This window comes from Streptomyces sp. NBC_00569, from assembly GCF_036345255.1.
Lineage (GTDB): Bacteria > Actinomycetota > Actinomycetes > Streptomycetales > Streptomycetaceae > Streptomyces.
The window spans coordinates 10,172,584-10,229,483 of sequence record NZ_CP107783.1 but is presented as its reverse complement, the minus strand read 5'-3'; the positions used below and the strand labels follow the sequence as shown (position 1 = coordinate 10,229,483).

46 protein-coding genes and 10 pseudogenes (2 of these 56 only partly in view) are annotated in these 56,900 nt (G+C 67.8%); 26 read left to right on the top strand and 30 right to left on the bottom strand.

What is annotated here, in order from left to right; genetic code table 11:
- The 3 genes from OHO83_RS46345 to OHO83_RS46335 all read right to left on the bottom strand — a co-directional run.
- A protein-coding gene (locus OHO83_RS46345; RefSeq protein ID WP_266681889.1) for a hypothetical protein crosses the window boundary here: on the bottom strand, positions 1-114 show its 5' portion. Its footprint begins 78 nt before the window's first position; 114 of the gene's 192 nt are visible here — the first part of the coding sequence; its start codon is at positions 112-114; its stop codon lies beyond the left edge, outside the window.
- Positions 115-702: 588 nt separating this feature from the next.
- Positions 703-1,896 carry an RNA-guided endonuclease InsQ/TnpB family protein gene (locus OHO83_RS46340; protein ID WP_266681887.1) on the bottom strand — a complete coding sequence of 398 codons (1,194 nt, stop codon included), beginning with the start codon at positions 1,894-1,896 and terminating at the stop codon, positions 703-705.
- A 780-nt stretch (positions 1,897-2,676) separates the two neighbouring features.
- Positions 2,677-3,936: a glycosyltransferase family 87 protein gene (locus tag OHO83_RS46335; protein ID WP_266681885.1), complete on the bottom strand. Its 1,260-nt coding sequence runs from the start codon at positions 3,934-3,936 to the stop codon at positions 2,677-2,679.
- Between the two features lie 748 nt (positions 3,937-4,684).
- Between OHO83_RS46335 and OHO83_RS46330 the strand changes: the two genes are divergently transcribed.
- Positions 4,685-5,254, top strand: a complete 570-nt coding sequence (locus OHO83_RS46330) for an alanine:cation symporter family protein (protein WP_330278397.1) — start codon at positions 4,685-4,687, stop codon at positions 5,252-5,254.
- Between the two features lie 4 nt (positions 5,255-5,258).
- On the opposite strand, the pseudogene OHO83_RS46325 reads toward OHO83_RS46330, so the two are convergent.
- Positions 5,259-6,447, bottom strand: a pseudogene (locus tag OHO83_RS46325) (RNA-guided endonuclease InsQ/TnpB family protein); the annotation flags it as partial.
- 1,460 nt (positions 6,448-7,907) lie between these two features.
- Between OHO83_RS46325 and OHO83_RS46320 the strand changes: the two are divergent.
- The gene (locus OHO83_RS46320; RefSeq protein ID WP_266681881.1) at positions 7,908-8,594 is read left to right on the top strand and encodes a hypothetical protein; all 687 of its coding nucleotides are present in this window, start codon (positions 7,908-7,910) and stop codon (positions 8,592-8,594) included.
- 298 nt (positions 8,595-8,892) lie between these two features.
- Here OHO83_RS46320 and OHO83_RS46315 read toward each other — a convergent pair whose 3' ends face one another.
- Positions 8,893-9,444: a hypothetical protein gene (locus OHO83_RS46315; RefSeq protein WP_266681879.1), complete on the bottom strand. Its 552-nt coding sequence runs from the start codon at positions 9,442-9,444 to the stop codon at positions 8,893-8,895.
- 802 nt (positions 9,445-10,246) lie between these two features.
- Between OHO83_RS46315 and OHO83_RS46310 the strand changes: the two genes are divergently transcribed.
- The 4 genes from OHO83_RS46310 to OHO83_RS46295 all read left to right on the top strand — a co-directional run bounded on the left by OHO83_RS46310 (position 10,247) and on the right by OHO83_RS46295 (position 16,783).
- Positions 10,247-14,926 carry a DUF6531 domain-containing protein gene (locus OHO83_RS46310; RefSeq protein WP_266681877.1) on the top strand — a complete coding sequence of 1,560 codons (4,680 nt, stop codon included), beginning with the start codon at positions 10,247-10,249 and terminating at the stop codon, positions 14,924-14,926.
- 47 nt (positions 14,927-14,973) lie between these two features.
- Entirely contained in the window at positions 14,974-15,435 is a 462-nt protein-coding gene (locus tag OHO83_RS46305; RefSeq protein ID WP_266681875.1) for a hypothetical protein, read from the top strand.
- 324 nt (positions 15,436-15,759) lie between these two features.
- Positions 15,760-15,987 (top strand): hypothetical protein, encoded by a 228-nt coding sequence (locus tag OHO83_RS46300; RefSeq protein ID WP_330278398.1) that lies wholly within the window; start codon positions 15,760-15,762, stop codon positions 15,985-15,987.
- A gap of 205 nt (positions 15,988-16,192) precedes the next feature.
- Positions 16,193-16,783, top strand: a complete 591-nt coding sequence (locus OHO83_RS46295) for a hypothetical protein (protein WP_266681871.1) — start codon at positions 16,193-16,195, stop codon at positions 16,781-16,783.
- A gap of 902 nt (positions 16,784-17,685) precedes the next feature.
- Here the strand turns inward: OHO83_RS46295 and OHO83_RS46290 are convergent.
- Both OHO83_RS46290 and OHO83_RS46285 read right to left on the bottom strand, forming a co-directional pair.
- Positions 17,686-18,045, bottom strand: coding sequence for a DoxX family protein (locus OHO83_RS46290; RefSeq protein WP_329431515.1), 360 nt, complete (start codon positions 18,043-18,045; stop codon positions 17,686-17,688).
- 188 nt (positions 18,046-18,233) lie between these two features.
- A complete protein-coding gene (locus OHO83_RS46285) occupies positions 18,234-18,728 on the bottom strand; it encodes a cupin domain-containing protein (protein ID WP_330278399.1) in 495 nt (164 codons plus the stop codon).
- A gap of 81 nt (positions 18,729-18,809) precedes the next feature.
- On the opposite strand from OHO83_RS46285, the gene OHO83_RS46280 reads away from it, so the two are divergent.
- Positions 18,810-19,661, top strand: coding sequence for a LysR substrate-binding domain-containing protein (locus OHO83_RS46280; RefSeq protein WP_330278400.1), 852 nt, complete (start codon positions 18,810-18,812; stop codon positions 19,659-19,661).
- Between the two features lie 535 nt (positions 19,662-20,196).
- Here OHO83_RS46280 and OHO83_RS46275 read toward each other — a convergent pair.
- On the bottom strand, positions 20,197-20,652 hold the full coding sequence (locus OHO83_RS46275) for an STAS domain-containing protein (protein WP_266681863.1): 456 nt from the start codon (positions 20,650-20,652) through the stop codon (positions 20,197-20,199).
- 278 nt (positions 20,653-20,930) lie between these two features.
- Here OHO83_RS46275 and OHO83_RS46270 point away from each other — a divergent pair, with 278 nt between their 5' ends.
- The 4 genes from OHO83_RS46270 (at position 20,931) to OHO83_RS46255 (ending at position 24,719) form a co-directional block, all read left to right on the top strand.
- Entirely contained in the window at positions 20,931-21,482 is a 552-nt protein-coding gene (locus OHO83_RS46270; RefSeq protein ID WP_266681861.1) for a SigE family RNA polymerase sigma factor, read from the top strand.
- Positions 21,479-22,864 (top strand): outer membrane protein assembly factor BamB family protein, encoded by a 1,386-nt coding sequence (locus tag OHO83_RS46265; RefSeq protein WP_266681859.1) that lies wholly within the window; start codon positions 21,479-21,481, stop codon positions 22,862-22,864. The genes OHO83_RS46270 and OHO83_RS46265 overlap by 4 nt, the downstream gene beginning before the upstream one ends.
- A gap of 367 nt (positions 22,865-23,231) precedes the next feature.
- Positions 23,232-23,435, top strand: coding sequence for a cold-shock protein (locus OHO83_RS46260; RefSeq protein WP_266681857.1), 204 nt, complete (start codon positions 23,232-23,234; stop codon positions 23,433-23,435).
- 297 nt (positions 23,436-23,732) lie between these two features.
- Positions 23,733-24,719 (top strand): L-threonylcarbamoyladenylate synthase, encoded by a 987-nt coding sequence (locus tag OHO83_RS46255; RefSeq protein ID WP_266681855.1) that lies wholly within the window; start codon positions 23,733-23,735, stop codon positions 24,717-24,719.
- A gap of 1,101 nt (positions 24,720-25,820) precedes the next feature.
- Here OHO83_RS46255 and OHO83_RS46250 read toward each other — a convergent pair.
- A complete protein-coding gene (locus tag OHO83_RS46250) occupies positions 25,821-28,370 on the bottom strand; it encodes an amino acid permease (RefSeq protein WP_266681853.1) in 2,550 nt (849 codons plus the stop codon).
- Positions 28,371-30,533: 2,163 nt separating this feature from the next.
- Here OHO83_RS46250 and OHO83_RS46245 point away from each other — a divergent pair.
- Positions 30,534-30,890 (top strand): annotated as a pseudogene (locus tag OHO83_RS46245) (transglycosylase SLT domain-containing protein); the annotation flags it as partial.
- A gap of 267 nt (positions 30,891-31,157) precedes the next feature.
- Positions 31,158-31,385 (top strand): hypothetical protein, encoded by a 228-nt coding sequence (locus OHO83_RS46240; RefSeq protein WP_330278401.1) that lies wholly within the window; start codon positions 31,158-31,160, stop codon positions 31,383-31,385.
- Between the two features lie 200 nt (positions 31,386-31,585).
- Here the strand turns inward: OHO83_RS46240 and OHO83_RS46235 are convergent, their stop codons facing one another.
- Positions 31,586-32,614, bottom strand: a complete 1,029-nt coding sequence (locus OHO83_RS46235) for a saccharopine dehydrogenase family protein (protein ID WP_330280693.1) — start codon at positions 32,612-32,614, stop codon at positions 31,586-31,588.
- A gap of 138 nt (positions 32,615-32,752) precedes the next feature.
- On the opposite strand from OHO83_RS46235, the gene OHO83_RS46230 reads away from it, so the two are divergent.
- Entirely contained in the window at positions 32,753-33,736 is a 984-nt protein-coding gene (locus OHO83_RS46230) for a GlxA family transcriptional regulator (protein ID WP_266681756.1), read from the top strand.
- A gap of 200 nt (positions 33,737-33,936) precedes the next feature.
- On the opposite strand, the gene OHO83_RS46225 is transcribed toward OHO83_RS46230, so the two are convergent.
- The 6 genes and pseudogenes from OHO83_RS46225 to OHO83_RS47220 all read right to left on the bottom strand — a co-directional run bounded on the left by OHO83_RS46225 (position 33,937) and on the right by OHO83_RS47220 (position 37,215).
- Positions 33,937-34,389: an RBBP9/YdeN family alpha/beta hydrolase gene (locus OHO83_RS46225; RefSeq protein WP_266681833.1), complete on the bottom strand. Its 453-nt coding sequence runs from the start codon at positions 34,387-34,389 to the stop codon at positions 33,937-33,939.
- 45 nt (positions 34,390-34,434) lie between these two features.
- A pseudogene (locus OHO83_RS46220) lies at positions 34,435-35,594 on the bottom strand (IS3 family transposase).
- A gap of 339 nt (positions 35,595-35,933) precedes the next feature.
- The gene (locus OHO83_RS46215) at positions 35,934-36,170 is read right to left on the bottom strand and encodes a hypothetical protein (RefSeq protein WP_266681755.1); all 237 of its coding nucleotides are present in this window, start codon (positions 36,168-36,170) and stop codon (positions 35,934-35,936) included.
- Positions 36,171-36,325: 155 nt separating this feature from the next.
- Positions 36,326-36,613 carry a hypothetical protein gene (locus OHO83_RS46210; protein WP_266681754.1) on the bottom strand — a complete coding sequence of 96 codons (288 nt, stop codon included), beginning with the start codon at positions 36,611-36,613 and terminating at the stop codon, positions 36,326-36,328.
- A gap of 232 nt (positions 36,614-36,845) precedes the next feature.
- Positions 36,846-37,037, bottom strand: a complete 192-nt coding sequence (locus tag OHO83_RS46205) for a hypothetical protein (RefSeq protein WP_266681753.1) — start codon at positions 37,035-37,037, stop codon at positions 36,846-36,848.
- A 91-nt stretch (positions 37,038-37,128) separates the two neighbouring features.
- Positions 37,129-37,215 (bottom strand): helix-turn-helix domain-containing protein, encoded by an 87-nt coding sequence (locus tag OHO83_RS47220; protein ID WP_353963521.1) that lies wholly within the window; start codon positions 37,213-37,215, stop codon positions 37,129-37,131.
- A gap of 436 nt (positions 37,216-37,651) precedes the next feature.
- Here OHO83_RS47220 and OHO83_RS46200 point away from each other — a divergent pair, with 436 nt between their 5' ends.
- A complete protein-coding gene (locus OHO83_RS46200; protein ID WP_266681752.1) occupies positions 37,652-38,311 on the top strand; it encodes an NADPH-dependent FMN reductase in 660 nt (219 codons plus the stop codon).
- Positions 38,312-38,815: 504 nt separating this feature from the next.
- Here OHO83_RS46200 and OHO83_RS46195 read toward each other — a convergent pair.
- From OHO83_RS46195 to OHO83_RS46185, 3 genes and pseudogenes are all read right to left on the bottom strand, one after another.
- Positions 38,816-39,040 (bottom strand): hypothetical protein, encoded by a 225-nt coding sequence (locus OHO83_RS46195; RefSeq protein ID WP_330280692.1) that lies wholly within the window; start codon positions 39,038-39,040, stop codon positions 38,816-38,818.
- Between the two features lie 524 nt (positions 39,041-39,564).
- Positions 39,565-39,942 carry a VOC family protein gene (locus tag OHO83_RS46190; protein WP_266681750.1) on the bottom strand — a complete coding sequence of 126 codons (378 nt, stop codon included), beginning with the start codon at positions 39,940-39,942 and terminating at the stop codon, positions 39,565-39,567.
- Positions 39,943-40,058: 116 nt separating this feature from the next.
- Positions 40,059-40,490, bottom strand: a pseudogene (locus tag OHO83_RS46185) (transposase); the annotation flags it as partial.
- 110 nt (positions 40,491-40,600) lie between these two features.
- Here OHO83_RS46185 and OHO83_RS46180 point away from each other — a divergent pair.
- The 5 genes and pseudogenes from OHO83_RS46180 to OHO83_RS46160 all read left to right on the top strand — a co-directional run bounded on the left by OHO83_RS46180 (position 40,601) and on the right by OHO83_RS46160 (position 44,055).
- A complete protein-coding gene (locus OHO83_RS46180) occupies positions 40,601-40,768 on the top strand; it encodes a hypothetical protein (RefSeq protein ID WP_330280691.1) in 168 nt (55 codons plus the stop codon).
- Positions 40,758-41,503: pseudogene (locus OHO83_RS46175) on the top strand (IS5 family transposase); the annotation flags it as partial. The gene OHO83_RS46180 and the pseudogene OHO83_RS46175, both read left to right, overlap by 11 nt.
- A gap of 292 nt (positions 41,504-41,795) precedes the next feature.
- The gene (locus OHO83_RS46170) at positions 41,796-42,113 is read left to right on the top strand and encodes a hypothetical protein (protein WP_266681839.1); all 318 of its coding nucleotides are present in this window, start codon (positions 41,796-41,798) and stop codon (positions 42,111-42,113) included.
- Positions 42,114-42,592: 479 nt separating this feature from the next.
- Complete coding sequence (locus OHO83_RS46165) at positions 42,593-42,955, top strand: four-helix bundle copper-binding protein (RefSeq protein WP_266681749.1); 363 nt, start codon at positions 42,593-42,595, stop codon at positions 42,953-42,955.
- 674 nt (positions 42,956-43,629) lie between these two features.
- Complete coding sequence (locus OHO83_RS46160) at positions 43,630-44,055, top strand: DUF6281 family protein (RefSeq protein ID WP_266681748.1); 426 nt, start codon at positions 43,630-43,632, stop codon at positions 44,053-44,055.
- Between the two features lie 491 nt (positions 44,056-44,546).
- Here the strand turns inward: OHO83_RS46160 and OHO83_RS46155 are convergent, their stop codons facing one another.
- The 4 genes and pseudogenes from OHO83_RS46155 to OHO83_RS47215 form a co-directional block, all read right to left on the bottom strand.
- A complete protein-coding gene (locus tag OHO83_RS46155) occupies positions 44,547-44,924 on the bottom strand; it encodes a fic family toxin-antitoxin system, toxin component (RefSeq protein ID WP_266681747.1) in 378 nt (125 codons plus the stop codon).
- Positions 44,924-45,166, bottom strand: coding sequence for a hypothetical protein (locus tag OHO83_RS46150; protein WP_116504324.1), 243 nt, complete (start codon positions 45,164-45,166; stop codon positions 44,924-44,926). Before OHO83_RS46150 ends, OHO83_RS46155 begins: the two co-directional genes overlap by 1 nt.
- Positions 45,167-45,420: 254 nt before the next feature.
- Complete coding sequence (locus tag OHO83_RS46145; protein ID WP_266681746.1) at positions 45,421-45,954, bottom strand: AAA family ATPase; 534 nt, start codon at positions 45,952-45,954, stop codon at positions 45,421-45,423.
- A gap of 670 nt (positions 45,955-46,624) precedes the next feature.
- Positions 46,625-46,789, bottom strand: a pseudogene (locus tag OHO83_RS47215) (4'-phosphopantetheinyl transferase superfamily protein); the annotation flags it as partial.
- 427 nt (positions 46,790-47,216) lie between these two features.
- On the opposite strand from OHO83_RS47215, the gene OHO83_RS46140 reads away from it, so the two are divergent.
- Positions 47,217-48,434 carry an IS701 family transposase gene (locus tag OHO83_RS46140; RefSeq protein WP_406339873.1) on the top strand — a complete coding sequence of 406 codons (1,218 nt, stop codon included), beginning with the start codon at positions 47,217-47,219 and terminating at the stop codon, positions 48,432-48,434.
- 299 nt (positions 48,435-48,733) lie between these two features.
- Here the strand turns inward: OHO83_RS46140 and OHO83_RS46135 are convergent, their stop codons facing one another.
- Positions 48,734-49,138, bottom strand: coding sequence for a type II toxin-antitoxin system PemK/MazF family toxin (locus OHO83_RS46135; RefSeq protein WP_266681831.1), 405 nt, complete (start codon positions 49,136-49,138; stop codon positions 48,734-48,736).
- A 166-nt stretch (positions 49,139-49,304) separates the two neighbouring features.
- Between OHO83_RS46135 and OHO83_RS46130 the strand changes: the two genes are divergently transcribed.
- Complete coding sequence (locus OHO83_RS46130) at positions 49,305-50,423, top strand: IS701 family transposase (RefSeq protein ID WP_266681829.1); 1,119 nt, start codon at positions 49,305-49,307, stop codon at positions 50,421-50,423.
- On the opposite strand, the pseudogene OHO83_RS46125 reads toward OHO83_RS46130, so the two are convergent.
- Positions 50,401-51,601, bottom strand: a pseudogene (locus OHO83_RS46125) (IS3 family transposase). The gene OHO83_RS46130 and the pseudogene OHO83_RS46125 sit on opposite strands and share 23 nt — an antisense overlap.
- A 387-nt stretch (positions 51,602-51,988) precedes the next feature.
- Between OHO83_RS46125 and OHO83_RS46120 the strand changes: the two are divergent.
- Positions 51,989-52,767 (top strand): annotated as a pseudogene (locus OHO83_RS46120) (IS110 family transposase); the annotation flags it as partial.
- Between the two features lie 99 nt (positions 52,768-52,866).
- On the opposite strand, the gene OHO83_RS46115 reads toward OHO83_RS46120, so the two are convergent.
- Together OHO83_RS46115 and OHO83_RS46110 are read right to left on the bottom strand one after the other, a co-directional pair.
- Complete coding sequence (locus OHO83_RS46115; RefSeq protein ID WP_266681745.1) at positions 52,867-53,226, bottom strand: nuclear transport factor 2 family protein; 360 nt, start codon at positions 53,224-53,226, stop codon at positions 52,867-52,869.
- Positions 53,227-53,251: 25 nt separating this feature from the next.
- Positions 53,252-54,037, bottom strand: coding sequence for an SDR family oxidoreductase (locus OHO83_RS46110; RefSeq protein ID WP_266681744.1), 786 nt, complete (start codon positions 54,035-54,037; stop codon positions 53,252-53,254).
- 99 nt (positions 54,038-54,136) lie between these two features.
- Between OHO83_RS46110 and OHO83_RS46105 the strand changes: the two genes are divergently transcribed.
- Both OHO83_RS46105 and OHO83_RS46100 read left to right on the top strand, forming a co-directional pair.
- Positions 54,137-54,652 carry a winged helix-turn-helix transcriptional regulator gene (locus OHO83_RS46105; protein ID WP_266681743.1) on the top strand — a complete coding sequence of 172 codons (516 nt, stop codon included), beginning with the start codon at positions 54,137-54,139 and terminating at the stop codon, positions 54,650-54,652.
- Between the two features lie 171 nt (positions 54,653-54,823).
- Positions 54,824-55,363: pseudogene (locus OHO83_RS46100) on the top strand (transposase); the annotation flags it as partial.
- 21 nt (positions 55,364-55,384) lie between these two features.
- Here OHO83_RS46100 and OHO83_RS46095 read toward each other — a convergent pair.
- The 3 genes and pseudogenes from OHO83_RS46095 to OHO83_RS46085 form a co-directional block, all read right to left on the bottom strand.
- Positions 55,385-55,666 (bottom strand): hypothetical protein, encoded by a 282-nt coding sequence (locus OHO83_RS46095; RefSeq protein WP_266681742.1) that lies wholly within the window; start codon positions 55,664-55,666, stop codon positions 55,385-55,387.
- 159 nt (positions 55,667-55,825) lie between these two features.
- Positions 55,826-56,214 (bottom strand): annotated as a pseudogene (locus tag OHO83_RS46090) (DUF2267 domain-containing protein).
- Positions 56,215-56,327: 113 nt separating this feature from the next.
- Complete coding sequence (locus tag OHO83_RS46085; RefSeq protein WP_266681741.1) at positions 56,328-56,762, bottom strand: Hsp20/alpha crystallin family protein; 435 nt, start codon at positions 56,760-56,762, stop codon at positions 56,328-56,330.
- A 127-nt stretch (positions 56,763-56,889) separates the two neighbouring features.
- Here OHO83_RS46085 and OHO83_RS46080 point away from each other — a divergent pair, with 127 nt between their 5' ends.
- A protein-coding gene (locus OHO83_RS46080; protein ID WP_266681740.1) for a type III effector protein crosses the window boundary here: on the top strand, positions 56,890-56,900 show its beginning. 631 nt of this gene lie beyond the right edge of the window; the window shows 11 of its 642 coding nt (coding positions 1-11); the start codon lies at positions 56,890-56,892; the stop codon falls past the right edge of the window.

Here is a 56,900-nt window from a genome sequence, read left to right as displayed (position 1 = left end):
CTGGTCGACGAGGGTTTCCGAGGCGTAGCCGGGCACCCGGCTCGCGGCCGGCGCCTGGTCCGCCGCAGCCGACGCCAGGGCTGAGGCGGAGACCTCGGTGTCGGCGGGAGTCACGGTCGACTTCCCCGGCCGTGACACAGGCGAAGACCACGGCGGCGGCCGCGGTGGTGGCGGGCTCCGACTCGGGCCTCTCAAGCGCCTGTTGAACGTCCTCGGGCACCGCCGGAGCGCACGTTGCGGGCACGGAGGCAACCTCCAGGCGCGCCCAGGCGCCGGCAACGCTCATGCGGGGCACCCGCGAAACGATGGTGCACCTTCATCGGCATCGATGACGGTCTGTCCAAGAAGCCGTGACCAGCCACGGCAACGGTTCATTCGAACCACGAGGCGAGCACTGCCAAGGACGTGTGCCGCTTTTGACGGAGTGGAAAGGGGGCCGTAGGCCCGCGACCGGGCGAGGGCGGGGCCGCGGGCCCACGGCGTCAGGATTCCGATTGCCGGAAAACCAACAGATGCCCCCGGTCCGGGGATTGAGGGCACCACGGGGGCATCTGCCAGCCACTCCAACGGGAGCGCTCGGAGTTGACCCAGCCAATGTGCCCGCCCCCACCAGCGCACCCCGCATCTGACGCGGCGTGTCGCGCTGATACACCCCTTCTTGCTCACCCTTGACATGCTCCGCCTCCTGAAGGAGGGGGATTCCTACGGCTCGCGCCGTGGGGTTTTCTGCTTCGTCGCCGACTGCCCGCCCGGAGAACTCCGTTGAGGTCTTACACCAGCTCCACAGACTGTCACCGCCAGCCCGGCGGCCAGAAGATTGCGTGCCGCGTTCACGTCCCGGTCATGGGTCGTGCCGCACTCACACGTCCAGATGCGGACGTGGAGCGGCATCGTGCCCTGCACGCTGCCGCAGTGGGAGCACAGCTTGGACGAGGGAAAGAAGCGGTCGACCGCGATCACTTCCCGCCCGTACCAGGCGGCCTTGTACTCCAGCATGCTCCGCAAGTCCGACCACGCCGCATCCGAGATGGCGCGGGCCAGTTTCCGGTTCTTGACCATGTTGCGCACCGTCAGGTCCTCGATCACGAGCGTTTGGTTTTCACGAACGAGTCGAGTGGTCAGTTGGTGCAGGTGGTCGCGGCGACGGTCGGCGATGCGGGCGTGGATCTTGGCGACCTTGCGCCGGGCCCTGGCCCGGTTCGCACTGCCCTGCTCCTTCTTCGCCATGCGGCGCTGAGCCTGGGCGAGGGCGGCACGGTCCTTGCGTTCGTGCCGAGGGTTGGCGATCTTCTCCCCGGTGGACAGAGTCAGCAGGTGATCCAGACCGACGTCGATTCCCACTGCCGCATCAGCAGCGGCAAGTGGCGCGATGGCCGGGTCCTCGCACAGCAGGGAGACGAACCAGCGCCCCGCCGCATCCTGCGACACGGTCACCGTGGACGGGGACACGCCCTCGGGCAGCGGGCGCGACCACACGATGTCCAGCGGCCGGGCCATCTTCGCCAGAGTCAGCTCCCCGGCACGGAACCGGAAACCGCTGGTGGTGTACTCGGCAGATTTCCGCGACTTCTTCTTCGACTTGAAGCGCGGATACTTTGCCCGCTTGGCGAAGAAGTTGGTGAACGCCGTCTGCAAGTGCCGCAACGTCTGCTGCAACGGTACGGAGGAAACCTCGTTGAGGAACGCCAGTTCCCCTGTCTTCTTCCATGCGGTCAGCATGGCCGAGGTGGCGTTGTAGTTGACCCGCTCCTGCCGCGCCCACGCTTCGGTGCGGGCGGCAAGCGCGAGGTTGTAGACCTTGCGCACGCATCCGAACGTGCGCGACAGCTCGGCCGCCTGCGCATCGGTCGGATAGAAGCGGTACTTGAACGCCCGCTTCACACAAGTCGTGGCCACGCCCACAAACTAGTGCGACCGATGTGTGAGACCAAACCTGCGGGCCAGAGCACGGCCTTTCGCCCTGGGGGCGAATGACCCCACCTTGCCCTGCTCCGCAGGAGTCCGTTTCCTCCCCTGCCTGAAGGCAGGGGTATCCACGGAGGAACCCGATGAAGCCTTGTGCCGGACAAGCAGCGCCGCGGCAACAGCAACGGTCGGCGTGTCTTAAGGGTTCACAGCGTCCTGCCCGACCCTCTGCCGTACGTTTTCCACGGCTGCCCGGCCCCCGCCCAGTCTTCTCCGGGAGCCGGCAGCCACCAGACACTCCGGCAGGTACCCCACGGCCGCGACACCAGCCGTGCTGCGGCCCGCCGCGGGCACGGACACCCGCCCCGGCATGGCCTGACAGCATCCGCCGACACGGCGCCCTGCCGCTCGAGCCCGACACCGACCGTGCACCGCCCCGAAGCCGAGCGCATCCTGCACGCCCCTAGGGACAGGGCGCAGACCACGGGATGGCCTGCCGGCCGGCAGGTCGCCCCGCACCGCTCGATCGAGAACGGCGCGCAGACAGCCACATCGAAGAGGGCCAGGGCACGTGACCGCGCTCTGGCCCTCTTCGCTGTGGGGGCGGCCGCCCTTGTCCGCCGCCGGTCACTCGCCGCTGTAGAAGTGCCGGTGCTCGCCGCCGTGGCTGGCCTGCAGGGTGCAGCGCATGGCAGCGTCGGCCGCGCGTAGCGCACTCTTCGGGTAGGCGTCGGCCAGGCCCGGGAGGCGGGACGACGTCGGCAGTGGACTTCAGCCGGTGGCCACCGGCTCGTCCGCCGCATGTGGCCGTGGTACCAGCCCACCTGCCTGAACCGGCCTGGTCTTGGCTGCGGTGCAGAGCGGGCGCAGGAGGAACACCGCGGCGGCTAGCAGCAGCCCGTCGCGGACGGCCAGCGTGACGACAGCGGACCAAGTGCTGTTGATGACGCTCCAGTAGGTCCACGGGTAGAGGACTGAGGTGAAACCGCATGCCGCGAGGACCATGCGGGCCGGAATCTGCAGCCCTGATGTGCGCCAGCTGGTGCCGACGGCGGTGATTCCCACGGCCCAGATCATGAACTGAGGACTGAAGACCCGGCTGGTGAAGATGCAGAGCAACACAGCGGCGAGTCCCAGGAAGGAGGGCGTGGCGCCTGTGAAGAAGCTTGCCGGAAGGCGCAACCTCAGCCACACCAGCCCGGCCAGTCCCAGGACATTCAGTACCAGGAGTGCGTGTGCCACAAGGTCTACGTACGGTCCCGTGAACTGCATCGCGCCATAGGCCATCTCCGCCTGCCCCGACCAGCCGAAGTGGCGGGCCACATGGAAGGGCAGCGCGCCGAACGACTCGATCTGGAGACCACGATCTCGCTGCCCGGAGAGGAAGGACCACGCCCCTGGCAGTACGGTGCCGAGCGCCAGGCAGAGAACGGTCGCGGCTCCCAGGGCACGTTTCCACGCCTCACGCATGGCCCCTCCCGACCCGACCCCCAGCAGCACAAGCACCGGCCAGAGCTTCATGGTTGCTCCGACGCCGGCCAGGGCTCCCCCGACTCGGGCACGGGTGGGCAGCCAGAGCAGAGCGGCTACGCAGATGCCTGTGACCGTCATGTCCAAGCGTGCGTAAGGCATCGCCCCGAGCAACGGGATGCCGATCGTCCAGACCCAGGCGCCCATCATGCTGCGCCCTTCTTTACGGCCGGTGCGCACCAGCGCGGTGAACACGGCGGCGTCGACCAGGAAGGCGGCCAGGAGGAAAGCGTGCTTGTAGGTGAGCACTGGCAGCAGCGCGGGCACCAGGACTGCCAGAGACATGCCCGGGGGGTATTGCCAGGTCTCGTCACTTACCGGGAAGCTCCCGGACTGGAAGACGGACAGCCACTGCTGGTAGATGGCGAGTTCCCCGTCGTTCCCGTCCGTGGCCGGCAGGGAGACCAGGCCGAACACCAACATCATCAGCAGCAGTCTGCTGATCCCCCACTCGAAGAGCGGTCCCGCTTGTCGTCCCCGGTCCCGTTGGTGGCCGATCATGAGATTCCTTTCCTTCGTGCCGCGCATCGCATGCACGTGAAGGCCCCTAATTCCGGACGGATGGCGTCGGATGTTTCAGACCAAAGGATGATGAAAGAGCATGGGAACCCTAGGGGAGCCTCCGCTTCGGGGCATGGGCGCATGGCGCGGCTGCGGCACTTTTCGCCCGTTCAGCGGGCTTAGCACCGGATTGCCGGTACATGCGACGGATGGGGAAGGCCAGTTGGTCTTCCCCATCCGTCGCATGCGAGATGCAACTCTGCAAGGCGATCTCTGCGTCACCACGCCGCGCTGCGCCCGCAGCCCCAGCGCTGCGGTGGCGATGCGAGGCGCGGCGATCAGTGCCTGGAGCGGTGCGCCCAGGCCCATGGTGAGCGCGCCGATCGCGAGCGGGCCGAGGGCCGGGGCGAACGTCGCAAAGGTGCCTGTCGTGCCCCGCCGCAGCGAGGCCGCGAGCACGCACAGCGCCCCGGCTCCGGCGGAGCCGGCCCCCGCCCTCGCTCCGGGGCGCGCTGTCCCGTGGCGCTCTTCGCGTTCTCTTTCCGTGGGTTGTCCGGGGCTCGGCGTGGTGGTCGAAGGTGAAGTGCGGTTGTGCACCGGCCGGTTGGGCTGCGTGGGGTTTCTGGGATTTCGTGGGGTGTCTTGGCCGGGAGTCGTCCGCGTGAGCCCGTCAGGGACGGGTGTCAACGGGTGTCGGTGGTGAGGGCTCGACAGCGGCCCGGCGGCCCCGGTCGACGGGAACAATTGTGTGCTGTTCACGCTGCTCACCAAGGGCGTCCCGTTCCGCCGCGTCTCGGACATGATCCGGCAGCTGCGGACCGGCGAGGCGAGTGAGGGCGGCATGTCCTCGCTGCAGACGCTCGCACTGTCCCTGTCCAGCCGCATCGGAGTCGGCTCCATCGCGGGTGTGGCCACGGCCGTCGCCTCCGGCGGTCCCGGCGCCCTGCTGTGGATGGTGGTCGCCGCACTGCTCGGGGCCACGGCCGCGTACGGCGAGGCTGTCCTCGCGCAGGTCTACAAGCGCCGCGGCCACGGCGAGGACCTCGGCGGCATGCCGTACTACATCAAGTACGGACTCAAGGCCCCGTGGCTCGCCTCGGCCGTGGCCCTGACGACGATGGTCGCCTACGGCTTCATCCTGCCCGGTGTGCAGGCCAACAACGTTGCCTCCAGTGCCCGGTTGGCCTTCGGCGTGGACGGCTGGCAGGTGGGCCTCGCGCTGGCCGCCGTCCTCGGCCTGGTCGTCGTGGGCGGCACCCGCAGAATCTTGAAACCTCCCCCAGGTAGATCAGGGGGATTCCTAGCTCACGTCGCCTGATCCCCGGCGGGGATGCAGGTCTTACACGATCAGCACTAGCCGGGACGGAGACCAGCCCGGACGAGCATCACACGGGCTGAGTTTTTGTCCCGGGGTCGGGACACCCCGCATGTGGTGCACGTATACGTTCGTTCTGAGAGAGGCAGCGCGTGGTTGGTTCTCGCTCCGCAGTCTGCGCAGTCCATCGTGGTGTGCGCCGGGTGCACCAGGTGCACGGACCGGCCGTGCTTACGGCCCATCTCGGCCAGGGCTGTCTTGGTCGCGCCGATCGCCGCGTCAGCGGCCTTCTTGGCCATGGTGGACTTCGCGAGGAACTTCGGCCGGAAGTCCTCCACGGCCAGGCCGTCATGGTCGCGGACGACCTTCTTGGCCCACTTGCGGGCGGTGTCCTGACGCTGCCGGGCCACCTTCTTGTGCAGCTTCGCCGTCTGCCGCTTCGCCTCGCGGTAGCCCTTCGATCCGGCGCATCCACGCTTCGGCTTACGCCGGGACATCATCCGCTGATAGTGCGCCCAGCGCTGGGCGGCCCTCTTCCCGTGCTGCGGGTGAGGAAGGTCGTGGTCGTCGCTGGTGGTGGTCGCGGTCTCCTTCACACCCCAGTCGATCCCGATCACCCGGCCGGTTTTCGGCAGTGTCTCGGGCATGCTCGCCACGACGAAAGACGCGTACCAAGCTCCGGTGCTGTCGCGCAAGACGCGGACGCTGGAGGGTGGCTTGGAAAGGGCACGCGACCACACGACCGTCACGGCGATGCCGCCTGCCAGGTGCAGGCGGCCGTCCTTGAGCCGAAAACCCAGCCGGGTGTAGTTCAGCGACAAGTCGTCCTGGTGCTTCTTCTTGTACTTGGGCATCCCGGCCCGCTGCCGCACCGGCACAGCGGCCTTGATGTCCTTCAGCGCCTTCGCCCGCGACTTCGCGAAATCGCGTATCACCTGCTGCTGAGGAACGCTGGAGCCCTCGCGCAGCCAGCCCATGCAGGCACGCGCCTGGGTCAGCATCTTGTCCAGCCGGGCCGGACCGCACTTCTCGTTCTCGGCGTGCGCCCTCTTCGAGCGGGCGCAGCACTCATTCCACAACCACCGGCACCGCGCCCATTCCGCTTGGAGAGCGCCAGTAGCGGTGGACGACACGCGAAGACGGAAGGTGTAGCGGGCATGCCCGACACCTGCCTTCTCCTGCGCCGCGTTCGTCATGAACAGCAACCTATCCGGGAGGACTGACAGTTGAGAGCTCTGATCCAACGGGGGCTGCCTCACCACCACAGCGGGAGCACGCCGATCCGCCCAGCCGGCGAATCAGCTTCCCCTGCCCTGCTCCACAGGAGTCCGACTCCTCCCCGGCCTGAAGGCCGGGGCATCCTCGGAGTAATCCGGTGAAGGCCGCACGACGACGTACGAGTACGACGCGGCGACCTCTCGATGGTGACGAGGGGGCCGAAGACCTCCTCGCGGGTCTCCGCCGGTCCACGACCGCACGCCGAGACCTGCCGCGACGGTCACCCCCGCCGTACCGAAAGCCCACCACCGTCTGCTCATTCACCGGCACCCTACGCGCTGTGTCGAACCCGGGGTGGCTCAGCCCATCGCTCGCCCGGCATGCAGGCGGCCTGCGGCCAACTGGCGGCAACAGGTACCTGGCCGTCCGACGCCAAGCCCGACCTGCTCGAATACGCCCTGTTCAGCGCCCCGTGGACGTGAACCGGTGGCTTGCGGCCTAATTCGGCGGGCATCGGCGGGGTGTTGGCCATACGGTCGCCATGAGCGCTCCTGACAGGAACGGCGTTCCTTGCATGGCCCCGCGCTGCGTCGCACGGGCGCGGGGCTGTGCGGCGCTGGACACACCCCCAGGCGCCCACACCACTTCCCGTGCTGCTGCCTACCGGTGTGCCCGCCCGTTTCTGCCATGTTGTGGCTCCGGAACAGGAGACGAACTGGAAGTCGCAACTGGCGTCATAGCCGTCCGGGAGTGCCTCGACGGTCCGCGTCGGCGAAGTAGGCGGCTGACTCCGCCTCTGCCGCTCCTCCCATTCCACATCACTGCCCCAAGCCAGAGTGGGAACCAGCGAGCCCACTGCGGCAAGCCGTGCGTGAGAACCAACCAGACGCGGAACAACGCGCTGCCCACCAGATAGCCGCAGCGCTTTACGTTGGAGCCTGCGGCCTGCCGCATCGATTGCATGGCCATCCCGCAACGGTATGAGGCACCACCACAACGCGCCTGAGTACACGTACTCACAGCAAGCCAGTTCAGATGCCACCCGATCGTGCAGCAGACCCTTACGCGTGCCGTGATTCGTCGCTGAGGTCGCAGTCCCGGCACAAAAGGCCAGGACACGTACGCCGCTGCTTCCACCCCTCGGCGCATGCCATCGTCGGCGCACGGCCTGCTCGCTCCGGAACGGCCAGGTGCAACCTGCCAGGTCCACCCGCATCGGCCCCAGCCCTCAAAGGGACGCCGCCCTACACAGAGATTCAACCCTGAATGCAGGGTGCAACCATCACTCGATGGGAACATAAGCCCTCACCCATGCGTACTATCGCTACGCCGACACACCACCGCTCGCCGCGGGAATAAACAAACGGGCGGGCGCACCTACTTCGGTTGCACTCACGGTGGTGCGCTATTGCTGCCGAATTGAAGAGAGGCCAACACCATGACTGACAACCCCGTCACCATCACCAGCGTGACATCTCAGTACGCCACTCAGGTCGCACAGGACCTTGAGCTCAATTCCAAAGAGCAGGAACGTATCGGCGCGGAACTCTCCGCCCTGCAGGCGCAGTTGCGCATCCTGCAAGACGACCAAAACGTACTGCACAGCATCCAGAAGACGCTCGGCAGCCGACCGGCATCTGCGCCGAGCACCCCGGAGCCTGCGGCGTCCCTCCCGCAGCAGGCATCCGGCAAGAAGACCACCACCCGGCGTGCCCCGTCCAAGACTGCAGCCAAGGCCCCCAGCGCGAAGAAGACCACTTCCCAGGCCAAGAAGGACAAGACCCAGCACGCGGAGCCGAAGGCGGCTACGGCATCGGCGCAGCCCACGCTGATCGCGCTCATCCGCACCCACCTCGACCAGCAGAAAGAACCCCGTTCCGCGGCGGAGGTCACCTCGGCGCTGGCCAAGGCCCACCCTCAGCGCACCATCAAGTCGACCGTCGTGCGCACCACGCTCGAGAATCTTGTCGCCAAGAGCCAGGCTCACCGGGCGAAGCAGGGCGCCTCGGTCCTCTACACGTCAGTTGCCGTGCAGTCCGCGACGGAGAAGGCTACGGCTCCCGTGCCGCGCCAAACCGAGCAGGACAGCGGCAAGCGCGAGAAGGCCGGTGCGGTCAGTTCGTAGCCGTCGAGGACATCCGAAGAAATCTTTCGGCGAGCAGCCAAACGAAATATCCGGCCATGCGGCCGCGGCCTGTGTCGGTGCGCCAGCCCGGTGTGGGGGCGTTCAGCCGGGCGGCCACCGCGTCGCGTAGGTAGAGCTGGAGATCTTTAAGGGTGTGGGTTGCCTGGGGTTGGTGACGGATGTCGTGGGCTGCGCTATGCCGGAAGCGATGAGGTATCCCGTTGGCGGAGGGCTGACGGCTGAGGAGCGGGTTCGGCGTGAAGGGGTTGCGGCTGGTGCCGCTGTCGATCGGCGGCCGTCACACGGTCGCGGGGCCGGCGGTCTCCTCCCACATCTCGACAACGCGCCGCGCGGCTTCGGCGTAGGCCGCCGACGGGGAGGAGGGATCCTCCAGGACATCGCGCTCGCGGGTGCACTCCCACTCGACCTGAGCAGCCAGGTCGACCAGCTCCTTGGCTTTGTGCCCGGGGAACGGGTCGGCCGGCGTCGTCCTCATCGCCCGCTCCAGGTCCTGCCATCGGTCCGGCGCAATCTTGCGGACCGCCTCGACAAAGTCCATGGGAATCTTCCGCGGGACGCGCACGGCGGGCGTGTACAGCACCTCGCCGGTGTCGCCGCCGGTCACCGTGAACCGGCCGACCGGCCGCAGCAGCCGGGTGCTGCCGTCATAGCGGATCAAGGTCAGCTCGATCCCGTCGGCCCTGCCGGCTTCGACGTCAACGCCGCTGACCACGCCCTGATGCCGGATCGGGTGTTCGTCGCCTGTCCAGCCATCGTCAAGGACAACCCGGCGGCCGCGCAGCGCAGTCCAGTCGACTGCCACAGGGTCTTCGGGCTCGGTGCTGCTCATGCCTGCCCCAACGTCTGATCAGTCGGCAGGACACGAAGCGCGCCGTGCCCGACACCCGAATGCGGACACCTCCCGCCGCGGTTCCCGCCCGGCGGGACAGCGGCAGCAGAGCGGCACGTGCCGCGCCGGTCGTCGTCGAGCGCGTCCATGACCACTCCTCGGCGCCTGGCCGTCCATCCGCCCTCCGCTCCCCCAAGAACCAACACATCCCGGAACGTTGCACTTCTTCACCTTCAAAACCAAGACGCCGACCCGCACTCACGCCTTCATTTCCCAGAGCATGCGTAGAGCAGCTCTCAGAATTTGGGTCTGCTACAGGTTCGGGTGCCAGGTTCGGTCACCCAGCTTGGAGTGCCGGTGCGGTTGGTGTCGTGCCGCAGCGGTGATCCCGAAGTGCGAGGCACCGCTCAGGGCCGCCACCGAGCTCGCCCGGCGCCCACCGGGCTCTGCGGTTCAAGGCGAGGTCGAGGTATCACCCGAGCCGCGTATGAGGGTTGACTCGACGAGCGGATCCCCTGCACTCGAGCGGGCCACAGGAGTTGCGTTTTCCTCGTCCCGCCGGGCGTCCGGCTCCGCGTCTTGGGCGGTAACGGCGGCGCGACATGGCGCTCTCAGGACACTGGGCCGCTCCGCGTCGGTCCCCCGCTGCCCTGACCGCGAGGCTCCGGCGGCCTGGTGTGTGGCAAGAACGGCTGGCTTACCGCTTTCACCTGCGTCACTGCCGTCCACTAGGGTTCTTGATCGCATGCGCAGCAACTTTTATGCCAGCGGGCAGGCGTGAGGCACGGGGAGAGGTACGGGGATGGGTTATACGATTCCGGGCTGGCTGGACGAGATCCTGGACTTCATCGGGATCAATTTCCCGAACGTCGACGAGGACGACTACCGCGAGATGGCCACCGCCATGCGGGAGTTCGCGGAGAAGTTCGAGGGTCATGGCGGGGACGCGCACAAGGCGTTCTCCCGGATCCTGTCCTCTTCCGAGGGCTGGGCCGTCGACTCCATGGAGAAGCACTGGAACCAGATCAAGACCAGTCATCTGGAGAAACTCCCCGAGCTGGCCCGGCTGTTCGCGGACGCCTGTGACGTCCTCGCCGAGATCATCGAGTGGATGAAGCACAAGGCGGAGGCCGAACTCGCCATCATGGCAGGCGCGGTGGGCCTGTCCATCGGCCTCGCCTGGGTGACTGGCGGTCTGTCGGCGGTTCTTGGTGCGGCCGAGATCCAGGCGATGCGGCAGGTGGTCAAGCGGATCATCGACGAAGCGGTCGACCGGATCGTCGACGAGGTGATCGCGAAGCTCACCGAGCCGGTCAATGCGAAGCTGGAGGCGATGGTCGAGGACATGGTCCTGGACCTGGCCGACGGCGCGTTCCACATGCCGCCGGCCAACGGCGGCGCCGGTGGCGGGCACGGCGGCAAGGGCGCCATGCATCTCAACTCGGCCGACGGTGCGGGCACTGGTCCGGGCAAGGTCACCCGTATCGATCATGTCGAGTTCGAGGACGGCGCGGGCAAGGTTTCCCGGCACGGCAGCGACATGCATACGGCTGCCTCCGACCCGCTGGGCCGGGTCAAGGGCGCGTTCGGCCGCAGTAAGGGCCGCGACCCTTTCACGAAGGCCTTCGACAGCGTGCTGCACGGCGCGATCAAGGGCTCCGAGAAGGCCCTGAAGAAGATCAGCAAGCACATCACCGAGACCGTTCCGGAGCGGGTCAAGGGCGCCTCCCGCACCCACAAGGGCAAGGACCACGACGTCCGCACCAAGGTCGATGCCATCACGGGAGGCAAAAAGGACGGCGACGGCAAGGGCGGTGTACGCACCCGGGTCAACGACTTCGTCAAGCGTCTGCCCGACTCCACGAAGGACGCCTGGGACAGGGCCCGCGACAAGGCCATCGCCCTCGGGCAGCGCCGCTGCAAGACCGACCCGGTGGACGTCGCCAGCGGTGAGATGGTGCTGAACCAGACGGACCTGACGCTGCCGGGCGTCCTGCCCCTGGTGCTGGAGCGCACCCACATATCCGGCTACCACTACGGCCACGCCTTCGGGCCGAGCTGGGCCTCGACGCTGGACGAGCGGCTCGAGCTGTCCGGCAGCGGCGCGGTCTGGGCCCGGCCCGACGGCTCGCTCCTCGCCTACCCCCGGCTGCCGCGCGAGGAGGGCGAGGAGGTGCTGCCGCTGGAGGGCGAGCGGATCCCTCTCACGTACGCCGGACAGTCGGCCCTCGGCGACATCACCTACGTCACGGCCGACGTCCGCTCGGGCCTCACCCGGCGCTTCGTCGGCAACCCCTACTCCTCGGGCAGCCTGTACTGGCTGAGCGACATCGAGGACCGCAACGGCAACGGCGTCCAGTTCCTGCGCGACGCGCAGGGCCTGCCCTCGACGGTGCTGCACGAGGGCGGCTACCGGGTGCGCGTCACCTGTGACCCGGAGCTCGGCCGGGTCACGGCCCTCGACGTCGAGACGCCCCAGGGCCGGGTCCGCGTCGCCTCGTTCGGCTACGACGAGCACCACCGGCTGGCCGGGGTGTCGGGGGCGCGCGACGTGCCCCTGCGGTTCACGTACGACGACGAGAACCGTGTGACGTCCTGGACCGACCGCAGCGGCCACACCTACGGCTATGTGTACGACGCCGCGGGCCGCGTCGTGGAGACGGTAGGTCCCGACGGCGCGCTGTCCTCGCGCTTCGCGTACGACACCGCGGCCCGCGAGACCCGTTTCACGGACTCGGCCGGCGCGGTCACCGTCACCCGTCTCAACCCGCTCGGCCAGACGGTCAGCGAGACCGACCCGCTGGGCAGCACGGTGCACTTCGAGTGGGACCGGTACGACAACCTGCTGGCCCGCACGGACGAGCTGGGGCACACCTCCCGCTTCACGTACGACGAGTCCGGCAACCTGCGCACGATCGCGTACCCGGACGGGCGCCACGCTTCGACCACGTACAACGCCCTGCACCTGCCGGAGACGATCACCGGGCCGGACGGCTCGGTGTGGCGGCAGCGCTTCGACGACCGCGGGAACCGCACCGCGATGATCGCGCCCGACGGCACCTCGACGACGTTCACGTACGACGCGTCGGGCGCGCTCGCCACCGCCACGTTCCCGAACGGCGCGACGGAGACCCGCACCAACGACCAGGCAGGCCTGGTCCTGTCGGTCTGCGACGGGCACGGCGCTACCTACGCCGTGCGGCGCGACCCCTTCGGGCGACCGCTGGAGAGCATCGACCCGGCGGGTTCCGTCACTCGCATGGAGTGGACCGCCGACGGCTGGCTCACCCGGCGCACCGCGGCCGACGGGGCGAGCGAGCGGTGGACGTACGACGAGGAGGGCAACTGCCTCACCCACACCGGTCCCACCGGTGGCGTGACCCGCTTCGAGTACACGTGGTTCGACCTCCTGGCCGCCCGCACGGGCCGGGACGGGGCGCGGTACGAGTTCGCGTACGACACCGAGCTCCGGCTCACCGGGGTGAGTGACCAGCAGGGCAGGACGTGGAGTTACCGGTACGGGCCGTCGGGTCTGACCGAGTCCCAGACCGACTTCGACGGCCGCACGACGACGTACGAGTACGACGCGGCGAGCCGCCTCGTCGCCCGGACGACCCCGCTCGGGCAGCGCATCGCCTTCACGTTCGACGCGGTGGGCAACGTGCTGGAGAAGGACGCCGCCGGTGTGCTCACCCGCTACACCTACGACGGCGCCGACCAGCTGATCGGAGCCGTGTCGCCGACCTCGTCGCTGTCCCTGGAGCGCGACGCCATGGGCCGGCTGCTCACCGAGACGGTCGACGGGCACAGCATGCGCTTCGGCTACGACGCGCACGGCGAACTGGTCTCGCGCACCACCCCCACCGGTGCCCTCACGTCGTATTGCTACGACACCGCGGGCAACCGGACCCGGGTGGATCTCGCCGGTCACCCGCTGGACTTCACCCACGACGTCCTGGGCCGCGAGACCGCCCGCACGCTGGGCCCCGCGCACGCGCCGGTCACGCTCGCCTCCCGGTGGGACGCGCTCGGCCGGCTGGCGGCCCGGTCGCTGACCACGGCCCGCGGCCCCCTGCGCGACCGCTCCTACGGCTACCGCGCCGACGGATTCCTGACGCGGGTCACGGAGCGGCACGAGGGAACAGATCAGCTGTTCGAGCTCGACCCGGTGGGGCGTCCGGTCGGCGTCACCGCGGGCGACTGGGCGGAGCGCTACGCCTACGACGACGCCGGGAACCAGACCGACGCCCACTGGCCCGCCCGGTCCACCGGGAGCTGCGGTGAGCGCACCTACGAGGGCACCCGGCTGACGGGTGCAAACGGGCTGCGCTACGAGTACGACGACGCCGGACGGGTCGTCCTGCGCCAGAAGCGACGGCTGTCGCGCAAGCCCGACACCTGGCGTTACGCCTGGGACGCGGAGGACCGTCTCGTCTCGTGCACGACGCCGGACGGCACCGAGTGGCGCTACACCTACGACGCCGTGGGCCGCCGCACGGCCAAGCACCGCATGGCGGCGGACAAAAGCGGCGTGGTGGCCACGGTCCGCTTCGCCTGGGAGGGCACCCAGCTGGCCGAGGAGACCGACTCGACCACCAAAGTGACCCTGACCTGGGAGTACGAGGGCCTGCAGCCGATGTCGCAGCTGGAGCGGCGGATTCCCGCCGACGCCGCACAGCACGAGGTGGACAGCCGGTTCTTCGCCATCGTCACCGATGTCATCGGTACCCCGACGGAACTCGTCGGCGAGCAGGGCGACATCGCCTGGTACAAGCGGTCCACGGTCTGGGGCATCACCACGCGCAACCGTGACGCCCAGGCACACACACCGTTGCGTTTCCCCGGCCAGTACGCGGACCCGGAGACGGGCCTGCACTACAACCTGAACCGGCACTACGACCCCGAGACGGCCCGCTACGTGTCGGCCGACCCGCTCGGCCTGGTGCCCGCGCCCAACCCGGCCGCGTACGTCGTCAATCCCTTTACGTTCATGGACCCCGAGGGCCTGGTCGCGAAGGGCTGCACGCAGGAGAGCGGCTGGTACGGCGGCCTGCTGCCGGCCAACACGAAGAAAGACGGGTCGAAGTACCCGCAGCCGATGGAGGTCAACCACATCCCGGCCAAGTCGGCGTACAAGGACGTCATCGAGCCCGGTTTCTACATCGCGAACAAGCCGCACAAGAAGCAGAAGGTCAACAACGGCCCGGCCATCCGCATGCAGCGCGACCACCACGAGCAGCTGTACAGCACCGGGTACTCACTGCAGTCGCAGGCATGGCAGCAGTACCAGCGCGAGCTGATCAACTCGGGGCGGATCACCGACGCCATGCGCATGGACATCGACGACATCAAGCGGCGCTTCCCCGGCACCTACGATCAGCACATCAAGGACATGGTCGCCAGCCTGGATGACAACAAGCCCCTCCAGGACATGCTCAAGACGCGAGGATGGAAAATCGACAAGGCCGCTCTTCTCGCATGAGGTCCGCGGCACGTCACTAGGGCATCGACAAAGGCGAAGGACGGAACATGGAACTGGAACTACTGCCGCTGGCCGGTGTCGGGCCGCTGCGGCTCGGCATGTCGGCGCAGGAGGCGCGCGACGCGGTCCAGGCGTGGGGGCTGCTGCGGGTCGCCTCCAGTGATCCGGAGCCCGGGCAGATCCTGCTCAAGCACGACACCTCCGGCCTGAACGTGATGCTCGGCTTCACCAAGGGCGCGCTGAGCGGCGTGGAGCTGTTCCGGTTCCTCGACGAGGACGCCGACGTACGCGTGCTCCTCGACGGTCTCGACGTCTTCCGCACCCCGAGTGTGGACCTCTTCGAGCTGTTCGCGGAGCGGGGCCACGAGATCACCGAGAACGACCTCGGTTTCGACGAGCTGCCGGAGCTGAAGATCGTCCTCGCCAACCAGAGCAGCTACGAGTACCCGGTGGACGAGGACGGGGACCCTCTCTACTACGACTACGTGCGCCTCGCGGACCAGATCTGACGCACGGTAGACCCACGGCAGGGCCCCGCTCGGCGCAGACTCCGCGAGCCCCGAGCACGATGTCCGTGCGCCGGTGGTCTCCTGCGGCGGGTGCTGCAGAAGAACTCCACCAAACGCCGGAGCACTGCGAATGAAGCCGGTAGCGGCGGCGCAGCAGAGAGGCGATCGTGCGATTCCGCTCGACGACCTGCGGCGCCGGCTTCTGTAGGTGTTGCACCTCAGTCCTCGGCAATCTGTCGGGCCAACTGCAGTGCTCAGACGCCCCCCTCTACGCTCGGTGACCGACGTGGCTGCCGCTGCGAAGGGGATCGACGAGGGAACACGATGAGTGCGGGTTGGCGCAGGCTGTGGCAGACGATGGCCGTGGGCGGGATCGGGTTGAGCCTGTACGCGGGCTTGTTGACCGTCGACGACGTCCGCGACGGGGCTTCCAGCGAGCACGACATCGCCGCGGCCTGCGACCACCTGGTGTCGGGAGCGCAGGTGATGGATCTGCAGGGCGGCATGGTCCGAGCGCAGTCCGTCGACCACAACAACGGCATTACCCGCTGAACCACCCGACGCCGCACGACTACACACACCGAGGCAAGTTCCTGAATCGCCTCGACACCCACCTCCAGAACCACGTGCAACGATTGCTCGCCAACGGAAAAAGGAAGACCGAGATCACGGCTTCACTCAAAACCGAGCTCGGCAACATCGGCGGCGCGATTCTGAAGACCGGGTCCCCCGGCCCCACTGCAACATGGACGGCACCATGAACCTCCCTACCGACGGCACACTCGACGTCTTCCGCGTCATGCCGGAATTCGGCGACCGCTACAAGGGACTCCTGGTCGACGCGCTCCCCCTCATGCGGTGGGAGCTCGACAGCAGCACCCACCCACGGCCCGACGCGCTCGTCGCCGAGTGGCACGGAAATCCCAGCACCACGGTGTCCGACTACACCACCGGGCACACCGCCGCGCCAGTGCTCAGCCGGAAGCTGGCCGACGAGACCCGCGCCGCCTTCCAGCCGTTCGGTACCTACATCCCCGTGCACGTGCCGGGCGGCGGACCGGACGACTTCTGTGCCTACATCCCCGATGTCGTGGCCGACTGCCTCGACCACGAAGCGTCGTCCGCGCCGACCGAGACCGGTGAGATCTGGCGCGCCGTACTCGCCCCGGACCGGATCCCCACCGACGCCCCGTGCTTCCGTCTGACCGACGCCAAGACGTTCGTCTACTGGAACGGCTGGGCGGCCCGCCTGATCCAGTCCCTCGCCGGCCCGGACAACGTCGAACTCCGCCTCGTGTGGTCGGCCGACCCCAACGCCCAGCCCCACCCCCGCCCGATGGGGTTCTGACCAGCGGCCGAGCCTGAGCCGGACACACCGCGACGCCCGCCCTGTTCATCCGGTCGGAGACAGTCAGGGCGAGCGTCGCGATCAGTTCCGTACGCCGTTGTACCGGACGTCTTTTGAAGGGCCTTCATATCCTCGGGGCGTGACGTTCCATCACGAGACTGAGCTGCGGGACGTTGTCCCACTGGGCCAGAGGAATCAGCACGGCCAAGGGACGGCGCACGTCTTCCCCAGCTACATGGATCTTGGAGGTCAGGCCGCCCCGAAAGCGTCCGCGTCCCTCATAGGATTCATGCTGCTGGGGCGTCTTCTTCTCCCAGCACCGCGGAAGTCTCGTGCAGGCTCCAGCGGCGTGCTGGTGAGCCCCCGGCAGCTGGTGGTCGGTGCGTCGGCCAGGACGACCACGAAGACCTTGTCCCCCGTGCCGTCCTCAGACCATCGTGCCGCTCGTGCACAGTCTGCCGCTTGCCGAAACGCGCAGGCAGATCCCGCCACGGTGCCCGGTGCGGGCTCTGCGGTTCAAGGCGAGGTCGAGGGATCACCCGAGCTGCGTATGAGGGTTGACTCGACAAGCCGATCCCCTGCACTCGAGCGGGCCACAGGAGTTGCGTTTTCCTCGTCCCGCCGGGCGTCCGGCTCCGCGTCTTGGGCGGTAACGGCGGCGCGACATGGCGCTCTCAGGGCACTGGGCCGCTCCGCGTCGGCGAGTTGAACAGTGTCGCCCGGCCGGCGCCCTGCCGAGGAAGGCCGCACCTTCTGCACGGGCCGGTGGACGTCGTTCAGCTTGAGGGCCGACACGTTTGCGACTGTCGGAGGGCGGCGTGTTCGATGGTCATGACAAGTGACAGCGGCCGTGAGGCGGCCGGTCCAGCAGTTGCCTTTGCCGGTCGGGGGCTGATCCACGGTCACGGCCTGATGGCCAACCAGATAGTCAGGGCCGCGGTGGCGGTGAGTGCGGCATTGAGTGTGATCCGGCGGTCTTCGCCGGTCAGGTGAACGGCGATCGCACCGGTCTGCAGAAGAACGAAGCCGACGGCCGCGGCCGGCGCCAGCCGGCAAGCGGTGCCGGTCAGCGGTGGCAGGACCAGACCCGCCGCGCCGAGTATTTCGACCGCCCCCAGCGCCCTGACGGCGGGCAAGGGTATGCGGTCGACCCACGCCATCATCGGCCGGAGTTGATCGCGGCTGCGGATCACCTTCAGCGTGCCTGCGTAGAGGTAGAAGAGGGCGAGGAGTCCCGCGACGATCCAATAGGCGATGTTCATGGTTCCCGTTCACGCTGGCCCCGGTTCGCGGGGGGGGGGGGAGGTCTGTCGATTGCGTCGATTGCCGGGCAAGCCCCTGGGAGACGGCCCAATCGTCGTCCGAAGGGGTTCGGGTGCGAAAGGGGCGGGAGCGCCACGGCCCCAGAGGGCCGAAAGGAGGGGGGCCGGGTCGTGTTGTTCTGTCGGCTTCAGGTGAGGTCGGTGGCGGGCTGTGTCGCATAGCGGCTCATTGCGTCGATGTTGGCCTGTGGTGTCAGCGGCCGGCCGGATGCGAGCACCTCCGAGAGGTCTCGGAAGTACTGCACGTACAGGTCGGGTGTGAAGGTGCTGAGCATGACGGCGGGTTGGCCGGTCAGGTTGGCGAAGGTGTGCGGGGTGCCGGGCGCAACCATGACGAGTGTCCCCGCGGTGGCGTCGTAGTCCTTGTCCCCGACGGTGAACCGCACGGTGCCGGACAGGATGTAGAAGCCCTCGTCGTGTCGGCGATGGCGGTGCTGCGGCGGACCCTGGGTGTGGGGGGCGAGGACGGACTCGGCGATCGCGAGGCGGTGCGCGGTGTGGCTGCCGTCCTCCAGAACGCGCATGCGTGTGGTGCCCAGGACGATCGTCTCGCCGTCGCGGGGACCCACCACCGATACGGCGGCATCGGCCTGCGGCCGGCTGGTCTTGTCTTGTTCGGTCATGTTCACCAGTGCACGCCCGGGGCCTCGCCCGTGTCCAAGACCCCTTCGGCACAGCCGATACCTCATGGGTATCGTTGCAGCGTGGAGCTACGGACCTTGCGCTACTTCGTGGCGGTCGCCGAGGAACTCCACTTCGGCCGGGCCGCCACCCGACTGCATATGAGTCAGCCGCCGCTGAGCCGGGCGATCAAGCAGTTGGAAGCCGAGGTCGGGGCGCTGCTCTTCGCCCGCTCGGCCACCGGCGTCACGCTCACCGCGGTGGGCGCAGTGCTGCTCGAGGAGGCGCGGGCTCTGCTCGAGCACGCCGACCGCGTCCGGGTACGCGTGAGCACGGCAGCCGGTGCCGCGACGATCACCGTCGGCATCCTGGGCGACGGCACCGACCCGACAGTGGCCAGGCTGGCCGCGGCCTACCGCCGCAGCCACCCCGGAGTCGACATCCGTATCCGCGACACCGATCTGACCGACCCGACGTGCGGGCTGCGCGCCGGGCTGGTCGATGTCGCCCTGACCCGGGCGCCGTTCGACGAGACTGCCCTGACGGTGTATGCGCTGCGGACCGATCCGGTCGGCGTGGTCCTGCGCGCCGATGATCCGCTGGCGGGCCGTGATGAGTTGCGGCTGGCCGAGCTGTGCGAGCGCCGCTGGTTTCAGTTCCCGCAGGGCACCGACCCCATCTGGCAGTCGTACTGGAACGGTGGCAGGCCGCGCGAGGGACCAGTGGTGCGCGCCGTGCAGGAATGCCTGCAGGCGGTGCTGTGGAACGGCACGGTCGGCCTGGCCCCGCTCGGACACGACCTGCCCGCGGAGTTCACCGTGGTGCCGCTGATCGACATGACGCCGAGCCGAGTGGTGGCGGTGTGCAACGAGAAAGACACCAACCCGTTGACCCGGTCGTTCATCGAGATCGCGACAGCCGCGTACCGCCACTGAGCACCGACAGCCGACAGCCGACGCTGCCGCAGCTCGTGAACAATTCGAACGCCGCAGCCCTCGGCGGGCCGCGCCCGGGGGCAGCGCTTGACTTTGCTGGTGGCGGCGCTGCGGACCTGAAGCTGCGGCAGTGTACCCATCACCGGGTCGAAGGGGGCACGCGGATACGGCCTGGCGCTGTCTCGCTCCTCAAGTCGACCACCGCGGCGGCACGTTACGGACCCGCAAGGCCCGTTTGTATTGCGTACTCAGTCAGTTCCGCCACGCGGTGACCACCGCGGCGACAACCGTGGTGCTCGCCGCGAGGATCACCATGACGGCCCGCATTCGCTCGGTCAGGCGGGCTGTCCGGCACCGCCGGCCAGCGGGATCGATCCTTCCCGGTGGTGGCGCATCCCCCTGCGGTTCGGGGCGCCCAGTGCGTGGCAGAAGGAGCTGTCGGCACCATGAGCAGTCGCTGTCAGAACTACTCAGCCAATAGCTGCCCCTCAGTTGCGCGTGGGGCGCCGGGCGTCTGTCGTCGTCGCCTCGCATGTCACTCCATCGCGGCTTCCACCGAGTCATAGATCTGCAAGGCCCGGTGCAGGCTGGTGATGTGGAAGATCTGGAGAATGTCCGGGTTCGTAATCACCAGCTTCAGGTCACCGACGTGCGTACGAATCCGCTTGGCGATGCTGACGAAAATCCCAAGGCCCGTCGAGTCGATGAAGGGGACCTCTCTCAGGTCCACGATGAGGTGATGACGGCCCGCTTCGATACAGGTGAGCACGTGTTCCCTGATCTGAGGCACGCTGGAGACGTCGACCTCGCCGTGGATCTCGACGACGGTCCAGCCCGTCTCGTGATGGTGGCTGATGTGAAATTCCGGGTGCATGGGTTGCCTAACGGCGATGCCCTGGGGAGAAGTTTTGGGTCGTGCCTGCCGCACGTCCGTTCCGCATATGCACGAACGGCTGGCCATGACCTCACCCGTCAGATGGCGCATGTCCATGGCTTCGTCACCGCGAACGCACGACAGGCCAACCTCTGACGTCACCGCGAGCGGGCGGGTGATTGCTCAAGTCAGCGTCTCGTGGCTCCCAACGGTCGCCCGGCGCGACGTGGCACAGGGCCCGGCCGGCCGTGGGCTACGGCGTCGGCGTCGGCGTGGTGGACGAGCGCGCTGGTAGCGCGAGGCGTGCGCAAGTCTGGCGGAAGAATCCCGCCACGGCAGACATAGATTGCCTGCGGTCCACGCGTCCTTGTGGGCGTTAAGAAACGGGAGGGCCCATGGACCCGCAGGACCACGAAAGATTCCGGGACTTCGTCGACGCCCGGTGGGGCGCCTTGCTGCGCCTGGCGAACCTGCTCACCGGCGGTGACCGCCACGAGGCCGAAGACCTCGTGCAAACCGCTCTGATGAAGGCGCTGGGCCGCTGGCAGCACATCGAGGACCCGGAAGGCTACGTGCGCAAGGTGATGTACCGGCACCAGATCAGCCGCTGGCGGCTGCGCCGGCCGCACCGCGAGGCGACGTTCGCCGCACCGCCCGAGAGTTTCGGTGTCACTGACGGCACATCCGCCGCTGACCTGCGGATCACCGTGAGGCAGGCATTGGCCCGACTGACGCCGCGACAACGCACCGTACTGGTGCTGCGCTACTTCGAGGACCTGTCCGAGACGGAGGCCGCGGGCGCGCTGGGCTGCTCGGTGGGCACCATACGCAGCACCACCTACCGGTCGCTGGCCCGGCTGCGCACACTCGCGCCGGAGCTGAGTTCCCCCGCGCAGACCGCATCGACCACCCCGCACAACATGTCCCTGAAGGGAGCTCGCCCATGAGCGCCGACCAGAGCGCCGACCAGCTGGACCGCGTGGTCCGCGATGTCCTGCACGCTTGGACCCCCGACGGCCCCGGCGCTCCCAAGGACATCGCCGATCGCATCGTGCGTCGCCGTCGGCTCCGCAACCTCGTGCGCGTCACCGGCGCCGCTCTCGGCCTGGCCGGCATCACCCTGGGCACCGCTCTCGCCACCGGTGCGGGCGGCGACAACGGGACGCCGTCACCGGCCGCGCGGGTGAGCAAGCAGAGCAAGCTGCTGTGGCAGACCACGTTGCCCGGTAAGTCCTGGGACGCCTGCACCACCGGTGCCGATACCGGTGACGTGTACTGCCGGGGGACGGAGTACGACTTTGTCGGTGTGGACGCCCGTACCGGCAAGGTCGAATGGCAGCAAAAGGCCAAGGACGCCAACGGCAACAGCGCCCCGGCGGGATCGATGCCCGGTGGCCGTGACGGGGTGTTGTACACCTACGCTGATCACGCCCCAGGGGCGCCCCGGGCCGGCACCGACCTCGTCGCCCTCGACATCAACAGTCGGCGAGTGCTGTGGAAGCACGAGCTGGCCGACGACAGCCGAGGCCGGACCTCCGCCGTGCTGTTCGACGGCGGGATCCTCGCCAACGCCCCGACCTTCAAGAGCGTGGTCGCTCTGGACGGAGCGACGGGCCGGACGCTGTGGACGTACAAATGGAAGAAGGCCGATTGCGACCGGGCTGTGATCGGCGGCGTCCCGTACCTGACGTGCTCACCGGACAGCAAGAAGGCGCCGCAACAGAGCACCGTCGTCCGTCTTGACCCGGCGACGGGCACAGCGCGGACAGTCGCGACCGTTGAGGGCCCGACCACGTACATCGGTACGGACGGGGACGCCGTGCTGCTGGGCGGTATGGCCGGCGGACAGAAGAACTTCAGCGACCCCGGTCCCGCCACCCTGACCCGCGTCGACACCCGCTCCGGCTCGGTGTCCCATCACCGCGTCGAGGGCCTGCCAACCGGTGTGGTCGCAGACGGCCTCATCCTGGCAGCCGGCAGCAACGGCAGCGCCGTCGCGTACTCCGCCGACAGCGGCAAGCGGCTGTGGTCGCGCAACCTCGGGCTGACGTTGCACAAAGAGCCGCGCAACCCCACGCTGCACGAGTTGCCCTCCGCCGCCACGGTGGACCTCACCAGCCGCATGGCGTACTACCTCGCCCCCTCCGGGCACCTGGTGGGCCTTGATCTGGACACTGGTGCGGTGCTCTGGCGCGGCCGGGTCCCGCTGCCGAAGAGCCCGATACAGGGCGGGATCGCGCCCGAGCTCATGAGTCACGGCCACGACCTCATCGGCCAGGTCGGCGGCGAGCTCTTCAGGATCAAGCCCCAGCTGCCTCAACGAGGTTGACGATCCAGATGCAGCGAGGCCGCTCGGGCATCGCCGCCGAGTGGGGTCTCGCAGTGGTGCTGTTCGGGGCAGCGTCCAAGACCCTGCTCGAGGGCCCGGCCGGTGGCCCGCCCCACGAACCGTCCCCACACATGAAGGCGACCGTGCTCCGCGAAACGGGACCAGGCCCTCGCTCGGACCATCCCCGCAGGCGCAGGGGCAATGTCGGCCATCTCGCCCTGCCGCTGCGCAAAACAGGGGCATCCCCACAGGCGCAGGGGCGACGATGTGAGGCAGGATAAGCGGCGTTGTAGCGCTCTTTCCCGAGAGCGCATGGAGGCCGAGCTGTTCCGCGTGGACGAGCTCGGGTGATGTGAAGGACACACGTATGGCCAGCGGCACCGTGAAGTGGTTCAACAGCGAAAAGGGCTTCGGCTTCATCGAGCAGGACGGCGGAGGCCCCGACGTCTTCGCTCACTACTCCAACATCAGCGGCAACGGCTACCGCGAACTCGTCGAGGGCGAGAAGGTCACCTTCGACATCACCCAGGGCCAAAAGGGCCCCCAGGCGGAGAACATCGTCCGCGGCTGACCACACTCACGGTCATAAATCGTGTGGGGGTGCTCGCCGGCAACGGCGGGCACCCCCACACGCGTTGCACGAACCACGAACAGAACATGCGCGCGGACCCCACCCCTCCCGGGCGCTCAGGCGACGTGATGGACGCGCCGTCACCGGTGTCGGACGACGGACCTTCCCCCGCAGGCGCGGGGACTTTTCCCTAAGTTCGCACCCGTGCGTCCGGGCTCGTGCGGCGGCCTCGAGCGCAGTGATCTTGCCGTCACGTGCCGCCGGCCGCGGAACGCGGCAGAGCGCAGCGGTGAGAGGATGGCGAGGGTGACGGCACGAACCAGTGACATCGACAAGGCAGCCGGTGTGCTGCGCGGCGGAGGCCTGGTGGCCTTCCCGACCGAAACGGTCTACGGACTGGGCGCCAACGCCGAGGACCCCGCCGCCGTAGCGCGCATCTTCCAGGCCAAGGGCCGCCCGCCCTCCCACCCGCTGATCGTCCACATCGGCGGCGCGCAGCTTCTGGACGACTGGGTCCAGGAGGTGCCCGCGACGGCGCGCCTGTTGGCACAACACTTCTGGCCGGGGCCGCTGACGCTGGTCCTGCGGCGCAGTCAGCGGGTGCCCCTCGAAGCGACCGGGGGCCTTGAGACGGTCGCCGTGCGCGTGCCCGAGCACCCCGTCGCACTCGCGCTGCTCTCGGCGTTCGGCGGCGGTGTCACGGCCCCGTCCGCGAACCGTTTCGGCTCGGTCAGCCCCACCACGGCCGACCACGTCCGTGCGGAGCTGGGTGACGCGGTCGACTTCGTGCTGGACGGCGGCTCCTGCGAGGTCGGCGTCGAGTCGACCATCGTCGACGTCACGGGCGAGACCCCGAGCCTTCTTCGGCCCGGCGGGGTGACGCGCGAGGACCTCGAAGCGGTGCTGGGCCGCCCGATCTCGCTCGACGCGACCAGCGACGTCCGGGTGCCGGGCCAGCATCCGTCCCACTATGCGCCGCGGGCGCGGGTCGTCCTCGTCGAGCCCGAGAACATCGCAGCCGAAGCGGCACTCGCGCAAGACGCCGGGCACCAGGTGGGCGTCTTCCTCCCCCCTGCCTTCGCCGACACCCCGGTGAAGGCGCACGCCGTGGTGGCGGTCCCCGCCTCGATGGCCGCCTACGCGCGCGGGCTGTACGGGTTCCTGCGCGAACTCGACCAGCAGGGGTGCGACCTCATCGTCGCGTCCTTGCCGGTGGAGGAGGAACTGGGACTCGCCATCGCCAACCGGCTGCGCCGCGCGGCCGGACCCCGGCCCACCGCCTGAACAACAACCAAGGCCCGCTGCACGTTCTGCACGACGCGCGGCGCCACAGCACCCGATGCATCACAGCTCGCGCGCACCGGCGCCACAGCACCCGATGCGCCACAGGTGGCGCGCACCGGCAGGCGCTCGGCCGCCTGTGGTGCTCGGCCACGAGATGACCGAGCACCACTGGGCACCCCAGGGGGCGGGCCCCTCATGCCTCATCCGCCGGCCTTGACGGGCACCGGGACGCCCGCACCGGTGCCGTCAGCGGGGCGGTGCCACCTGCGGCTGCGACGTCGGCGTGACCCGTCCGAGCAGCATCGTGCGACTGCCCTTTGGGGCCAAAGCCCTGGGAGTCGCACTTCGGCAAAGCGGCAGGTCAGGGGTCGGCCCAGATGAGCAATAGGGCGTAAAGCAGCAGCGCGGAAGGCCAGCTGGTGCCTCCCGGACGGGTGCGCCGGTGCGCATACATCAGCTGCTCCGAGCCACTGCCGGCCGCCTCCCGCGCCGCCAGGCGGTTGTGCGACCGCACGTGCAGAGCGGCAAAGCGAAAATGGCACCGCCACCGGGCGGACGCCTTCGCCATCGGCCTTGCCCGCCCCAGGGGCGAGGGAGGAACCCGCGCATGTCGTGCGCTGCCCGATGTGCGGACGGCACGGTGCGCACGGTTTGTGGAGGCGCACGCGTACCGGCCCACACGGGCCGAAGCTCTCGTGAGCCGGCACGCGTGGGCCGGCACGCGTGGGCCGGATGAACGGGCAGCGCCGGCCCCTCGCCTGCCTGTTCGCGCGGCACGCAGGGGAGATCTTGCAGCCGGACGGCATCCTGCTTCGTCGAGAAGGGCCGGTACGGCTGGCAAGCGCTGGACGAGCCGGCGGTCTCGGCGTGGTGGGTGGGGTGAGTACCGGAGGTCACTGGAGTGCGCCGAGACGTTCCTCGACGACGGCACACTGCCCGAAAAGCATCGCCGACGCATCGTCGAGAACAGGGACTTTCGTGCGCTCCACGGCTGCGCCGGCCACGGGAGCGAAGACACTCACACTCGCCGGCCGCAGCGCCTGGCCCGCGACGGCAGGCGCTGCGGCCGGCGAGGCGGCCGTCCGATGTGCCCCCTCGGTGCTACGGGCCCTCCGGCTGCGGCAGGTCCTGCTCGGTCCAGATGGTCTTGCCGGTGGACGTGTAGCGCGTGCCCCAGTGGTGGGTCATCTGGGCGATGATGAACAGGCCCCGGCCTCCCTCGTCGTCGCTCGCGGCGTGCCGCAGATTGGGCGCGGTGTGGCCGGTGTCGGACACCTCGCAGGTCAGGGTCCCCTCGCGGATCAGGCGCACCTGGATCGGGTCGCCACCTGCGTAGCGGATGGCGTTGGTGACCAGTTCGCTGACGATGAGCTCCGTGGTGAACACCACGTCGTCCAGTCCCCAGTCGCCGAGCTGCTTGCCGACGGCGGAGCGGATGGCGGCCACGGCCGCCGGGTCCGGGGCCAGTGCCCACTGGGCGAACCGATTTGGGGCGAGCAGGCGCGTGCGGACCAGGAGCATCGTCGCGTCCACGTCCACCGCCCCGGGCAGCATGGTGGCCACCGCCCGGTCGCACAGCTCTTCCAGAGATCCCCGGCTCTCACCGAGGACCTGTGAGAGCTGCGCGAGCCCGGCTTCGCGGTCATCGGCCGCCTGGAGGAGGCCGCCCGTGAAGAGGGCAACGAGCGTGCCCGGCGCGAGGTCCACTTCCGTGCTCTGGTAGGGCAGGCCGCCGATTCCCAGCGGCGGTCCAGGCGGCAGCTTGGGATAGTCGACGACGCCCGTGTGCGCCTCGACGAGCGCCAGCACCGGCTCCCCGGCCCGCGCCATGCTGCACTCCCCCGAGACGGGGTCATACACCGCGTACAGGCAGCTCACGCCCACCGCCGCGTCGGCGTGCGCTGTGCGGTGGCCCGCTGGGCGGCCGGCCTGGTCCTCGTGCGCGGTCTGCTCGACCAGGTCGGCCAGGCGGGACAGCAGCTCGTCCGGGCTCAGGTCCAGCCGGGCCAGGACACGCACCCCCGTGCGCAGGCGTCCCATGGTGGCCGCGGCCTGCATGCCGTGACCAAGGACATCCCCGACGACCAGGCCGATGCGGGTACCGGACAAAGGGATGACGTCGTACCAGTCGCCGCCCACCCCGGACCCGCTGTCGGCGGGCAGGTAGCGGCTCGCCGAGTCGACGGCGGCGTGCGGCGGCAGGCGGCGTGGAAGCAGGCTCCGCTGGAGCTTGAGGGCCACGCTGTGGCCACGGGTGACCACCGGCATCAGCAGGAAACCGATCAGCAGGGCGCCCAGGCCCAGGACCGTGACCCCGCCCGTCGGGCCGATCAGCGGCAGGTCGACGGCGGTCGTGCCGTACCGGGGATCCGCGTAGACGACGAAGGTGGCGTAGAGGAACAGCAAGAGCATGAACAGCGCGCCGAGCCCCGGCAGCACCCCCTTGAAGACCAGGTCCCTGACACTGCGGGTGAGGATCTTGCGGTGGTACCAGACGCAGGCGAAACCGGCCAGTCCGTACTGGAACGCGATCGCGAGACCGACCGAATCGATCGAGTCGGCCAGGACATTCCGGCTGAGCGAGGCCAGCAGGACGAACAGGGCGACCGAGACCGCTCCCATACCGATGGTCCCCCAGGTGGGGGTGAGAAACCTGCGGTGGACCCGGGCGAACCGAGAGGGGACAGCCTTGTGGACCGCCATGGAGAACACCGTCCTGGCCAGCGGCAGGATGGTGGTCTGGGCGGACGCCAACGCGGAGGTCAGCACCATCAGGATCAGCAGTCTCGACAGGAACAGCCCCGTGCCCTGGCTCCCGAACACGGCCTCCCCCAGCCCGGAGAACACATTGTCCGCGTTGTCCGCGTTGCCGAGTCCGATGCCCGAGGTGCCGACTCCCGCGAACGCCTGCGCCGACGTGGACACCAGCCCGTACATGACCAGGAGCAGCACGGTGGACAAGACCGCGGCACGGCCCGGGATGCGCGTGCTGTCGACGGTTTCCTCGTTGACGGAGAACGCGGTGTCCCAGCCCCAGTAGATGAAGACCCCCGCGAGGATGCCCGAGGTCATGGCCGTCACCGAGGGCACCGCGAAGGGGTTGAACCAGGACGCGGACACATGGATCGCCGTCGGCGGAGGGCTGGTGTACACCCTGACCAGCGCGGCGACGGCGAGCAGGATCAGCATCGCCACTTCCATGCACAGCAGCCAGCGCTGTACAGCCGCCGAGAACGAGATGCCGACGTAGCAGATCACTGTCAGCACGGCGATCCAGATGACGCCTGCCGCGGTGGTCCACAGCCGGTTCTCCGCCAGTGCGTCCAGGCCGATCAGCCTAAAGCCGTAGGCAGCGGCGATCTGCGCAAGGCTCGCCATGACGATCATGTTGGCGACGATGAGACCCCAGCCGCCCATCCAGCCCGTGCGCGGTCCGAAGGCGCGGGTGGCCCAGGTGAAGGTGGTCCCGCAGTCGGCGTTGCTCGCGTTGAGCTCCCTGAAGGCGTACGCGACCAGCAGCATCGGGACGAAAGCCAGCATGGTGACGATCGGAGCCTGCAAACCGACTCCGGCCACGATGATGCCCAGCGTGGCGGCGAGGCTGTACGCCGGGCCGGTGGAGGCCAGGCCCATGACGACCGAGGAGAACATGCCCAGGGCATTGTTCTTGAGCCCCTTCCGGCCGGACCCTGTGCCCGGAGCGGGAAGACCAGCCGACTCGGCACCGCCGAAGAGCCTCACACTTGATTCCAACGCAGGGCCGCTTCCCTTCGCAACAGCGCGCGGACCCCCCGGCAGTGGCTGCCACCGTGCACGACGGGAATACGGCCGTTGTGTGCCGCTCACAGAGAAAACCGCCGATAGCTCTGAACTGCACCGGCATCGCACCTCGAATCGCGCAGCGTCACAAGCGGATGACGAACGGGGCGATGTCGTCGCACCGGGTCGCGCAGCGTCATCGGCGGATGACGACCAAGGCGACGTCGTCGCGGGCCACGCCGATGACTGGCGGCCGGGCCGGCCATGCGTCCACCCACTCGTCGAGGCAAGGGCGGTGCCCTGGGCGAGAGCGGAGATCACGCGGGCCTCGCCGGCATCGATGCCCTCGTCACGGCATTCGACGAGCCCGTCGGTGCAGAGCACGTTCGACGAGCCCACCGGTGCAGAGCACGAGGGTGCCGCCCGGCGTGCAGGGCAGAGCGGCCCGGGGCACGGGCGCAGGCGTGGTACGGGCGCGGGACGGTATGGGCGCGGGACGGTATGGGCGGGGCGCCGAGCGGGGGGGACCCGTGGCCTGGTCCAGCCGGCTCGCAGGCCCCGTCGAGAAGGGAGCAGGACGAGCGGGTGCCCGGCGAGGCCTGTAGACGATCAACCTGCTGCGGGGGCCGATGAACACCTCCACCACGGTTGCGGCCCTCACGCCGTCGATAAAGCGGGCGTACCGGCCAAAGACCTCCAGGGCCCGGGCCGGGCCCGGGACGGGCCCGAAGGCTGCGCTCAGCACACTGCGGAACATACCCATGACGGCTGCGACCGGCAGCAGACGCGGACTGTCAGGACGCGGCCGACAACGGACGTGGACTGTCAGGGCATCCGGTTCAGGGCAGTGGACCACAGCGGCCTCGAGCCGAAGGTCCTCCCTCCTGGTGAGGGTCTTCGGCCGACGCAGGATCCATCATCGTCGCGTCCTTACCGGCCAAGACGGAGGAGGAATCGGGACTCGCCATCGCCAACCGGCTCCACCACTCCGCCGGACCCCCACCCCCCACCCTCGGCCCTCGGCCCTCGGTCCTCGGCCTGATCGACAACCAAGGCCCGCTTCACGCTCTGCACGACGCGCACCGGCGCCACAGCACCCAATGCACCACAGCCAGCGCGCACCGGCAGGCATGCGCCACCTGTGGTGCTCGGCTATGAGATGGCCGAGAGCCACTGGGCACCCCCAGGGGGAGGTCCCCTCATGTCTCATCCGCAGGTGTTGGCGGGCGCCGGGACGCCCGCACCGGTGCTGTCACAAGCGCAGGTGCCACCTGCGGCGAAGCGTAGAGATGCCCGGACCCGGCCGATCGGCATGCGTGCGCCCGTGGGTGACGGCCCGCCTCCCCCGTGATCGTTCAGGACTTGGTCCGGAGGATCCGTACGCGCATCAGATCGTGGCCCGCTTTCGATCGCCGTCCGGCCGGGTCTTGGAGCCGGCCGGCGGGTTGGCCCTGTGCGCGGCACCGACACACCCGGAGCCCATCACCGGCCGGATCCCCCGGCCGGCCAAGCAGCCCAGGGGCATGTTCTCGGCTCGCCGGCAGGAGAGGAAAACGTGTCCTGGAGGCCCTCACCTCCAGGCCGGACTCCCCTTTGCAGGCGAGCATCGGTAATCCGCCGGCCCACCCGGCCGCGCCGCGAATACGGAATGCATTTCTGCTATTACCGTGAGCAAATTAAGCGCCTTCAATGTGGTGCAGGTCACATGATTTACGTCACTCTTGTCCGACTTTGAGGTATTTGCCGCGTGGGGTGGGTCATATGGCCTGCGTCACTATGAAGACGAATAGTAGACCGGGACCGCGTGTTCCCCAGGTTTTGCGGCGCCCCCGGATCACTTTTGACCACCCCATACTAATCCCCATCGTAAAAGGGAGTCATTGACCTGGGTTTCCTCCCTGATTAACAATTCTTGGCATCACCCCCCGACGGAACAGGAATTACTGCATGCAGATCACCGCGATGCCCAAGAAGTTCGCCCGCATGACCAAGACCAAGAAGATGTCGCTGGGCATGGTCGCCGCCGGCGCCGCCGTGATGGCCGGCACCGTCATCAGCGCCCCCGCCGCCTCGGCCGCCACCGCCGCCCCCTCCGGCAACGTCGACACCTGGATCAAGGAGTCGCTGAAGGTCATGCACGCCCAGGGCATCCCGGGCACCTACGAGGGCATCCACCGCAACCTGATGCGCGAGTCCACCGGCAACCCCAACGCCATCAACAACTGGGACTCCAACGCCGTGAAGGGCATCCCCTCCAAGGGCCTGATGCAGGTCATCGACCCGACCTTCAAGGCCTACCACGTCGCCGGCACCTCGCAGAACATCTACGACCCGGTCGCCAACATCACCGCCTCCGCCAAGTACGCCGCGGACCGCTACGGCTCGATCGACAACGTCAACTCCGCGTACTGATCCCACCCGACACACCACCCCGCACACACGGCCGACAGCGGGCGCCACACCCCCGCCCGCACCACGCCAAGAAGACGAACCACCGCAGGCCGCGTCCCCCACGGCCGGCCTGCCCACGACAGCCGAACACTCCCCTGCCACCCACACGGCACGCCCCCACCCCGGGCACCCCCACGCCACGGCAGCGGTCGAGACGGCATCGAACAACACCACGCACACAGCGCACGCGCCCACGCGGCATGCCCCGACCCCGGGCGCCCCCACGCCGTGGCTGCGGTCGCAACGGCGTCGAACAACACCGCACATACAGCGCCTGCCCCCGCGCACGCCCACGCACCCGCGGGGACCGTCCCGGCGCCGGGCTCCGCCCGCCCACAGCACTACCGTGCTCCCCGCACCGACGGGTACCTCAAGGACGCCGGCAGCGCACTGCCCGTCATCACACCCGACGCGAACGTCATCACGCCCGACGCGAACGGCGCCGCGTACGTGTAGGGAGAAGCTGAAAAAGGGGCCCTGCCTGAAGGCTTGGACGGTGAAGACGACGAGGGGCCCGACTGGTCGAGATCTTCGTATCGGGCCCTGTGGCACTGCACACGAAGACCCTCCCCTCAACACCTCCCACCGCCCTCCCCCGCCGCCGGGCCACGCAGCCCCGCCCGCACCCTTCGCGCACGCTGAACCAGGTCGGCCCGTTACGACTGCAGGTTCAGGGTGATGTGCGGAGCCAGCGCGCGCAGGAACTCGGTGGCGTCGAAGATCTCACCGGCGGCCGCAACGCCAACAGTGCGGGTACGCCCGGACAGGACGCGCTCGAGGGCCTCCACGACAAGAGGGGCCGTGACGGCATAGATGTCTTGACCGCGGGCCACAGCGCGGCGTTCGGCGCCGCCCGAGCGCACGAGGGCGTCGATGAGGAAGGTCTGGCCGGACCGTCCGTACGCGTCGGCCGCGGTCGGTGCCGGCGTGTCCGGGGCCGCGATGTCACGGACGGCTGCAGCCGTCATGTAGGTGGTGACGTCCGAAATGGGCAGGTGGCTGGGCACGGTGACCACGTCGGCCATCGTGAACTCCCCGATCACCGGCTGGGGGCCCATCGGGGCGGGGAAGTCCCATTCCATGGTGGGCGGCGCGTCGGTGCGGTACTCCCACTGCCCTCCGACGTAGCGCATGCGCCGCTCGCCGCGGCGCTCTCGCGAGACCGCGCCCGAACGCCGCGTCCCTGCGGTGGGGTGCCAACTGCTCAGCCCGTAGGCGATGTGCGCCTCGTCGGCCTCGGTCCAGTCGCCCATCGCTACGGTGATCAGCAGGTCGCCCAGCCCGCCGAAGAAAGCCATCGCCGGGACGATCACCGCGCCCTCCCGCCGTGCCCGGCCGGCGAAGTGCGCGAACGTGTCGATGTTCGCCTCGATCTCAGCCGCCACATCCAGATACGGGACCTTCGCCCGCAACGCCGCCTCGATCACGGGGGCAGCCGTCGAGGCGAAGGGGCCGGCGCAATTGATGACGGCGGCCGTGCCGGCCAGCGCACGCTCCAGTGCCTCCGGGTCGTGCACCGTCGCCGGGCGGGCCTCCAGACCGCTCTCGTGGGCCAGCGCCTTCAGCTGGTCCGCATCACGGCCGGACAGCACCGGGACGAACCCGCGTTCCACCAGCTCCGCCACCACGAACCGCCCGGTGTGCCCGTACGCACCGAACACCGCGACCGTCTGCCCCGACCCCATCAGACCGCTCCCCTGCCCTTGTATGCCCGCTCCAGCGCCGGTCCCTGGTCACCCGGCGCGCTCTGGCTCCAAGAGCCTGGCGCGAAGCGGCACTCCCGCACGAGTGTCTGCAACGACATGACCCATACACTTTCGGACATGCCCACCGTCGCGTTGGCCATCACCGATGGCATGTTGCACCTCGAACTGTCCCTGGCCTGCGAGGTCTTCGGTGCCGACCTGACCCACATCGCCAACCCCTGGTACGACTTCTCGCTCTGCGGACCGCGCGCCGTACAGGTCGACCGCTTCACCATCGAACCCGACCACGGGCTCGACCACCTCGCGCACGCCGACACCGTGATCGTCCCAGGCTGGGCCGATACCGACCAGGACCCCCCCGCCGACCTCGTCGACGCCGTCCGCGCGGCCCATGCGGCGGGCGCACGCGTGGCCTCCCTGTGCACCGGCGCCTTCGTCCTGGCCGCGGCCGGCCTCCTTGACGGCAAGCGCGCCACCACGCACTGGGCGCACACCCGCGAACTGTCCAGGCGCCACCCGAACATCACCGTGGACCCAGACGTCCTCTACGTCGACAACGGCAGCGTACTGACCTCCGCCGGCAAGGCCGCCGCCATGGACCTGTGCCTGCACCTGGTACGCCTCGACCACGGCTCGACCATCGCCAACAAGATCGCCCGACGCCTGGTCGTACCGCCTCACCGGGACGGCGGCCAGGCCCAGTTCATCGCCACGCCCGTCCCCGAACCGCGCAACCATCCCCTCGCCGACCTGTTCCCCTGGGTCCTGGCACGCCTCGACCAGCCGCTCACCGTCGAGGACCTTGCCCGCCAGGCACGGATGAGCTCACGTCACCTGGGCCGCCACTTCAAGCAGGTGACCGGCACCACCCCACTGCAGTGGCTCCACACCCAACGCATCCGGCACGCCCAGGAATTGCTGGAGACCACCGACGACACCGTCGACACCATCGCATCAACCACCGGAATGGGCACCGCCACCACGCTGCGCCGCCACTTCGCCCGCACGGTCGGCGTCCCACCGGACACCTACCGCCGGACCTTCCGCGCTCAGCCGCTCATCACCTCCCCCACCCAGCCGCAGCAGACCCCACCACAGTGACCACCAGGTCTGCTCCCGGCACCGCCTGACAGCGGCTCGCGACCACCCTCCGCCAACGCCCAGAACAGACAGCCGACTCAATTGCCAAAGAGACCAGCTCCGTCACAGGTGGTGCGGTGACCGAGCACTATCACTGGCGCCGCTCGCCAGCCTTGTGCGAAGTGGAACCGCAAAACGGCGCGGTCCCGTGCGGTGGTTGATCACTGCTCGTTTAGCGAGCCCAGGAGTTCGCGGCCGTGCGGCCACGCACCCAGGCCACTGGCGGAGTTGATGTGTCCGCACGCGCCCGACAGGTGCCATCGCGCCTCCCATCGCGCCGCGAAGTCGACGGCTGCCTCGGGGGTGCAGTACGGATCGTTGGTGCTGCCCACCACCAGGGCCGGACACGGCAACGGTTGTGCAGACACTTCGATGAACGTCGCGGCCGCCTGGCTTGGGAAGGCCGGCCCCTGCGGGTCGGGGGGCGCGACCAGCAATGCGCCGCCGACCGGCCTCGATGGGTTCCTGCTCAGCCAGGTGGACGCCGCCCAGCAGCCCAGGCTGTGGGCTACCAGCACAACGCGGCTCTCTTGCCAGCAGGCATCGGCGTACGCCTCGTGGACGGCGTCAACCCAGTCATCCAGATCGGGGGTGGACCACGAGGCCGGGGAGATCCTTACCGCTGAGGTGCCCCACGGTTTGGGTTCCAGCTGTGGTGGCTAACTGGCGGCGGGGATGGTGTCTTGCTCGAAGCGTAGTTCGTATTCGATCGGGGTGCGGTAGCCCAGTGCTGAGTGGCGCCGCTGTCGGTTGTGGAAGACCTCGATGTACTCGAAGATCGCGTTCGCCAATTCGACCCGGGTCTTCCACCGTTTGCGGTTCAACAGCTCGATCTGCATCGAGGACCAGAACGACTCCATCATCGCGTTGTCGAGGCCGTCTCCGACGGTGCCGAACGAGGGCAGGAGCCCGGGGGAGCGGATCTTTTGACCGAAGACCCAGGAGGTGAACTGGGCGCCGTGATCGGCGTGCACTATCCCGCCTGGTTCGGGGCGGCTGTTGCGGATGGCCATGTCCAACGCGTTGACCACGAGGGTGGAGTCCTGTCTGGAGTCGATCGACCAGCCCACGATCTTGCGGCTGAACGCGTCCAGGACCGCCACGCAGTACACCCACCCTTCCCTGGTGCGGTGTTGCGTGATGTCGGTGACCCACAGCTCGTTGGGACGCAGCCGATCGAACTTCCGGTTGACCAGGTCGTCGGCGGTGACGACGCCACGCAGTCGTTTCACTCGCACTGGTCCGGGCAGTCCGTGGATCCCGGCCTGTGTCATCAGCACCGAGACGGTCCTCGCGCACACTTGGAGTCCCATTCCCAGGGTGAGCTCGGCGTGGATGCGGCGGTAGCCGTAGGTGCCCCGTGAGGCGACGTGGACCTCCCGGATCAGCCCGGTCAGCCACTCCCGCCGTAACTGCCGCGGTGTGGTGGGGGTGCGCTTGTGTTTGTAGTAGTTCTGCCGGGCGACGCCGAGGATCCGGCAGCATCGGTCGACCGGTGCCCCGGCATCGACGAGACGGTCGATCACCGGGTAGAGCCCTTTGGGGCCGGCTTGTCCTCGCCGAGGAACTTGGCGGCCTTGCGGACGATCTCAAGCTCGGTTTCCAACTCGCGGATCCGCCGCCGTGCTGCACGCAGCTCTGCGGACTCCTCCGAGACCCTGCCGGGCCGTCGACCGTTGTCGACGTCGTCCTGACGCAACCACTTCGACAACGTGACCGGATGGATGCCGAGGTCAACGGCCGTCTGCTTCTGTTCTTTTCCTGCCCGTACCAGCGCGATGGCACGGGCACGGAACTCAGCGGGGTAGGCGCGGGGCATGTCCGGCAGCCTCTCGTGAAGGCAGTCAGTTAGCCACCAAAACTGGAACCTGAGAGGTGGGGCAGGTCAACCTGTCACCCAATGCTGCAGCAGACCCTCTCTACTCCAGCACCGTGAACAGCGAGCTCAGCTGGCTACCGACCCAATCCAGCCCTGCTGACGCCCACCTGCCACCACACCGCACATTCACACCCGCAAAACCACCCACATACAGAAACAGAAAAAGGCCCAGCACGCGGATTGCGTACCGGACCCTTCCGTAAACCGGCGGCGGCGGGCCGGGGGAATCCCACCCCCCGCCGCTCTCGGCCTCATCACCCCCCAACCGAAACGGCGAGGCTAGACAGACAGTGATTCATCACGGATGTTCCAGACATCCTTCACTCCCAGCTGGTGCTCGCACGCGGCACCTTCCCAGGGCTGTGTGAAGTCCTCAACTTCTTGCGCGGAAGAAGTCTGCTCTGTCTGCCTACGTAGGACAGTCGGCTCGATACCTCCGAGCCGTTGCTGAAAATCGACCTGCAGCCGGTCCAATGTATTGAGAAAGTCCTTCAGATAAGGCAGTTCCTGATGCACCCTTTCTCGTTGCAAGCTGCCCTCCTGAGGAGCGTTCAGGTGGGTACGCGTTGAAGTGGAAGCGCTGGGGTGCGCTGGGGGCACGGTAGGACTGGTCGCGCAGGCACAGCTTCGATGGGTGCTGGACTCGGCGAAAGGAAACGACGTATCTGCTGTCACGCCCTCACAACGATCTTCATCTGTGCCGGAAACGAGGCATTCGAGTGGATCGCCGTAAATGTCCGCCACACAGGCCGCAGCCAGAGCGGCTTCAAGTTCCCGGTAGGGGCGGGCTGTCGGTGATGGCCCAGATCCGGATGGCAGGTGATCGTGGCCGTATCAAGGCGTTCGAGCAGGCGCAGATAGCGGCTCGATGCGCTTGCTGCGCTGTACGTGACGAACGCGAGAGCCGGGGCCCCGAAGTAGAGGTTCGCGTTGGCCGCTGCGCTGATGTCGCCCTTCACCGCGGCGGCTAGCCAGGTGTGCGCGGTGGCCCAGTCACCGCGGTCGGCTCGGGGATGCGAACTTGGCCTTCAGCGGTCCTTGGCCCGCCGGCTGCCGCTCCTCCAGCACGCCCAGGATCCGCTGGTAGCCCGGCGCCAGCACCGTCACCGTCAATCCTTCGCGCCAAAGTGGCACGATCGACCCGGCACCGGCGCGGGCGAGGGCGCGGTTCCCGCTCCGCCTCGGCCCCGGTCACGTCGAGGCCCTGGCAGCCGAGGCTGCCAGGGCCTCGACCAGCTCTTCCCGTGCGATCACCCGCCGGTCCAGCTCGATCTCGGCGGTCTCCAACACTTCAGCCAAGCGGGCGACCTCCTCCCGCAGCCCTTCCACCCGCACACGGGCAGCTGTCTCCCGCTCCTCCAGCATTCCCAGCACCGACGCCATCGCGCACCCCTCGTCCATGGAGCAGAAACAAGACGCCGGATGCCTCCCTCATTCCGAGCTACACCATGTCTGACCCGCACAAATCAACCGATCATGCAACCCGGGCGGCACCGACATGACGCAGCAACGCACCGACCTGACGCGGAGTCGGGTCAAGCGCAAAGCGGTACGCCTGCATCACAATCACCCGACCAACCTACAAGCCACCACCGACAGTGAACCGAAATACCCCAATCACTGAGGGCGACTGACGAAAGCCGCAACAGCTGGTGGCCCCCAGGATCCGGACGTGCCTACCGGCTCGTTGTCCACGCCAAGAATTCGGCTCGTCCTGATTCGTAGTCCTCATGCGTCTCGTCCGGACGGATCTGCCCGGTGCGGCGCTTGACTCCTCGTCGCACTCGCGGCGCTCGAGGTACTCCTGCCCGACCGGGTCGCCGTCCGCGCACGTAAAGCCCGCTCGCGTGGGCGGCGCGGGCGACCGCAGACGGTGCTCGATCACGGCTCGGCTCCCTGCTCCATACCCAGGAGCCACAGTGTGTCGTCTCATGCGACAGGCCGGACTGGGGAAAACTCGCTGCCAGGGACAACCGCCCGGCGAAAGGAACCTCACGATGACCACGGATGCCCAGCCGGGTCCCGTTCGGGTCCTGGTATTCGGCGCTGCACTGCGCGCCGGGTCCACCAACGCGCAGCTCGCCTCGCTGGCGTCGAACCTGATCGCCGAGACCGGTGCCGAGGTCGACCTGGCCAGGATGCAGGAATTCGACATGCCGCTGTACGACGGAGATGTCGAGGATTCCGAAGGACTGCCCGCCGGTGCCCTGGCCCTGTGCGAAAGGATCCAACGCTGCGATGCGTTCGTGATCTCGTCGCCCGAGTACAACGCCTCCGTTCCAGGACTGCTGAAGAACGCCATCGACTGGGTCTCCCGAGTCCGGCCGCAGCCGTTCAAGACCAAGCACGCCCTGCTGATCTCGTCCTCCCCGTCGATGATCGGCGGCAACCGCGGCCTGTGGGCGCTGCGGGTCCCGCTGGAACACCTGGGGACACGGGTCTACCCCGACATGTTCAGCCTGCCCCGCGCGTACGAGGCCTTCACCGAGGACGGCCGCCTCACCCACCCCGGCTCCCACGAGCGGCTCGCCGACACCATCTGCGGGTTCATGCGGCTGGTACGCGCCGACGTGGAGTTCGTATGCCTACAGCGCCGCTGGTACGAATTCCCCGGCGATCGCACCAACGCACCGGTCACCCACCGGACCGAGGACTGACGCGTGTTTGCGTCCTGCCATCCGGGAGTACCGGCCTGCTGGACGTAATTCCCAACAAGGACCGGCGCCCAATCGGAATGACAACAGGCCTGCCTATGTGACGTCTATCCTGCCTTGGCTCATGATGAGTTGAACCTCGATAGTTGTCACCGGCAGAGCCGAATGCGCTGGCGGAGGGGCCGGGGCAAAGCCGCCTGGTTTTCACCTGGGAGCCAGGCTACTTGTCACAGACGCGCCCTCCTACCTTCTTGTCACCGGGCCCAGACGCGATGAGCAACGGTCTCGCCGGGGTGCCCGGCGGGCAGACCACGGTTTGTGGCCCTGCACACGACGCCTTGATCACCGGGGCAGCCTTCGTCATCCGGCACGGCCTGGTTCTGCCGACCGGCTGGCACGCACCAACCGGACGCGGCTCCGTCACACCCGAAAGCTAGTGCGCAATGCCGAATCTCTTCGATCCCGACGACTGGAGGACGGGACGGTGACCGGCGCCGGCTGCAGCGCTCACCCCGGGCGACCCTCGCGACCCTGCACCGCGACCCTCTCGACCAGTTGCCCGAACACTCTCGGAAGCTGTACGACTTCCTCGTCGGCATCTACCGCCAGGACGACGTGCTGCGCACGCTCGCGCCCTTCTGGATCGCCCACCAGCGCTCGGCGAACACGCAGCGCGCGTACGCCCGGGGCTTGCGCGTGTTCGAGGAGTTCGCCCGCGAGCACGGTGCCCACCCGGCGGCGGTGAAATTTGCCGACACCTTTCGCCTCTACCTGGAAACACACCGACCTGGGTACGGGTCAAGGGTGGGGCGCGCGGCGAGATGGCCCGGACCGGGAAGCCGTACTCGGACGCTTCCCGGCGAACGCCCTGTCAGCGCCCTCCTCCTTATTCTCCTACCTGGACAAGGTCATCAAGGCAGCGACGACGGGGTGAAGAACTCCTTGAAAGCCGTCGCCCGGCCCTACATCGACCCGGTGGCTTTGTTCACGTTCAGCAGCAGCGTTTGTCACCCGGTTTGGGAGCAGTTGCTGATCACTGGGCCGGGGAATGTTCACGAGAAATGGCTCTGGCTCAATTTCCGTGATCGCGTAGCCGTGAGTGACTCCGGCTGGCCGGGCAGCGAGGATCGATCCGAGTACGCGTGCTGCCCGCATGTCGACCGAGCTGCGGACGGACGAGTCTCACAAGCTTCAGCCTGGGAAGCCGCCGCAGGCGGCTTCCCAGGCCATGGTGGAACCTCAGCCCGACCTAATAACTACTCCGCAACGTTGGTGCTGTTCGGGGGATTGAATACGCAGAACTCGTTGCCCTCCGGGTCGGCAACGACGATCCAGTGAAAGCCGTGTTCGCTGAGTTCTTCAGAGAGCCTCGCAGCACCGAGCCGTTCGAGGCGACTGACCTCGGACACCAGGTCTTCGGTGCCAAAGTCGAGGTCAAGGTGCATGCGGTTCTTGCCCTGCTTTGGTTCTGGGACGTGCTGCAGGAGAAGGGTTGGTGCAGGAGCGGGCCCGACCAGGCTCAGGTAGGGAGGTCCATGGAAGCCGCGCCGGTAGTCCAGCGGGGCGAGCGCGGCGAGCCAGAAGTTTGCTTGCGCTTCGGTGTCGACACAGTCCAGCGTCACAACGATCTGCATGGCGGAACGGTAGGAGGCCTGGTCCGCCCTGGCGATCTATTTTCCGGCAGCACCCGAGGGGGTGCTGCCGCTCTTCAGGCCCAAGCATCCTCTGCGAGCTCTTATGCCGTTGAGTCCTTTTTCGACCAGTCCTTGCGAGGACCGCTGCGGGTGATCCTCCGGGTCATCAGGGTGATGAGTGCCCAGGTCAGGTGGGCTTCGGAATGTTGTGGCAGACGTTCGTAGTCGAGGACGTTCCGCCGGGCCTTCATGATCCAGCCGAGAGTGCGTTCGACTCTCCAGCGGCGGGGCAGGACGACGAAGCCTTTCGCGCCGCGGGGCCGGGAGACCCTTTTCAGGGTCATGTTGAGGAAGTCGCCGGACCAGTTGATGAGCTGGCCGGCGTAGGCGGAGTCGGCCCAGACCTGTGTGATCTGGGGTTGTATGACCCGCAGGCGCCAGAGGAGTTCGCGGGCCGCGTCGAGGTCGGTGGTGTCGGCGGGCGTCACCGTGATCATCACGGGCAGGCCGAGGGTGTCAACGGCGATGTGTCTCTTGCGGCCGTTGATCTAATGGGCGGGAGCCGGGCCCGTTGAGCCACCTTCTTGATGCCGATCGCCGGCGTCAGCACGACGTCCTCCATTGATCCGGGCCTTGAGCCCTCAAAGAAGACTGACGTGTGCTGGCGCTCGCCGTCGGCATCCAGAGCAAACGCTTGATCACCGATGATGATCGTGGTCCAAGCCCCCTGCGGGGACTACCTCTTACTGATGGTTTCAGAATGAAGTTCGTTGTGGGGCTTGGTGGTTGGGTGTTGTATCGGCAGGATTTGGTAGGTGTCTGCTGACCTTGTGCCTGATGATCTGTGGGAACGCGTCGCGCCGCTGTTGCCGGCCCGTGCGCCTCGACGGCATCGGTATCCCGGGCGGTTGCCGGTGGATGACCGGTCTGCGTTGAGGGGCATCGTTTACGTGCTGTGCAAGGGCGTGAGCTGGCGGGACGTGCCCGCGGAGCAGGTCGGCTGCAGCGGGGTGACGGCCTGGCGGCGTCTGCGGGACTGGACCGAGGCGGGTGTCTGGCCCCGGCTGCACGAGGTGCTGCTGGCCGAGTTACGGGCTGCCGGGTTGCTGGAGATGGACGACGCGGCGATCGACGGCTCGCATGTGCGTGCCCTCAAAGGGGGGCTCACACCGGACCTTCGCCGGTCGACCGGGCCCGGCCCGGAAGCAAGCAACACCTGATCGTCGACCGGCAGGGCACCCCGCTCGCCGTCTCTTTGACCAGTGGAAACCATCACGATGTCACCCAGCTCATGCCGCTGCTGGACGCCGTACCCCGCATCCGTGGCTTACGTGGCCGACCCCGCCACCGGCCCAGGCGGCTCTTCGCCGACCGCGGCTACGACTATGACAGGTACCGGCGTCTCGTCCGGGCCCGTGGGATCACACCCAAGATCGCCCGCCGTGGTGTCCCGCACGGTTCCGGTCTGGGCAAGACCCGCTGGGTCGTCGAGCGCACCTTCGCCTGGCTCCACCAGTTCAAACGACTCCGCATCCGCTATGAGATACGCGCCGACCTCCACCTCGACAGTCGCGTCGTCTCAGTTGGATCGCGAGCCGTGGTTCCGGCCCCCCGCACCCGACGCGCTGACTGTAGAGCCCGGACCGCCCGATCCCCTGAGGAGCACAACGCATGTCCTTCCCGTCCCACTACCGCACCCCCCGTGCGAGGTCCCGGGTGGAGGCCGCAGGGGCCGAATCCCGGGCCAAGGCGGTCCGGGTGTCCGGGGTGGCACCGGCGCGTCTCCACTACTGCTGATCATGGGAGCGCAAGCACAGTCCAGCCGGCAGCAAGCAGCGGCAACGGTGCACAGGATGACCTACGGCTGCGGCGACCTGGTCAACGACTACGAGGGCATCTCCGGCTACGAGAACTACGCCGAGGACCTGCGACTGCTCTACTCCCCTTCGCTGGAGCCGTGCACTGGCAGCCTCCGCGAACTGCACATCACGCCCTTCCAGACCCGGCGGATGCGGCTTCGGAGCGCGTCGGCGAAGGACTGCCAGTGGCTTCAGGACCGCCTGGGCCGGATCAGCCGCGGCTTCGGCTCGCGCATCGCGTACGACCCGAACGGCATCCTCACCCTCGGCGTCGACGGATCGCCCGTCCAAAACGGCGCCCGACCGGCATAAGCCCGTGAGGGACGACGGCGTCCGGTTCACCGTCCGGCCCAACATGGCCGCAGCCCAGGCGAACTTCGTAGCGTCGACGACGGCCGCACCGCCCAGGTCGTTGTTGAACTACACATACACGTCGTCCCAGTCCGGCCAGGCGTCGGCGATGCGTCCGTGCAGCAGCGTAGACCTCTTCCGCCTCTTCGGGCGGGTGGAACTCCTCGAACCTGGCAACGTCTCGCGCTCGCGCTGGCGCCCCCCGAGGCTGCGGACGAGGTGGTCGTCGACGGCGCCTACTTCGGGGGCGTGGCCGGAAGCCGTGGGACGACAACTCTGATGGACCCGTGACGTGCCCCTTGGTGAAAGTGCCGGGGATCATATGCTTTATGCGCAAAGGATGGGGAATCCTTCCATCCGCTCCATGGCGGGAGGGCACGGGCAGGCGTAAGACAGGGGTAAGGGGCCCGCCCCGGGCCCCCTCACTCCCAGGAGGAGCCATGACCCAGGCCGGATCCATGACCGCGATGAGCAAGGAGATGCAGGACTGCGTCGCAGCGTGCATGTCGTGCCACAGCGCCTGTGAGGAGACCATGAGCTCCTGCATGCAGATGGGCGGCCAGCCCCAGATGCAGATCATGCGCGCGCTCATTGACTGCTCCGAGATGACCCGCATGTGCGCGGACATGATGATGCGCCGCTCGCCGATGTCGCCCGAGATGTGCGCGATGTGCGCCAAGGCGTGCGACATGTGCGCCGAGGCGTGTATGTCCATGCCGGACGATCAACAGATGATGCGCTGTGCCGAGGCGTGTCGCCGCAGCGCGGAGATGTGCCGCGCGATGACGGGCGCCACGATGTGATCCCTGGCTGATGGGCTTCGACGGCGCCCGGGCTCGGGCGCCGTCGAAGCCCACGGCGGCGCCAGATGTGAACTGGGGTTCCTCCAACTGTATCCACGGGTCGCCCAGTGGATGTGGTAGAACGCGCCGTCCGCGATCAGTAGTGCTCAGGTAGCGCTGCCGACGACGGATGGCAGATCCCCGGACGGCAACGAAGGCGTCGAACCCGATGACCTTCCTGTGTAGAAGAAGGGCGGCCTCCCGTATGCCTGCGGGCAAGATGAGCTCCAGCTCGGCGATGGTGGTGTGGGTGACCTGCACAGCCGCCGTGTAGTCGCTGCCGTCTACCACGGACTTTTCGATGGCGTCCATGGCCGCCTCGGTCTGGTGCAGGAAGGTCGCGAGCACGGGCCTACGGTCGGTGTGCAGGGAAGCCAGATGCTGGTACTGCACCGTGATCCGGGCCGCATCGGTCGCGGCATTCGCCTGGACCCGCCCGCTCGCCGCCTGGGCCTTAGGGTCTCTCGTTTGGATCATGCGAGAAGGGCGAGTCACTCAAAGCGGAACAAACCAGTTCGCCTCGAGCTCCGTCATGGTCATGAATGGATCGGGAGCCGCGCCCGGGGTCCGAACTCCCCATGCGTCATTCGGTACCCGGTGAGACGGAGCGCGCACGCTCCAGAAGGAGCCCACTGATGCGAATCAGCAGCTCAAGCCGACGCAACGCCGCCATGTCGACGCGGTCGCGGCGGCTGCCGTGGTACTCGGGCATGGTCGTGGCCGCGCTGACGACCGCCTGCACGGCGCAGGGCGGTGGCGGAGAGGCCGAAGGGTCATGCGCGATCGCTGCCAAGTACGGGGGCCGCACCTACATGCAGCTGGCCAACGTCGACTTCACCGTTGGCAAAGCACTCGGCCCCGCCGAGTTCCCGCCCTGCGACGACACACCGGGCCACAACGACGATGCCGCAGGGCCCGAACCGACCACGGCCTATGCCGTCGACGGCTTGAATCCACGCATCGCCATCGCGATGCGGTACACCTCGGACGAGGTCATGCTCCTTGCCGTCCAACCCGGTGGCAGCCTGCCTCCGGAGGTCAAGACCCTGACACGAGGCTAGGGTTGGATCAGCGTGTGGACCAGAGAAGATGCCTGCGATGTGGAGTCCGGCCAGGTAGGTGGCCGCGGTCTTCTCGTAGCGGGTGGCGATGCCTCGCCACTCCCGCGATCGGCTCCCCGCGCTGACTCGGAGCTCGATTGCAACGGACGGCGTCCAGGTGCAGCGCGCCAAGAACGCGGATGGCGACGTTATGAGCCCGGTCTGAAACTTGAAGGCGATAGCGTCGATCACCTCACGGTCGTGTGCTGTCGACGCAGCCCGGCTACTACGACGCCGAGATCGTCATCCGCAGCGACTTCGTGACCGGCATGGCAGTCAATGACCGATCCGGCTAGATCTAAAACTGACGGACGCTATTGACAGGTGGGTCTCTCGTCAGTGCCATCGCTTGCATGGGCTTGGCGACGGCTGCCAGGCATGTCAGTGCACGGTCCGGGGCCAGCCCGCGCGAGCGGTGCTGCTCTGAGGAGGCGGCGCCGGGTATGCGGGCGTCAGGTGGCGGTGGGCCAGGTCCGTAGCAAAGCAGCGATTTTCCCGGCGGTGCAGGCGGGATCGAGGAGCAGGTCTTTGAGGGCGATGGCGTCCTCGCGGGCGGGCTTGACGGGAATTCCGGCGGCGTCGAGGTACATGACGCCGGTAGCGGCGGCAACGGCCAGATTGGAACGCTCCAGCCATCGGCACCGGCCCAGGCTATGCACCAGGGCGGCGGCTTTGGCGTACGGACCGTCGTAGACGGGCTGCTCGAGCAACTCGGCCCGGTGACGGGCCACTGCCGAAACGGGAACACCGTAGTCGTCGGGGGCTGGATCGTTCGCTCCGGCGACCTCGGTGACCTGCAGGATCCAGGGAACGTCGATGTGCAGTTCCATCAGGCCGCGCGCGCTCCCCGAGCTGTCTCCTGGGCTCGTTCGGCGTCGTCGAAGACCTCTTGGTGTTCGGCCAGGAAGCGGGCAGCCGCGTCCACCGCGCGGGCGCGCAGGCCACTGGCATCGTCCCGCACCAGGCGGGCGAGGTAGTCACCAACACTCAGTCCCAGGTCGGCGGCACGCTTCTTCGCGAGTTCCGCGACTTCCCCGTCCACCCGTGCGCCCAGTTGTGGTTTCTTCGCCATACCACGACGGTAACAGCTGTTACCACACGGAGGGGCTCCAGTCCTGGGACTGGTGGCCTGGCAGTCCAGTCCCCGTCAATGAGGGCGGCGACCAGGCGCTCGTGCCGAGCATTCGACCGCCCGTCCACCACGGCCCTTGCCCAGACTTTCGCGAGACGGACGCCCTGTCGCCCAGAGAACTCTGAGACTGCCCACAAATAGCTGAGACACGACAACACGCTTGTACTGAGCGCGCTAGCTGGCCACTCTGAGCGTCACAGTTGGCCGCGGGGCCGGACTCGTGACGTGATGATCTTCGCGACGCGGTCGGGAGTGATCTCGGTGGTGTCGATGACCTCGGCTGCCCTGCGAAGCCAGGACAGGGACTGCCGATAGTCGGCGAGATGGTCAAGACGCCACTGGCGGGCAGCAATGCTCTTTGGCTTCGTGTCGGTCTCGATGCGCTCCACCAGCGTGTCCTGGTCGGTATGCAGCAGGAAGTGGTGCACCGGGATACCCGCCTGGGCCAGGCCGGTATGGATCTCCTGCCAGTACTGCTCGACCAGAACCGTCTGGGTGACCACCAAGGTGCCGCCGACATAGTCGAGCACCTGTCGGGCGGTCTCCACGACCAGTCCCCGCCACGGAGGGAAGTCCTGGAAGTCCCGCTCCGGTACCCCCAGGACATGCCAGAGCATCTCCCCGACCTTCTCAGCATCGAAGAGCCGCGAATCTGGGATCCGAGAGGTCAACTCCTTCGCCGTGGTGGTCTTTCCTGCCCCGAACGTCCCGTTCAACCAGATGATCACCGGCCGACCCTACGTGCGTCTGTTCCTCACGTGTCCCGGATGAGGCACCTTTCACCAGATCAACCGCCTGAGGACAGAAGTGGCCGCCGGGGGTGCACAGTGGCCAACTAGCGTGCCCAGTCACAAACGCTCAGTCACAGCTGTCCGGTCTCAGACTTCTCCGGGTATCGCGGCGCTCTGACGTGCGGTGCCCGGACTTGTGTGAGACGTCCAGCTGTCCCGCGTCTCAGATGTCTCTGAGCATCTCCTTGTCCCGTGGCCGGTCGGAGGTTCCGTGGCGCGACACGACCAGGGCGGACTCTGAGTCGCGCCCCGACCGGCCGGACGGATGTCCAGAGATCTTTGAGACTGCCCGGACTTAACTGAGACAGGACAACAGCTCCCGACTGTGACCTCCAGCGGTACTTGGCCAGCCCAGCCGACGGAACCGGCAGCTCATGGATCCCGTGCTCAACAGGACCTGGCCATCCTGCTCACCGATAGCTGGCCAATCAGGCCTTGAATAGGGCGATGCCGCTTCTCGCTGCGTGTCGCATCAGGTGCACTTGAAGGCGACGGCGGCGATGTGGTCGTCCTCCACCGCCACATCCTGGACCGTCCAGCCCAGCGGGTGGCTGGCATCGCCTGCGGTCGTCCCCAAGTAGTCCCTTGAAGGCGCGCGACCGAGTCCGGTCCCCAGCCCCTTCAGGTATGACTCCGTGCGCACCCATCCACGGGTGAATGCCAGAGGACGCTCATGAGGGGCACATTGGGAGAGTTCGGCGGTCTCGCGAGGATGCAGGAAAGCGGCGACGGTGTCGGCAACGGATCGGGAGGTAACCGCCTCCATATCCACGCCCACCGGTACGGCCGCGAAGGCCGGCAGGCAGAGCCGGCCGGCGTGGGAGTGCGAGAAGTGCAATGGATTGCCTCGGACTACGGGCCGTCCATGACGGCTTCTGGCACGGTGCGCATAGCTGCCGCTGCACGGGTACGTGGGCTGGCGGTGTTCCGGGGTAGGCGCCGAGGAGCAGGCGCAGTGCCACGTGCGCGCAAAGATAAGTGTCCTGGTGACCGGTTCGGTTGAGGCCAGCGGCCCAATTCTTCTCAGCCTAGTACTCCAGCCGGACTTCTAGATTTTCCCTGGTCAACGGCTTGGCGGCGAGGAGTGTAGCGGGTGTGTGGCAGTCGCGGGACGGTCTTGAACGGGCCGTCCCGCGAACGTGTGCCCGCGCCGCATGTAGTGACAGGGTCCGGGACAGTCCAACGTCGTGATCAGCGACATGCCGACGAGCGCATGGGACCAAGAACTCGAAGAACTCTTCCTGCGGACCGGAGCACGCTTCACCCGGGTGGAAGCCCGGCGCCGGATGCGGGACTACGTACGGGGACTCCTCGGCCCGGTCGGCCGCAAGAACAGCTGGCAGCTCGCCGAATACGCCGGCCACGCCACCCCCGACGGCCTCCAGCACCTGTTGTCCAAGAGCCGCTGGGAAGCCGACGATCTCCGCGATGACCTGCAGACATACGTCACCGAGCAACTCGGGGAAACAGACGGGGTGTTGATCGTGGACGACACCGGCTTCGTGAAGAAGGGCACCACCTCCGCCGGAGTCCAGCGCCAGTACTCCGGCACCGCCGGACGGACCGAGAACTGCCAGATCGGCGTCTTCACCGCCTACGCCACCACCCGCGGCCACGCCCTGGTGGACCGCGAGCTCTACCTGCCCAAGTCCTGGACCGACGACCGTGACCGCTGCCAAGCGGCTCGCATCCCCAACGACCGCGGCTTCACCACCAAGAACGACCTCGCCCGCGCCATGATCGAGCGGGCCCTGGCCTCCCCACTCCCCATCGCCTGGATCACCGCAGATTCTGCCTATGGCCAAGACTCCCGCTTCCGCCGCTTCCTGGAGGACCGCGGCCTCTTCTACGTCGTCGCCGTGCCCAAGTCCCAGCAGGTCCAGGGCCCACGCATCGACCACCTCATCAGCCAGGCCCCGCCCGAGGCATGGCAGCGCCTGTCCGCAGGACACGGAGCGAAGGGCGAGCGCTACTACGATTGGACCGCCGCCCGCCTGCCCGCCGCCTGGGAGTTCGACGGCGACGAGCCCACCCGACAACGCTGGATGCTCGCCCGCCGCAGCATCACCAAGCCCGACGAGATCGCCTACTACCTCGCCTGCGCCCCACTGGACGCCACCGTCGCCGACCTCGTCCGCATCGCAGGCTGCCGCTGGAAGATCGAGGAATGCTTCCAGAGCGCGAAGAACGAGTGCGGCCTGGACCAGTACGAAGTCCGCCGCTACGTGGGCTGGTATCGGCACATCACACTCGCCATGCTCGCCCACACGTTCCTTGCTGCGATGACCGCCCAGGAACGCGAAAAAGGGGTGCCGAGGCAGACACTCCCGACCTCGTGGACCTCACACCGGCTGAAATCCGCCGTCTGCTGGCAACTCAACCCCGCCACCATCCTGCGCACCGCGACCACATCATGAAGTGGTCCCGATGGCGGCGCCGACACCAAGCACGCGCCCGGCGCTGTCACTACATACGGCGCGGGCACACGTTCGCGGGACGGCCCGTTCAAGACCGTCCCGCGACTGCCACACACCCGCTACACTCCTCGCCGCCAAGCCGTTGACCAGGGAAAATCTAGAAATCCGGCTGGAGTACTAGTACTCCAGCCGTAGATCGTGATCTCGATGGTGAGGGGCGTCGAGGCGGCAGGTGTCCAGCGTGGATCATCCCGCCCGAGATCGCCCAATGCCATCGCGGGCGTCGGCTCCTTCTCCGTCTACCCGAGTTCACCGCGACGGAGGGCGTCCCTTATCTCGCTGAGCTTCGCGGTCGTTGCCGGGGTCCGCTCCTGTGCTTGTTTAGCGAGTCGGAGGGCATCGTCGATCTCGCTGAGCTTCCTGGAGGACAGGACGGCCGCCCGCTCTATCAGGTCGTCCCGGGACACGGTGGTCAGCCACGTGCACGGGGTGAAGCCTGGACGCGGGAACGCGAGCCGCAGCACGCCTTCGAGCGGCAGCCCTTCACCGGCGCCGACCGTCACTTCGATGCCCAGACCGCTGATGTCGAGGCCCGCCGGAGCGACGACCTGCATCACCTGAAACCCGGACGCGTCGTCTCCTGACAGCAGTACGACCAACCTCCGCTCGTCGAACTGGACCCACCAGACTTCGCCACGTTGCACAAGCCCTCCGATACACAGGACGGCAGGCAGACGCTGCGCGACCTGACGCGGTGTGGAGACGGGTGCGGCCACCGTTGATCATCGGTGTGTGAAGACAAACGATCATGCGGTGGCCGCAGGTCACAGCGTAGACCCTGCCTGCTGGCAGGAGGCGTTCGAGGGCCTGATGAGCCGGATAGCGGGACGCTTCACACGGGTCGAATCCCGACGCCGGGCCCGGAAGTTGGTACTCGGCCTGTTGTCGGACCTGCCGCGCAAGAACTGCTGGACCATCGCCGAGTGGGCCGGGGACAGGACCCCGGACGGCATGCAGCACCTGCTCGGGAGGGCGAAGTGGGATGCCGACCAGGTCCGCGACGAGGTGGGTGACTACGTGGTGGAGCATCTGCACGACGACGAGGCGGTGCTGGTGGTCGACGAGACCGGCGACGTGAAGAAAGGCACCGACACCGTTGGAGTCCAGCGGCAGTACACCGGCACCGCGGGCAGGATCGAGAACGCCCAGGTCGCCGTCTACCTGGTCTACGCCGGCCGCCGCGGGCACGCCGCAGCGGACCGGGAACTCTATGTTCCGCGTTCCTGGACCTCCGATCCCGACCGCTGCCGGGCCGCCGGCCTCGGTGACAATACGGAGTTCGCGACCAAGCCGGAGCTGGCCGCTCGCATGGTCACCCGATTCCTCGACGCCGGCCATCGGGCCGCCTGGGTCGCGGGAGACGAGGTCTACGGCGGCAACCCGAGGCTGCGCACCGCGCTGGAGGAACGCGGCACCGGCTACGTCCTCGCGGTGGCCTGCTCGCACGAAGTCACCATAGGCGCCGGGAGGTTTCGCGCCGACATGTCGGCCAGGAAGGTGCCCAAGAGGGCCTGGCAGAAGCTGTCCGCAGGGGCCGGAGCCAAGGGCCACCGCTTCTACGACTGGGCCGTCATCGACCTCACCGATCGCCGGCCCGGGAGCCGGCAGCTGCTGATCCGCCGCAACCGCAGCACCAGCGAACGTGCCTACTACCGCTGCTACTCGCCTGCCGCAGTGCCGCTGACCACCCTGGTGCGCGTCGCTGGATCAAGGTGGCGGGTCGAGGAGTTTTTCCAGTCCGGCAAGGGCCTGGCGGCCCTGGACGAGCACCAGGTCCGCCGCTACCCGTCCTGGTCCCGCTGGGTCACCCTGGCCATGCTCGCGCATGCCTTCCTCGCTGTCCTCCGTGCGAACGAACACGAGGGTCATCCCTCGCCGGGCCTTGACCCTGAATTCTGGACACGGGTTATGCGGCTCGTGCCAGCGTAGTTGGTGTGGGTGTGGATGCCGCTTCGTAGGCGATGGGGCTGCGGTGACCGAGGTGGGAGTGTCGGCGTCGGGTGTTGTAGCGGTGAAGCCACCGGAAGGCGTCGAGTCGTGCCGCGCCTTCGTCGGGCCAGCTCTTTCGTCCTTGCAGGGTCTCGCGTTTGAAGGTCGCGTTGAAGGACTCGGCGAGGGCGTTGTCCGCGCTGGACCCGATCGCGCTCATGCTTCGCTGGACCCCTGCTGACCTGCAGGCTTCGGCGAAGGCCCGACTCGCGTATTGGGCTCTGGTCGGTGCGTGATCGACCCGGCAAGACTGCCACGGGTTCGGATCGCCGCTGCCAGGGCGTCGGTCACAAGGTCCGCGCGCATGTGGTCGGCGATCGCCCAGCCGGCCAGACGCCGCGACGCAAGGTCGATGACGGTCGCCAGATAGCAGAACTTCCCGCCCTCGATGGGCAGGTAAGTGATGTCGCCGACGTACTTCGTGTTTGGTCTTTGGGCGGTGAAGTCGCGGCCGATCAGGTCGGGCGCCTTGGCCGCGGCGGGGTCGGGGACGGTGGTGCGGTGCCGGCGACGCAGACGGACTCCTTCGATCCCGAACGCCTGCATGATCCTGGCGACCCGCTTGTGGTTGACCGTCTCGCCACTCGTCTCGCGGAGCTCGGCGGTGATGCGCGGGGCTCCGTAGGTGCCGTCCGATTCGCGGTGCACGGCCCGTATCCGGACTGCCAGTCGGGCATCGGCCGCCTGCCTGGCAGCCCGGTCGTCGGCCGTCCGGCGCCAGTAGTAGAAGCTCGAGCGGGCGACGCCGAGGACGCTGCACAGCCGCTTCACGCCGTAGCGGCGCTGGAGGTCGGCGACACACTGGAAGCGGTTCACCAGCGTGTCTCCCCGGCGAAATACTTCGCCGCTTTGCGCAGGATCTCGCGTTCTTCCTCCAGCTCACGGACCTTCTTGCGCAGAGCTGCGTTCTCCGCCTCCAGCGGGGTCGGCGACGGGGCCGGTTCCTGCGTCCGGCGTCCACGGGGACGACTCGCTCCGGCTGCCCGGACCCAGTTCCGCAGGGTCTCCGGATTAACCCCAAGATCAGCGGCGACCGACCTGATCGTCGCTTCGGGCCGCGACTCGTACAGCGCGACCGCGTCCGCCTTGAACTCCGGCGGATAGTTCTTCATGACCACGAGATGTCCGTTCTCAGATCCTTAGGATCCAGTGTCTCGTGTGTCCAACATCAGGGGTCAAGGCCCGGTTTCACGGGGCATGCGGGCGCCGGGCAGATGCCTCGGAATCTCCCCGGCCTGCGAGAGGCCTCACGAGAGAGCGGCGCGACCAGGCGTCTCCAAGTCCCGTGAAACCCAGCGTCGTATGTCGTTCGTTGTCGTCGTGGCGCGAGCCCGCCGCAGGGCGACCTCCTGTCCACCTCCGCGAGCCACGAGCTCTGGCGCAGACTGAGGCCCCTGGGGTGCGCTGGTGTCGCGAACGGCTACCGAGATGGCGGACCGACCGAGTCCTGGGATTCGGACGCCGCATGACCTGCATGAGCTCGTGACCTGGATAAACGCTCGACGATGGGAGAACGTGCGACTGTGTTCTGCGGGATCGATTGGGCGGAGAGGCATCACGACATCGCGCTGTTCGACGAGTCCGGCGAACTGCTGGCCAAACGGCGGATCACCGATGACGCTGCCGGCTACCGGATACTGCTGGAGCTCCTGGCCGAGCACGGTGACAGCCCTGAGTCGCCGATACCGGTGGCCATCGAGACCAGCCGCGGCCTGCTCGTCGAAGTCTTGCGGACCGGCCGCCGCAAGGTCTTCGCGATCAACCCACCTGCCGCCTCCCGCCACCGCGACCGGCACGGTGTGTCCCGCAAGAAGTCAGACCTGGGCGATGCTCTGGTGCTGGCCAACATCCTGCGAACCGACATGGCCGTTCACCGGCTGCTGCCAGCGGACTCCGACCAGGCCCAGACCATCGCGGTACTGGCTCGGGCTCAGCAGGACGCCGTGTGGAACCGCCAGCAGATCGGCAACCAGATCCGCTCCCTGCTGCGCGAGTACTACCCCGCTGCCCTCGATGCCTTCCTGGCCAAGCAAAGCGGACTGGCCCGCGAGGAGCCCGCATCATCCTTGCCAAAGCGCCGACGCGTACAAAAGGCTCACGACTGTCGCTGAATCAGCTGCGCTCCGCCGTCAAGCGCGCCGGTCATGTCCGCAGCATTGACGAAGAGGCTGACCGCCCACGCAGCGTCCTGCGGGCCGAGTACGCCCACCAGCTCGCGGCTGTCGACATGATGACGCTCCTTGAAGAATCTCCCCACCCGCTGCTCGGGGTGGCCTCGGAGTTGCTCATGTTGGTTCCTTGGGTGGCTGGGCACGACGGTTGGGAACGGCAGCACGGGGCGAGCGGCCTTCTCGAATAGGCGGCAACGGGATGCGTGGGGCACTTAGGGTTCGATGACGAGGCGTTCGATGAGGCCGTCGCGGAGTGTGAACTTGTAGCGCAGATCGATGGTGCCGCCGGGGAAATTGCCTTCGAGGTGGTGGGTGGCGATGTAGCGGGTTGCGTCGGTCTGCTGGGCGTGGGTGAGGTGGATGGTGTAGGTGAATTCGGTGGCCGATCGGTTGAGCCACGCCTCGATCACCTCGGTGCCCGCGTAGGTGTTGCCGTCGTCGATCACCGTGGCTTGGTCGGTGAACGCCGTGATTGCGGTGGCGGTGTCGTGGGCGCGGTGCGCTTTCAGGTAGCGGGTGATGACCTCGGGCAGGGTGTCTGGGGCGCTGGTGCGTGGCTGGTTGTCGTACATGGCGCTCCTTGGGATGGTGGTGGGTTCAGACGGTGGGGGTGGTGCCGCCATCGATGACGTGTTCGGCGCCGACGATGGCCGAGGCGCGGTCGGAGACCAGGAAGGCGACCAACTCGGCGACCTCTTCGGGCCGGTTGGGACGGCCCAGCGGGATGCCGCCCAGCGAGTCCATGAGCCGGCCCAGCGCTGCTTCCTGGGTGATATCTGCGTCGTGGGCGATCCGGGTGACGAGGTTGTCGGCGGCCGAGGTCTGCACGAAGCCGGGCGAGACGGTGTTGACGCGGACGCCGTGCGAGGCGACCTCGTTGGCCAGGCCCTTGCTGTAGGTGGTCAGGGCGGCCTTGGCGGCGGCGTAGGCCAGGGTGCCGTTCCACAGCGGCATGCGGCGCTGGATCGAGGTGACATGTACGACGGCCCCCTTGCCCTTGGTGATCATGTGCGGCAGGAGTGCGCGGTCCAGGCGGACGGCGGCCAGCAGGTTCGTGTTCAGCTCCCTGGCCCAGTCGTCCTCGCCGAGCGCCGCGAACCCTCCGGCCGGTGCTTCGGAGCCGCCGAGGGTGTTGACCAGGATGTCGACGCCTCCCACACGGGCGTCCACTTCGGCGGCGACGTGGGCTGCGCCCTGGGCGGTGGACAGGTCGGCGGTGATGAACGTCTTCTCCTCGACGTCGTCGGGGCGGCTACGGGCGGTCACCAGTACGGTTGCGCCGGCCTGGGCTAGACGTCGGGCGATGGCGGCTCCGGTGCCCTTGGTGCCGCCGGTGACGAGAGCACGCCGGCCTTCGAGGGATTCGCTGAGGGGTGTGGTCACGGTGTGCTCCGTTTCCGGGTGCGGGCGCGGAGGGCACCGCTCCCGTCGTTACTGCTAAAATCAAAGCTACTAACTTCGACTTTAGCAGCAACTGAGGGGATGGTCGCCGTGGCAAGCCGGATCAGGCTGGAGGACCGGGAGTGCCCGCTGTCCACGACGGTGGAACACGTAGGCGAGTGGTGGACGCTGCTGATCCTCCATGACGCCTTCGACGGTTACACCCGCTTCGACCAGTTCCAGGAGAGCCTGGGCATCTCCTCCAGCATGCTCACCACTCGACTGAAGACCCTCGTCGCGGACGGACTGCTGGAGCGCCGGCCCTACCAGACCAACCCCGTCCGGCACGAGTACGTCCTCACCGAACTCGGGCGCTCCCTGCGACCGGTGATCGTCGCCCTGGCCGCATGGGGCAACTCCCGCCTCGCACCGGCCGAACGCAGCATGATCCTCATCGACGCCCACAACGGCGAGGAAGTCGAACCCGTCGTCGTCGACGCCAAGACCGGCCACCGACTCGACGACAGCGACACCTACGTCTTCACCGCAGGTCCCGCAGCCAGCAAGGCCATGCGCCACCGTTACGCGACACGACCGGCCACCCCCGCGGAGGCGTAGGGCTGCCCCGAGCAAGCCTCGGAAAGCCCTGATCCGGGCCGGAACGCACAAGTTGTACCTAATCGACCAGGCGCACAGGATCGCCGTCGACACCTCCCAGGCCCATCGCGCCCATTCATCGACCACTTGATCAAGTGAGGCGAGGAGCGATGCCGGTCGTTTTCAAGAATCGCCATCAAGAACGCCTTCGGCAAGCAACTTCTCGCTCTGCCGAAGCAGTTCGAAACAGCCTGCCAGCCCAGTGAAAACCTCGCCGAAGCAGTTGACGCCAGCTTTCGCGAGCACCCAGATGCCGAGATGCTCCTGAGTTTCCCAGACCTCGGCGTCCAACTCGCGGCACGAGTTCTCGCCGAGACCGGCGACGACCTCAAGCGCTTCTCCGACGCCCGCGGACTGAAGACATACGCCGGATCCGCGCCGATCACCCGCGACTCCGGCAAGAAGCACTATGTCGGACGCCGCATGGTCAAGAGCAATCGGCTCCACCACGCCGGCTGCCTCTGGGCCTTCTCCTCCCTGCGCTCATCACCCGGCGCGCAGTCCCACTACCGCCACCGGCGGGATATCCGCGACTGGCACGCGCAAGCTCAACGGCACCTGATCAACCGCCTGTTCGGGCAGCCGTTCCACTGTCTCCAGAAGCGAGGCCTCTTCGACGAGGAACGCGCCTTCGCTCCGCCCTCGCACTCATCATTGGCAGCTGCTGCTTGACTCCTTCGGATCCCGAGATGTCTATCGGGACACGCCCACCGTTTCGGTGACAGCACGCACCGCCTCAGGCAGCAGTCGGCAGATCAAACGCAAGGCATCAGGGCCAGTCGTGTCACGGCCAGACCACCACCCAGGTCGGCACCCCAACATCCTCACAGCGGCCTCTGTGGGGAGGCAGGCGACGAGGTCGACGCGTTCGTCGCCGGTGTGCTGGCGGCCCAGGTCTGCCAGCACGGTGCGCGTGACGCCTTCGACCCGCTCCCGGGTGGGATACGCGCCTTCGTAGCGGATTCTTTCCACCATCTACTGAAACGTCATGCCGGGCCGGGCAGCGGCCGATTCACGCAGCGGAAGCATCGGAGGGCGTTGCCTTTCTCATTCAAGGGCGTTTTCGCCGGCAGGGTGGGCCAACGTTGGCTGGCCCACCCTGCTGATTTGTGCGAGCGGCGCACGCTCACGGGCTTAGGTGTGCTCGGGATGGCCGAAGAGGGGGTCGTAGCCCGGGGGCAGTTGGAGCAGGATGCGGTGGGTGAGATCCTCGCCGGCGGCATCAGCGGCCACGCTCAGTACGGCACTGACGTCCCAGGCCGCGGTCTGCTCGGTGGCTCCCTCGATCCACGCCGCGGTAGCCCGGACAAACCGCTCCGGCGAGAGCGGCTCGGTGGCCTGCAGCGGGTTGAGAAGAATCACGGCGAAGGTCTCCGGGAGCCTGGCGGCCGGCTCCGCCCGGACCACCCCCACCAGATGTGCGCCCAGCAAGGCCAGAACGGTGCGTGCGGAGCGTTCGGCTTCCTGGGGTGTGGCGTTTTGCCGCGTTCCTGCACGTGGCCGAGGGATGCTTCCCATCGCATGGCCACCACTGCTCCTTCTGCATCGTTGCGCGAAGGACGGAGTGCGGAGGACGGGGCCGGAAGGGGAGGTCGATGCCCGTCCTCCGCCGTAGGTGCGGTCGGGAATTGGCTCCTCAGCCGCTGATCTGCTTGTGGTCGGACTCCCCGCCGATTGCGATCTTGCGAGGCTTGGCACGCTCGGCGATCGGGATGCGCAGCGTCAGCACCCCTGCTTCGTAGTCGGCGGTGATGCGCTCGGTGTCCAGGGTGTCGGCCAGCACCAGCTGGCGGGAGAAGACCCCCAGGGGCCGCTCGGAGAGCTCCATCTGCACGTCGTCGGCCTTCGCGGCCGGGCGGCGCTCGGCCCTGACGGTGAGCATGTTCCGTTCGACGTCGATGTCGATCGCGTCCTTGGCGACACCGGGCAGGTCGAGGGCGATCACGTAGTCCTCGCCTTCGCGGTAGGCGTCCATCGGCATCGCCGAGGGCCTGGACCAGGTGCCGGTCACCCCCGTCAGCTGCTGGGCGAGCCGGTCGAGTTCGCGGAACGGGTCAGTGCGCATCAACATCGCGAAACACCTCCACAGGTCTGGCAGGAAACTGCCAATGCGCTTCACCTGACACCGTTGTAACATGTCATCCAACCGATGACAAATGAAACGTCGCCCAAATGATGACGCGTCTGAGAGGATCTCCATGACCGCTTC

Bases quoted from the DNA above. Each gene is read 5' to 3' on its own strand.
- OHO83_RS46335 (WP_266681885.1), bottom strand. From the start codon at position 3,936: ATGATCGGCCACCAACGGGACCGGGGACGACAAGCGGGACCGCTCTTC.
- OHO83_RS46320 (WP_266681881.1), top strand. From the start codon at position 7,908: ATGACTGACAACCCCGTCACCATCACCAGCGTGACATCTCAGTACGCC.
- OHO83_RS46315 (WP_266681879.1), bottom strand. From the start codon at position 9,444: ATGAGCAGCACCGAGCCCGAAGACCCTGTGGCAGTCGACTGGACTGCG.
- OHO83_RS46310 (WP_266681877.1), top strand. From the start codon at position 10,247: ATGGGTTATACGATTCCGGGCTGGCTGGACGAGATCCTGGACTTCATC.
- OHO83_RS46305 (WP_266681875.1), top strand. From the start codon at position 14,974: ATGGAACTGGAACTACTGCCGCTGGCCGGTGTCGGGCCGCTGCGGCTC.
- OHO83_RS46300 (WP_330278398.1), top strand. From the start codon at position 15,760: ATGAGTGCGGGTTGGCGCAGGCTGTGGCAGACGATGGCCGTGGGCGGG.
- OHO83_RS46295 (WP_266681871.1), top strand. From the start codon at position 16,193: ATGAACCTCCCTACCGACGGCACACTCGACGTCTTCCGCGTCATGCCG.
- OHO83_RS46290 (WP_329431515.1), bottom strand. From the start codon at position 18,045: ATGAACATCGCCTATTGGATCGTCGCGGGACTCCTCGCCCTCTTCTAC.
- OHO83_RS46285 (WP_330278399.1), bottom strand. From the start codon at position 18,728: ATGACCGAACAAGACAAGACCAGCCGGCCGCAGGCCGATGCCGCCGTA.
- OHO83_RS46275 (WP_266681863.1), bottom strand. From the start codon at position 20,652: ATGGACATGCGCCATCTGACGGGTGAGGTCATGGCCAGCCGTTCGTGC.
- OHO83_RS46270 (WP_266681861.1), top strand. From the start codon at position 20,931: ATGGACCCGCAGGACCACGAAAGATTCCGGGACTTCGTCGACGCCCGG.
- OHO83_RS46265 (WP_266681859.1), top strand. From the start codon at position 21,479: ATGAGCGCCGACCAGAGCGCCGACCAGCTGGACCGCGTGGTCCGCGAT.
- OHO83_RS46260 (WP_266681857.1), top strand. From the start codon at position 23,232: ATGGCCAGCGGCACCGTGAAGTGGTTCAACAGCGAAAAGGGCTTCGGC.
- OHO83_RS46255 (WP_266681855.1), top strand. From the start codon at position 23,733: ATGGCGAGGGTGACGGCACGAACCAGTGACATCGACAAGGCAGCCGGT.
- OHO83_RS46250 (WP_266681853.1), bottom strand. From the start codon at position 28,370: ATGTTCTCCTCGGTCGTCATGGGCCTGGCCTCCACCGGCCCGGCGTAC.
- OHO83_RS46235 (WP_330280693.1), bottom strand. From the start codon at position 32,614: ATGGGGTCGGGGCAGACGGTCGCGGTGTTCGGTGCGTACGGGCACACC.
- OHO83_RS46230 (WP_266681756.1), top strand. From the start codon at position 32,753: ATGCCCACCGTCGCGTTGGCCATCACCGATGGCATGTTGCACCTCGAA.
- OHO83_RS46205 (WP_266681753.1), bottom strand. From the start codon at position 37,037: ATGGCGTCGGTGCTGGGAATGCTGGAGGAGCGGGAGACAGCTGCCCGT.
- OHO83_RS47220 (WP_353963521.1), bottom strand. From the start codon at position 37,215: ATGCAGGCGTACCGCTTTGCGCTTGACCCGACTCCGCGTCAGGTCGGT.
- OHO83_RS46200 (WP_266681752.1), top strand. From the start codon at position 37,652: ATGACCACGGATGCCCAGCCGGGTCCCGTTCGGGTCCTGGTATTCGGC.
- OHO83_RS46190 (WP_266681750.1), bottom strand. From the start codon at position 39,942: ATGCAGATCGTTGTGACGCTGGACTGTGTCGACACCGAAGCGCAAGCA.
- OHO83_RS46170 (WP_266681839.1), top strand. From the start codon at position 41,796: ATGACCTACGGCTGCGGCGACCTGGTCAACGACTACGAGGGCATCTCC.
- OHO83_RS46165 (WP_266681749.1), top strand. From the start codon at position 42,593: ATGACCCAGGCCGGATCCATGACCGCGATGAGCAAGGAGATGCAGGAC.
- OHO83_RS46160 (WP_266681748.1), top strand. From the start codon at position 43,630: ATGCGAATCAGCAGCTCAAGCCGACGCAACGCCGCCATGTCGACGCGG.
- OHO83_RS46155 (WP_266681747.1), bottom strand. From the start codon at position 44,924: ATGGAACTGCACATCGACGTTCCCTGGATCCTGCAGGTCACCGAGGTC.
- OHO83_RS46150 (WP_116504324.1), bottom strand. From the start codon at position 45,166: ATGGCGAAGAAACCACAACTGGGCGCACGGGTGGACGGGGAAGTCGCG.
- OHO83_RS46140 (WP_406339873.1), top strand. From the start codon at position 47,217: ATGCCGACGAGCGCATGGGACCAAGAACTCGAAGAACTCTTCCTGCGG.
- OHO83_RS46130 (WP_266681829.1), top strand. From the start codon at position 49,305: ATGAGCCGGATAGCGGGACGCTTCACACGGGTCGAATCCCGACGCCGG.
- OHO83_RS46115 (WP_266681745.1), bottom strand. From the start codon at position 53,226: ATGTACGACAACCAGCCACGCACCAGCGCCCCAGACACCCTGCCCGAG.
- OHO83_RS46105 (WP_266681743.1), top strand. From the start codon at position 54,137: ATGGTCGCCGTGGCAAGCCGGATCAGGCTGGAGGACCGGGAGTGCCCG.
- OHO83_RS46095 (WP_266681742.1), bottom strand. From the start codon at position 55,666: ATGGTGGAAAGAATCCGCTACGAAGGCGCGTATCCCACCCGGGAGCGG.
- OHO83_RS46085 (WP_266681741.1), bottom strand. From the start codon at position 56,762: ATGTTGATGCGCACTGACCCGTTCCGCGAACTCGACCGGCTCGCCCAG.